General features: G+C 60.8%; 41 protein-coding genes (2 of these 41 only partly in view). 38 read left to right on the top strand and 3 right to left on the bottom strand.

Going from position 1 to position 57671, the window contains the following annotated elements:
- From QU606_RS06045 to QU606_RS05945, 21 genes are all read left to right on the top strand, one after another.
- Positions 1-6, top strand: the 3' portion of a protein-coding gene (locus QU606_RS06045) for an efflux RND transporter periplasmic adaptor subunit (RefSeq protein WP_102625067.1). The gene continues 1314 nt to the left of window position 1, outside the view; only the last 6 of its 1320 coding nucleotides appear in the window; its start codon lies off the left edge, out of view; it ends in the stop codon at positions 4-6.
- Positions 6-2102: an efflux RND transporter periplasmic adaptor subunit gene (locus QU606_RS06040; protein WP_069074969.1), complete on the top strand. Its 2097-nt coding sequence runs from the start codon at positions 6-8 to the stop codon at positions 2100-2102. Before QU606_RS06045 ends, QU606_RS06040 begins: the two co-directional genes overlap by 1 nt.
- A gap of 250 nt (positions 2103-2352) precedes the next feature.
- Complete coding sequence (locus QU606_RS06035; RefSeq protein ID WP_304998220.1) at positions 2353-3966, top strand: glycosyltransferase family 39 protein; 1614 nt, start codon at positions 2353-2355, stop codon at positions 3964-3966.
- A gap of 86 nt (positions 3967-4052) precedes the next feature.
- On the top strand, positions 4053-4916 hold the full coding sequence (locus QU606_RS06030; protein WP_024072683.1) for a sulfotransferase: 864 nt from the start codon (positions 4053-4055) through the stop codon (positions 4914-4916).
- 51 nt (positions 4917-4967) lie between these two features.
- Complete coding sequence (locus tag QU606_RS06025) at positions 4968-11939, top strand: Ig-like domain-containing protein (protein WP_304998219.1); 6972 nt, start codon at positions 4968-4970, stop codon at positions 11937-11939.
- Between the two features lie 41 nt (positions 11940-11980).
- The gene (locus tag QU606_RS06020) at positions 11981-13495 is read left to right on the top strand and encodes a TolC family protein (protein ID WP_304998218.1); all 1515 of its coding nucleotides are present in this window, start codon (positions 11981-11983) and stop codon (positions 13493-13495) included.
- Positions 13479-14090: an adenylyl-sulfate kinase gene (gene cysC, locus QU606_RS06015; RefSeq protein WP_024072686.1), complete on the top strand. Its 612-nt coding sequence runs from the start codon at positions 13479-13481 to the stop codon at positions 14088-14090. The genes QU606_RS06020 and cysC overlap by 17 nt, the downstream gene beginning before the upstream one ends.
- Positions 14091-14099: 9 nt before the next feature.
- Positions 14100-14345 carry a DUF2789 domain-containing protein gene (locus QU606_RS06010; protein WP_024072687.1) on the top strand — a complete coding sequence of 82 codons (246 nt, stop codon included), beginning with the start codon at positions 14100-14102 and terminating at the stop codon, positions 14343-14345.
- A 225-nt stretch (positions 14346-14570) separates the two neighbouring features.
- Positions 14571-15002, top strand: coding sequence for a MarR family winged helix-turn-helix transcriptional regulator (locus QU606_RS06005; protein ID WP_024072688.1), 432 nt, complete (start codon positions 14571-14573; stop codon positions 15000-15002).
- Positions 14999-17077 (top strand): FUSC family protein, encoded by a 2079-nt coding sequence (locus QU606_RS06000; protein WP_102625409.1) that lies wholly within the window; start codon positions 14999-15001, stop codon positions 17075-17077. Before QU606_RS06005 ends, QU606_RS06000 begins: the two co-directional genes overlap by 4 nt.
- On the top strand, positions 17074-17283 hold the full coding sequence (locus tag QU606_RS05995) for a DUF1656 domain-containing protein (protein ID WP_016969155.1): 210 nt from the start codon (positions 17074-17076) through the stop codon (positions 17281-17283). The genes QU606_RS06000 and QU606_RS05995 overlap by 4 nt, the downstream gene beginning before the upstream one ends.
- Positions 17280-18182: an efflux RND transporter periplasmic adaptor subunit gene (locus QU606_RS05990; RefSeq protein ID WP_024072690.1), complete on the top strand. Its 903-nt coding sequence runs from the start codon at positions 17280-17282 to the stop codon at positions 18180-18182. Before QU606_RS05995 ends, QU606_RS05990 begins: the two co-directional genes overlap by 4 nt.
- Positions 18179-19627 (top strand): efflux transporter outer membrane subunit, encoded by a 1449-nt coding sequence (locus QU606_RS05985; RefSeq protein ID WP_024072691.1) that lies wholly within the window; start codon positions 18179-18181, stop codon positions 19625-19627. Before QU606_RS05990 ends, QU606_RS05985 begins: the two co-directional genes overlap by 4 nt.
- Before the next feature lie 80 nt (positions 19628-19707).
- The gene (locus tag QU606_RS05980; RefSeq protein WP_069074964.1) at positions 19708-20340 is read left to right on the top strand and encodes an NADH:ubiquinone oxidoreductase subunit N; all 633 of its coding nucleotides are present in this window, start codon (positions 19708-19710) and stop codon (positions 20338-20340) included.
- 150 nt (positions 20341-20490) lie between these two features.
- On the top strand, positions 20491-21987 hold the full coding sequence (locus tag QU606_RS05975) for a YdgA family protein (RefSeq protein ID WP_304998217.1): 1497 nt from the start codon (positions 20491-20493) through the stop codon (positions 21985-21987).
- 302 nt (positions 21988-22289) lie between these two features.
- Positions 22290-24770, top strand: coding sequence for a poly-beta-1,6 N-acetyl-D-glucosamine export porin PgaA (gene pgaA, locus QU606_RS05970; RefSeq protein WP_304998216.1), 2481 nt, complete (start codon positions 22290-22292; stop codon positions 24768-24770).
- 12 nt (positions 24771-24782) lie between these two features.
- Positions 24783-26780, top strand: coding sequence for a poly-beta-1,6-N-acetyl-D-glucosamine N-deacetylase PgaB (gene pgaB / locus QU606_RS05965; RefSeq protein WP_024072695.1), 1998 nt, complete (start codon positions 24783-24785; stop codon positions 26778-26780).
- A 2-nt stretch (positions 26781-26782) separates the two neighbouring features.
- Positions 26783-28123, top strand: coding sequence for a poly-beta-1,6-N-acetyl-D-glucosamine synthase (pgaC, locus tag QU606_RS05960; RefSeq protein ID WP_304998215.1), 1341 nt, complete (start codon positions 26783-26785; stop codon positions 28121-28123).
- Between the two features lie 2 nt (positions 28124-28125).
- A complete protein-coding gene (pgaD, locus tag QU606_RS05955; protein WP_024072697.1) occupies positions 28126-28608 on the top strand; it encodes a poly-beta-1,6-N-acetyl-D-glucosamine biosynthesis protein PgaD in 483 nt (160 codons plus the stop codon).
- 569 nt (positions 28609-29177) lie between these two features.
- Positions 29178-30902: a ShlB/FhaC/HecB family hemolysin secretion/activation protein gene (locus QU606_RS05950; protein WP_304998214.1), complete on the top strand. Its 1725-nt coding sequence runs from the start codon at positions 29178-29180 to the stop codon at positions 30900-30902.
- Between the two features lie 30 nt (positions 30903-30932).
- Positions 30933-39047 (top strand): hemagglutinin repeat-containing protein, encoded by an 8115-nt coding sequence (locus QU606_RS05945; protein WP_304998213.1) that lies wholly within the window; start codon positions 30933-30935, stop codon positions 39045-39047.
- A gap of 374 nt (positions 39048-39421) precedes the next feature.
- On the opposite strand, the gene QU606_RS05940 is transcribed toward QU606_RS05945, so the two are convergent.
- Complete coding sequence (locus QU606_RS05940; protein ID WP_081329137.1) at positions 39422-39643, bottom strand: hypothetical protein; 222 nt, start codon at positions 39641-39643, stop codon at positions 39422-39424.
- A gap of 76 nt (positions 39644-39719) precedes the next feature.
- Between QU606_RS05940 and QU606_RS05935 the strand changes: the two genes are divergently transcribed.
- From QU606_RS05935 to QU606_RS05900, 8 genes are all read left to right on the top strand, one after another.
- The gene (locus tag QU606_RS05935; protein ID WP_024072701.1) at positions 39720-39944 is read left to right on the top strand and encodes a hypothetical protein; all 225 of its coding nucleotides are present in this window, start codon (positions 39720-39722) and stop codon (positions 39942-39944) included.
- Positions 39945-40071: 127 nt separating this feature from the next.
- Entirely contained in the window at positions 40072-40290 is a 219-nt protein-coding gene (locus tag QU606_RS05930; protein ID WP_143036975.1) for a hypothetical protein, read from the top strand.
- 242 nt (positions 40291-40532) lie between these two features.
- Positions 40533-40982 (top strand): hypothetical protein, encoded by a 450-nt coding sequence (locus QU606_RS05925; RefSeq protein WP_102625237.1) that lies wholly within the window; start codon positions 40533-40535, stop codon positions 40980-40982.
- A 319-nt stretch (positions 40983-41301) separates the two neighbouring features.
- Positions 41302-41736 carry an RDD family protein gene (locus QU606_RS05920; protein WP_069074983.1) on the top strand — a complete coding sequence of 145 codons (435 nt, stop codon included), beginning with the start codon at positions 41302-41304 and terminating at the stop codon, positions 41734-41736.
- A gap of 45 nt (positions 41737-41781) precedes the next feature.
- Positions 41782-42411, top strand: a complete 630-nt coding sequence (locus QU606_RS05915) for an amidase (protein ID WP_304998212.1) — start codon at positions 41782-41784, stop codon at positions 42409-42411.
- A 95-nt stretch (positions 42412-42506) separates the two neighbouring features.
- Complete coding sequence (locus tag QU606_RS05910) at positions 42507-44135, top strand: VWA domain-containing protein (RefSeq protein ID WP_304998211.1); 1629 nt, start codon at positions 42507-42509, stop codon at positions 44133-44135.
- Between the two features lie 375 nt (positions 44136-44510).
- Positions 44511-45083 (top strand): RNA polymerase sigma factor, encoded by a 573-nt coding sequence (locus QU606_RS05905; protein WP_024072715.1) that lies wholly within the window; start codon positions 44511-44513, stop codon positions 45081-45083.
- On the top strand, positions 45080-45685 hold the full coding sequence (locus QU606_RS05900) for a hypothetical protein (protein WP_069074988.1): 606 nt from the start codon (positions 45080-45082) through the stop codon (positions 45683-45685). Before QU606_RS05905 ends, QU606_RS05900 begins: the two co-directional genes overlap by 4 nt.
- Positions 45686-45868: 183 nt before the next feature.
- Here the strand turns inward: QU606_RS05900 and QU606_RS05895 are convergent, their stop codons facing one another.
- Entirely contained in the window at positions 45869-46900 is a 1032-nt protein-coding gene (locus QU606_RS05895) for an SDR family oxidoreductase (protein WP_069074989.1), read from the bottom strand.
- A gap of 116 nt (positions 46901-47016) precedes the next feature.
- Here QU606_RS05895 and QU606_RS05890 point away from each other — a divergent pair, with 116 nt between their 5' ends.
- The 9 genes from QU606_RS05890 to QU606_RS05850 all read left to right on the top strand — a co-directional run bounded on the left by QU606_RS05890 (position 47017) and on the right by QU606_RS05850 (position 55700).
- Positions 47017-47895 (top strand): LysR family transcriptional regulator, encoded by an 879-nt coding sequence (locus QU606_RS05890; protein ID WP_304998210.1) that lies wholly within the window; start codon positions 47017-47019, stop codon positions 47893-47895.
- A 377-nt stretch (positions 47896-48272) separates the two neighbouring features.
- A complete protein-coding gene (locus QU606_RS05885) occupies positions 48273-49337 on the top strand; it encodes a 2,3-butanediol dehydrogenase (RefSeq protein WP_223817903.1) in 1065 nt (354 codons plus the stop codon).
- Positions 49338-49559: 222 nt separating this feature from the next.
- Positions 49560-50543 (top strand): AraC family transcriptional regulator, encoded by a 984-nt coding sequence (locus QU606_RS05880; protein ID WP_102625233.1) that lies wholly within the window; start codon positions 49560-49562, stop codon positions 50541-50543.
- 161 nt (positions 50544-50704) lie between these two features.
- Positions 50705-51739: a DUF1254 domain-containing protein gene (locus tag QU606_RS05875; RefSeq protein ID WP_304998209.1), complete on the top strand. Its 1035-nt coding sequence runs from the start codon at positions 50705-50707 to the stop codon at positions 51737-51739.
- A gap of 72 nt (positions 51740-51811) precedes the next feature.
- Positions 51812-52654 (top strand): MipA/OmpV family protein, encoded by an 843-nt coding sequence (locus QU606_RS05870; RefSeq protein WP_277378954.1) that lies wholly within the window; start codon positions 51812-51814, stop codon positions 52652-52654.
- Between the two features lie 14 nt (positions 52655-52668).
- Positions 52669-53484 (top strand): phosphatase PAP2 family protein, encoded by an 816-nt coding sequence (locus QU606_RS05865; RefSeq protein ID WP_304998208.1) that lies wholly within the window; start codon positions 52669-52671, stop codon positions 53482-53484.
- Positions 53485-53497: 13 nt separating this feature from the next.
- A complete protein-coding gene (locus QU606_RS05860; protein ID WP_304998609.1) occupies positions 53498-54268 on the top strand; it encodes a hypothetical protein in 771 nt (256 codons plus the stop codon).
- Positions 54269-54547: 279 nt separating this feature from the next.
- The gene (locus QU606_RS05855) at positions 54548-54967 is read left to right on the top strand and encodes a hypothetical protein (RefSeq protein ID WP_304998207.1); all 420 of its coding nucleotides are present in this window, start codon (positions 54548-54550) and stop codon (positions 54965-54967) included.
- Positions 54968-55025: 58 nt separating this feature from the next.
- Positions 55026-55700: a hypothetical protein gene (locus tag QU606_RS05850; protein ID WP_304998206.1), complete on the top strand. Its 675-nt coding sequence runs from the start codon at positions 55026-55028 to the stop codon at positions 55698-55700.
- A gap of 764 nt (positions 55701-56464) precedes the next feature.
- Here the strand turns inward: QU606_RS05850 and QU606_RS05845 are convergent.
- A protein-coding gene (locus QU606_RS05845; RefSeq protein ID WP_304998205.1) for a hypothetical protein crosses the window boundary here: on the bottom strand, positions 56465-57671 show its 3' portion. It continues 41 nt past the right edge of the window; the window shows 1207 of its 1248 coding nt (coding positions 42-1248); its start codon lies off the right edge, out of view — the gene reads right to left on this strand; it ends in the stop codon at positions 56465-56467.

Raw genomic sequence — 57671 nt, 5'->3', positions numbered from 1 at the left:
CTCTGATGAACCTGCCCACACTGCGCGAAGACCTGCAACTGTCCAGTGCCGGCGCGGCGCTGGACGGTTCGCCACGCTGGACCCTGGCCGACCCGGTGCGCGGGCGCTATTTCAAACTCGGCGCCACCGCCATTCGTTTGCTGCGGCACTGGTCCCTGGGCGATCCAGAGAAAGTCCTGCAAGCCGCCAACCGTGAACCGGGTTTGCCCCTGGGCATCAGCGAAGTGGAGGAGCTGCTGAGCTTTTTGCGCGCCCATGACCTGATCACCGGCCTTGATCCGCAGCAGCGCGCCAGTTACCTCTATAAAGCGGCCGCACAAAAGCAGAGCCTGTGGCAGGTGTTGCTGCATCAGTACCTGTTTTTCCGCATTCCGCTGTGGCGTCCGGACGCTTTTCTCAACCGGACATGGCCCTGGCTGGCGCGCTTCGGTCCGGGCTTGCTGCGGTACGGCCTGCCGGCAGTTCTGGGCCTGGGCGTGTTTTTGGTCGCGCGCGACTGGCAGCGCTTTCTGGCGACGTTCCCGCACTTGTTCAGCCTCGGCGGCGCCTTGGCGTTTGGGGTGGTGTTGTGCTTCGCCAAGTTGTGCCATGAGTTCGGCCATGCCTATATGGCCAAACGCGCTGGCTGTCGGGTTCAGAGCATGGGTGTGGCGTTCATGGTGCTGTTGCCGATGTTCTACACCGATGTGAGCGACGCCTGGCGGGTCAATGATCGCCGTGCGCGGTTGATGATCGGTGCCGGCGGGGTGATGGCCGAGTTGCTGCTGGCTTGTATCGCCTTGCTTGCCTGGGCGCTGCTGCCGGATGGCCCGGCGCGCACCGCGGCGTTCATGTTGGCCAGTGCCACGTGGCTGACGACATTGGCGATCAACCTCAACCCGTTCATGCGTTTTGATGGCTACTTCTTGATCAGCGATTTATGGGGGGTGGATAACCTGCAAGGCCGCGCCTTTGCCCTGTGCCGTTGGCGCCTGCGTGAACTGTTGTTCGGGTATGGCGAGCCGGCGCCGGAGCCGTGGTCGCCGACGATGCAACGACGCTTGTTGGCGTGGGGCTACCTGGCGTGGCTGTGGCGGGCGGCGCTGTTTCTGGGGATTGCCCTGGCGGTGTATCACCTGTTCTTCAAACTGCTCGGGATCTTCCTGATGCTGGTGGAGTTGGTCTGGTTCATCTTCCTGCCGATCTTCAAGGAATGGCGCGAATGGTGGAGTCGTCGCAGCCAGGCCCATGCGCCGCGTGTGCTGTTGAGCAGCCTGGGGTTGGTGTTGATCGGGCTGGCGCTGGTGGTGCCGTGGCGCAGCGCCGTCGAGCTGCCGGCCATGCTCGAAGCCGGGCGCGCCAGCGCGTTGCACGCGCCGGTGGCCGCGCGGGTCAAGCAGTTGCGGGTGGCGGATGGGCAAACCGTCACCCAGGGCCAGGTCTTGTACGAACTGGAGTCACCGGATTTGGACGCGCGGCAAAGCATCGTGCGCCGTGAAGTGGAGATTTTGCAGCTGCAGATGCGCCGCCAGGCCGGGCGCAGTGAAACGGCTGCGGATGCCGGGATCAACGATCAGCGTCTGTCCCAGGCCCTGGCCGAATACCGTGGGCTGGCCGCCCAGCGCGAACGCCTGCTGTTGCGCGCGCCCCATGCTGGCAGGGTGCGCGATGTGCTGCCGCAATTGAGCGTGGGCCGTTGGCTGTCGCCCAAGGACTCACTGGCCCAAGTGGTGGAAGAGGGCGCACGCCTGCGCGGTTACCTGGCCGAGGCCGAACTGTGGCGGGTGGCGCCGGGTTCCACTGGACGGTTTATCGCCGATGACCCGATGCACGTGGCCATCCCGGTGGTATTGACCGACATCGACGCCAACGGCGTGGCCTATCTGGACCAGGAGGCACTGACCTCCGATCACCATGGGCCAATTGCCGTGCGCCGCGACGAAAATCAGCGACCGGAGCCGGTACAGGCTCAATACGGTGCGCGACTGAAAAGCGTTGAAACGATCCCTACCCCCCATCAACCGCTGCGCGGAGTGGTGATGCTGCAAGGGCGCAGTGAGTCGGTACTGGGCGTGGCCTGGCGACGGGCGGCAGCGCTGGGGGTACGGGAAAGTGGGTTCTGACAAGCGTCAGGAGGACGCCAGCCGCGTAGCGGTAAGCCGCATAAACCGTTGAAACCCCATGTGCGCCGGGCCTTTGCGCAACATCCCGAAGAGTGTGGGCAGGCAGGATGGTCAGGTGACCCCCAGCCGGTAACACAACGCCTGGCGGGTGCAAAACAGCAAGCGAAACCGAGGCTTTTGTCCTAGAGTGGCGCTTGTTTGCGCATGCGCAGGGTTTGCCTTGAAAAGAGGCAGTTTCAGAGGAATTGAGGTGCGACGGTCCGTGGTAGAACAAGACGACAAAGTTGGGGTTTTTCCCGCAGTCAGTCGCCTCTCGGCTGCCTGGGCGGGTGCCGGTTGGCTCAGCCGGCTATGGTGGGTGCCGATTCTGGCGCTGGCCATGGCCGTACGTTTTTATGGCCTGACAGCAGCGGCGATCTGGGGTGACGAAGGTTCGAGCCTGCTGCTCAGCGAATACGCGGTAGACGACCTGTGGTTCCACGCGGCCCATGATGTGCACCCCCCGTTGTATTTTTTCATGCTGCGCGGCTGGATCGGCCTGTTTGGCGACGGCATCTGGTCGATTCGCGGCATGAGCGCGATTCCCGGCGTGGTCGCGGTGGGCCTGGGTATCTGGCTGACGCGGCTACTGTCCACCTATCGTGCCGCCGTGCTGGCGGGTGTGCTGCTGGCGCTGTACCCCACTGCCGTGCGATACAGCCAGGAAGTGCGTATGTACTCGCTGCTGGCCGTGTGGCTGCTGGCTGCGACGCTGGCGCTGGTGTATTGGGTGCGCCGCCCCGAGCGCACGCGCTACCTGGCGGCCTATGTGCTGCTGATGGCGGCCGGTTTCTATACCCATTACTTCATGGCCTTGTGTGTAATGGTGCATTGGGCCTACCTGGGGTTGTTGTACTCGTCCCAGGCACCTGGCCGACGGTTGCTCCTGCGCCCAGCGTGGTGGTGCGCCAATGTCCTGATTGTGGTGCTGTACTTGCCCTGGTTGCCCAACCTGGTGGACCTGGTGCAGCACGTCGAACAGCTCAAGACCGGGGGGGATATCGGCTGGGAAGACCCGGTCACGCTGATCTCCGTCCCGTCGATGATCTGGCAGTTCATGCTCCAGGACGAGGGCATCGGTTTCTGGACACCATTGTTCTGGTCGTTCCCGCTGCTACTGATCGCCGTCGTGGGGGTGACCGCCTGGCGTGATCGCGAAGCCCATCGGCCGGCCTGCCTGCTGGCGCTATTCTTCCTGCTGCCGCTGTTGCTGGTGTATGCGGTATCGTTTATTTCCCCGGTGTTCATCGAGCGCTACCTCACGGCGTATGCCCTTGGCTTGCCGATCATGGTGGCCCTGGCCATCGACCGCCTGCCCAAACGCCTGTCACGCTGGGGCGCCGCGTTCCTGGTGCTATTTATCAGCGTGGAACTGCTGGGGCTGAAGAGCAATGCAACCGTGGACGACCGCGATAATTTCAACGTGCCGGTGGAGTTCGTCAACCGTAACTATCAGGAAGGCGACCGCATCGTCCTTAGCGACATGCTGTGGTACTTGAGCTACGTGTATTACGACCAGACTGACGCCCAATTGCAGCTCTATACCCCGCCCAAACCGGATGGCACGTCGACCCGGCCTAACGCGTATGGCTTCGGTACGCTGGTGGACCAGGACGGCGGGCGTATCTACCTCGATAGTCTGTCGGCTTTACCGGCGGATACGCGCCGCGTCTGGCTGATCAGCAGCACTGATTTGCCGGACGATTTCGCGCCGATTCCCACCGATTGGCGCGAACTTTTGCGCCAGGATGGCGGTGGAGCCAGGGCACGCCTGTTCGTGCTTTGCCGCGGGCCAGAGCCTTCGCAGCCGGAGGGCTGTCGCTAATCGCGAATTGGCATTGAGAAAATGCCGAAATAGTGGCAAATGAACACTAGTTGACCCTGCAATCCTCTACTACGCTTCCACCATAAATGGATTTGTCCTACAAAGTGGTGAAAGGATTGCAGTATCACTTTATCTCCGGTCTGCCGCGTTCCGGCTCGACCTTGCTCTCTGCAATCCTGTTGCAGAACCCACGCTTTCGCGCCGGCATGAGCAGTCCCATAGGGTCGTTGTTCAATGGTGTGCTGGCGCAGTGCAGCGCCGGCAGCGAGTTTGGCTCGGTCATTGATCCGGACACCCGCCGCCGCCTGTTGCGCGGCTTGTTCGATGCTTATTACGGCGACAAACCCTCCACCCCGGTGGTGTTCGACACCAACCGCCAGTGGTGCGCGCGCATGCCCGCCCTGCATGACCTGTTTCCCCAGGCCAAGGTCATTGCCTGTGTGCGCAACGTGGCGTGGATCATGGACAGCCTGGAACGCCTCTATCGCGCCAATCCGTTCGAGAACACCAAGCTGTTCAACGACGACATCGAGCGCAACACCGTATACAGCCGTGTCGAAACCCTGGGCCAGCGCAATCGCCTCGTGGGCTATGCCTGGTCGGCCCTCAAAGAGGCGTACTACGGTGAAAACGCCGGGTCCATGTTGATCGTCGACTACGACCTGCTATCCCAGGCGCCCGAGCGCGTGATGCGGCTGGTCTACGAATTTATCGAGCAGCCGTGGTTCGAGCATGACTTCGACAACCTCAGCTATGACGCGCCGGACTTCGACGAGGCTCTGGGCGTCAGCGGGTTGCATCGGGTCAAGCCCAAGGTCGCTTTGCAGCCTCGGCGTACGATCCTGCCGCCGGACCTCTTCGAGCAGTTTGCGCATATGGATTTCTGGCGGGATGGCAGCCTGAGCGCCGCCAATGTAATTCGCACCAAAGCCGATGCCGCGATCGGCTGATCGCGGTTTTTTTCATTGCGGGTATCAGCATTCGACAAACGGGTGAGCAGCATGTGGTGGAGCAAAGGTAAGGCACGGCAGACAACAACAGGCGCCAACCCTCTGGCGACGCCGATGATCATGTTCCTGGAACCGCGCATGTTGTTTGACGGCGCGGTGGCCGCCACTGTGGCCGATGCCGCCCAGGCGGACAGCCATGCCACTGCCGACGCGGCCGCCAAGGCGCCGACGACCGAGCACGCCACCGCCAGCAAAGACACTCATGGGCAAACCGACGCGCCGGCCACACCGGCGCCGGTTGCCGTTCCGGGGCAGACCGTAGTGTTCGTCGACGCCCGGGTCAAAGACTCCGCCAACTTGCTCAAGGGCGTCGCCCCCGGCACCGAGGTGGTGCAGCTGGATGCCAGCAAAGACGGTCTGCAGCAGATTGCCGATTATCTGGGCAGCCACCAGGGCGTGAGCTCGGTGCAGATCCTCGCCCACGGCAACACCGGCGATTTGTGGCTGGGCAGCACCTATTTGTCGGCCGACAACATCGCGGCCCGCAGCGAAGTGCTGGCGCAGATCGGCCAGGACATGAATGTGGGTGGCGACATTCTGATCTACGCGTGCAACACGGCAGGGGACAGCAAAGGGCTCAACTTCGTCGACTCCCTGGCGCAATTGACCGGCCGTGATATTGCCGCGTCCAGCAACCGCACCGGCGAGGGTGGCGATTGGACGTTGGAAATTGCCACCGGCTCCATCGAGAGCCATACCGCGTTGTCGTACCAGGCGATGTCGGCGTACCAGTACGGGTTGGCCACGATCACGGTGGTCAACAACGGTGACAGTGGCGTCGGCTCATTGCGCCAGGCTCTGAGCGATTCGGTGTCCGGCGATACCGTCACGTTCAGTACCACCATGACGGTTAACCTCAACTCGCAATTGGTCATCAGCAAAAACGTCACCATCGCCGGTGATCTGAACCACGACGGTGTGGCGGATGTGACCCTCAGCGGGCAGTACAAGACTCAGGTGCTGAGGGTGGGCAGCGGTGTGACGGCGACGCTGGATGGCTTGGTCATCACCCAAGGCCTGGCGGCGGGTAATGGCGCAGCGGCGGGTGTCGACGGCACAGCGGCAATGGGCGGCGGTATTGTCAACCTCGGCAACCTGACCTTGAACAATGTCAGGGTGACCAGCAACGCGGCCTCGGGCGGTGGCGGGGGCGGTGGGGTCACCGCGCCCTATGTTGGCGGCGCGGTGGGTGGTGGCGGCGGCGGCGGCGGTGCTCTTGGCGGCCAGGCCGGCGGCCATGGCGGCACTTCGGGCTTCGGTACCGGCGTTTATGGTGGGACGTCCGGTAGCGCCAACACCGGTGGCAATGGTGGCGGCTACAACCCGAACTATATGGGCGGCCGTGGTGGCAGCAGCAGCGGCGGCGCGGGTGGCGTGGGGGCCGCCAACTACAGCAATGGCGGTGCCGGCGGCACCGCAAACAACGGCACTATTTCCATTGGCGGCGGCGGTGGCGGTTCCGGGTGGGACAAGCCTGGCCGGGCAGGGGCTTCGGCCAGTGGCGGTATCTACAACGCCAGCTCCGGCACCCTGACGGTCGTCGGCACTTCGGTGATCTCCAATAACATCGCGGCCGGCGGAGGTGGCGGTGGTGGCGGTGGCCTGGGGGGTTCAGCAGACTCGGGCGGCGCGGCGGGCAAAGGCGTTGGTGCGATCTGGAACAAAGGCACGCTGTTGATGACGGCCGCCAACTTTGCGGCCATGAGCGGCAACGTCGGTGGCAGCGGTTCCGGTGGCCCGGCGTTGGGTGGAGGCAGCACGGGTGCCTCCGTGGCTGCCGTGAACAATATCTTCAACGACGGCGGTACAGTGAACACCGCCTACGCACCGACGCCGTCCGCGACCATCGTAGTGGCAAACGCTGCCCAGCACATTGGCAGCACTTCGCAGGTGACCATTACCTTCAACCTGGCCGTCACCGGTTTCACCAACGCCGACCTGACGGTCTCCAACGGCACCTTGAGCAGCGTCATCTCCAATGATGGCGGCCTCACCTGGACGGCGACGTTCACCCCAGATGCGAGCGTGACCAGCGCGAGCAACCATATCGTGCTGGACAATACCGGTGTCACCGGCGTGTCGAATGGTCTGGCGGGCAGCGGTACCTCCACCTCCAATAACTACGCCGTCGATACGGTACGGCCGACGGCGACAGTCGCCGTGGCCAGCCCCGGGCTGAACCTCGGTGGCTCCTCCGTGGTGAACATCACCTTCAGCGAAGCGGTGACCGGATTCAGCCTGGCCGACATGACGGCCTCCAACGGCACCCTGAGCAGCCTGACCACCAGCGATAACATCCACTGGACCGCCACCTTCACGCCGACGGCTGGCGTCACCAGCGGCACCAACGTCATTACCCTGGACAACACGCTCTACACCGACACCTCGACCAACGTGGGCACCGGTACTACCACGTCCAATAACTACACCATCGACACCGTGCGCCCGACCGCAAGCGTGGTAATAGCCAACCCTGCGCTGAACATCGGCGGTACTTCCCTGGTCACCATCACGTTCAGCGAAGCGGTCACCGGCTTCACCAATGCCGACCTGACGATTGCCAACGGTACCCTGACATCGGTGACCAGCAACGATGGCGGTATCACCTGGACAGGCACGTTCACCCCGAGCGCCAGCCTCACCGACGCCACCAACCTCATCACCTTGAACAACGCCGGCATCGCCGACCTGGCGGGCAACGCCGGCAGCGGTACGACCGACTCCAACAACTACACCATCGATACCGCGCGGCCGACTGCGACCATCGTCGTTGCCAACCCTGCGCTGAAAATCGGCGACACGTCGCTGGTGACATTCACGTTCAGCGAAGCGGTCACCGGCTTTACCAACGCCGACCTGAGCGTCGCCAACGGTACGTTGAGCGCGGTGACCAGCAACGATGGCGGTATCACCTGGACAGGCACATTCACCCCGAGCGCCAGCCTCACCGACGCCACCAACCTCATCACTTTGAACAACACCGGGATCGCCGACCTGGCGGGCAATGCCGGCAGCGGTACGACCGATTCCAACAACTACGCCATCGATACCGCGCGGCCGACCGCGACCATCGTCGTTGCCGACTCGGCGCTGAAAATCGGCGACACGTCGCTGGTGACATTCACCTTCAGCGAAGCGGTCAGCGGCTTCACCAATGCCGACCTGACGATTGCCAACGGCACATTGAGCGCGGTGAATAGCAACGATGGCGGTATCACCTGGACAGGCACGTTCACCCCGAGCGCCAGCCTCACCGACACCACCAACCTCATCACCCTGGATAACACCGGCATCGCCGACCTGGCGGGTAATGCCGGCAGCGGTACGACCGACTCTAACAACTACGCCATCGATACCGTGCGGCCCACCGCGACCATCGTCGTCGCCGACCCTGTGCTGAGCATCGGCGGCACGTCGCTGGTGACATTCACGTTCAGCGAAGCAGTCACCGGCTTTACCAACGCCGACCTGAGCGTCGCCAACGGTACGTTGAGCGCGGTGACCAGCAACGATGGCGGTATCACCTGGACAGGCACATTCACCCCGAGCGCCAGCATCACCGACGCCACCAACCTCATCACCTTGAACAACACCGGCATCGCCGACCTGGCAGGCAACGCCGGCAGCGGTACGACCGACTCCAACAACTACACCATCGATACCGCGCGGCCCACCGCGACCATCGTCGTCGCCGACCCGGCGCTGAAAATCGGCGAAACGTCGCTGGTGACATTCACGTTCAGCGAAGCAGTCACCGGCTTTACCAACGCCGACCTGAGCGTCGCCAACGGTACGTTGAGCGCGGTGACCAGCAACGATGGCGGTATCACCTGGACAGGCACGTTCACCCCGAGCGCCAGCCTCACCGACGCCACCAACCTCATCACCCTGGATAACACCGGCATCGCCGACATGGCGGGCAATGCCGGCAGCGGTACGACCGATTCCAACAACTACGCCATCGATACCGTACGGCCCACCGCGACCATTGTCGTCGCCGACCCGGCGCTGAACATCGGCGGCACTTCCCTGGTCACCATCACCTTCAGCGAAGCGGTCAGTGGCTTCACCAATGCCGACCTGACGATTGCCAACGGCACATTGAGCGCGGTGAGCAGCAACGATGGCGGTATCACCTGGACAGGCACGTTCACCCCGAGCGCCAGTATCACCGACACCACCAACCTCATCACCCTGGATAACACCGGCATCGCCGACCTGGCGGGCAATGCCGGCACGGGTACCACCGACTCGAACAACTACGCCATCGATACCGTGCGGCCCACTGCGACCATCGTCGTCGCCGACCCGGTGCTGAACATCGGCGGCACGTCACTGGTCACCATCACCTTCAGCGAAGCGGTCAGCGGCTTCACCAATGCCGACCTGAGCGTCGCCAACGGCACATTGAGCGCGGTGACCAGCAACGATGGCGGTATCACCTGGACAGGCACGTTCACCCCGAGTGCCAGCATCGCCGACGCCACCAACCTCATCACCTTGAACAACACCGGCATCGCCGACCTGGCGGGCAACGCCGGCAGCGGTACGACCGACTCCAACAACTACACCATCGATACCGCGCAGCCGACCGCGACCATCGTCGTTGCCGACCCGGCGCTGAACATCGGCGGCACGTCCCTGGTCACCATCACGTTCAGCGAAGCGGTCAGCGGCTTCACCAACGCCGACCTGAGCGTCGCCAACGGTACGTTGAGCGCGGTGAGCAGCAACGACGGCGGTATCACCTGGACGGCGACTTTCACGCCGACCAGCAACGTCACCGACGCCACCAACCTCATCACGCTGAACAACACGGGCGTCAACGACCTGGCCGGTAACGTCGGTACGGGCACTACCGATTCGAACAACTACGCCATCGATACCCAGCGCCCAACCGCCACCCTTGTGGTTACCGATTCAGCCCTCGGCATCGGCCAGACCTCACTGGTGACCATCACCTTCAGCGAGGCGGTCACCGGCTTTACCAATGCCGACCTGACGATTGCCAACGGCACATTGAGCGCGGTGAGCAGCAACGATGGTGGCATCACCTGGACCGCGACGCTGACCCCCGTGAACGGGGTGACTCATGCAAACAACGTCATCACCCTGGATAACACCGGTGTCACCGATTTGGCGGGCAATGCCGGCAGCGGTACCACCGACTCGAACAACTACGCCGTCGACAGCCAGCGGCCGACCGCGACCATCGTGCTCGCTGATACGGCGTTGGTCGCCGGTGAAACGTCGCTGGTGACCATCACGTTCAGCGAGGCGGTCACCGGTTTCACCAACAGTGACCTGAACGTGCCCAATGGCACCCTCACGGCGGTGAGCAGTGCCGATGGCGGGGTGACCTGGACTGCCACCTTTACTCCGACCGCTGGTATCAAGGACACCACCAACCTGATCACCCTGAACAACACGGGCATCGCCGACCTGGCAGGTAACGTCGGCACAGGCACCACCAACTCGGTCAATTTCACCGTCGACACCGTACGCCCAACCGCGACCATCGTGGTGGCGGACAATGCGTTAAATATCGGCGAGACCTCATTGGTCACCATCACGTTCAGCGAAGCGGTCAGTGGCTTCACCAACGCCGACCTGACGATTGCCAACGGCACCTTGACGACTGTGAGCAGCAGCGACGGCGGTGTTACCTGGACGGCGACTTTCACGCCGACCAGCAACGTCACCGACGCCACCAACCTGATTACCCTCGACAACAGCGGCGTTCAGAACGGCTCGGGCAATACCGGCAGCGGCAGCACCGATTCCAACAACTACGCCATCGATACCCAGCGGCCGACGGCAACCATAGTCGTTACCAACGACAGCCTGAACATCGGTGCCACTTCGCTGGTGACCATCACCTTCAGCGAGGCCGTCACCGGGTTTGATCTTTCGGACCTGAGTGTCGCCAATGCCGTGCTGTCCAACCTGGCGAGCAATGATGGCGGCAAAACCTGGACCGCGACCCTGACGCCGACCGCCGCCATCACCGATGCGACCAACCTGATCGTGCTGGATGCCGGCCAGGTTAACGACACGGCGGGTAACGTTGGCACCGGCATCGCGATCTCGAATAACTACGCGATCGATGGCGAGCGCCCTACCGCGACCATCAGTATCGCCAACCCGAACTTGACCGTCGGCCAGACGACTACCGTGACGTTCACCTTCAGCGAGAAAGTCAGCGGCTTTAATCTGGATGCCCTGAGCGTGGCCAACGGCAGCTTGTCCAACCTGGTTACCGGTGACGGTGGCAAGACCTGGACTGCGACCTTGACGCCAACGGCCAACCTCAATGACCCGAGCAATTTCATCACCCTCGATAACCGCTTGGTGAATGACCTGTCGGGCAACGCGGGCAGCGGCTATGCCAACTCCAACAACTATGCGATCAACACGGTAGCGCTGACCGGCGACCCATTGTTCCGCGTCACCGATCCGGCACCGCCTCAAGGCGCACCGAACCCACCCTTGCAACCGATCGTGTTTGGCCGGCCGACGGGCGTCCTCGGTTTACCCGTCGGCTTCCCGCCGTTGTTCGAGCAACGTGAGTTGGGGGCGGGCTTGCCGCCGGTGGGCAGCATCTTTCTGCGCAACGGTGCCTTGGCTCCCAGCTATATCGCCCAGGTATTCGGCACCGATAGGGCCGGTGACAGCAGCGCCAGCGGCTTTTTGGGCTTGGGCGGCGGCGATGGCGGGGTGTTTGGTTCAAGCACCTTGTCGAGCCTGTTCAATCGCGAAACCCACGGTGACGATAGCCCCCTCAAGGCGTCCGACAACCCATCGATCAAAGGCCCGGGCGATCCGGTCCAGGGGGCGCGCGGCATGTTTGGCGCGCCGAGCCTCGGCCAGCAATTGCAGCAGCTCAAAGACACAGAACAGCGCCAAGTGATGGACCTGGCGCACGCACTGCAACAAGTCGGCATCAGCGAAATGCAGGCTTGAACACACTTAACTCCAGGCGTAGTAACAGGGGCATTACAAGGATGAAGACACGTCATAAGTTGTTCGGTGCCAGTGTGCTGGCGCTGGCGATCAGCGGTTGTGCAGTCACCAGCGAACCGATTGAGCGCAGGGTCAGCGAGCAGCGAGCCCGCAACGACCTGCACGGCATGTACAAGGATCAGGAGCCGTTGAGCGGCGCGTTGACGCTGCACCAGGCCATGGCTCGCGCCGTCAAATACAACCTCGAAGGTCGTTTGAAGGTGATGGAAGAGGCCCTGGCCAAACGCCAATCGGATCTCTCCAGCTTCGACATGCTGCCGCGCATGGCCTTGTCCGCAGGCTATGCCGGACGCAATAACACCAACGCTTCCAGCAGCCAGAGCGTGCTCACCGGTACCCAGTCCCTGGAGCCGTCGACCTCCCAGGACCGCGATCGTCGCGTGGCGGACCTGACCATGGTGTGGAACGTACTCGACTTTGGTGTCAGCTACATCAGCGCCAAGCAGCAGGGTGACCAGCGCCTGATCATCCAGGAACGTCGGCGCAAGGTCATCAACACCATCGTCCAGGACGTGCGCTCGGCCTACTGGCGAGCCGTGGCGGCCGAGCGCTTGCTGACCCAGATCGATAGCCTGATGGCGCGGGTCGACAAAGCCCAGGTCGATAGCCAAAGCATGAGCGAGCAGCGCATCGGCGACCCGGTCCAGGCCCTTGGCTACCAACGCTCGCTGATCGAAGCCACACGCCAATTACAGGAACAGCGCCGTGCCTTGTCCCTGGCCAAGACCGAGCTGGCGACCCTGATCAACTTGCCCATGGGGACTGAGTTGAGGCTGGCCACGCCGGACGACTACACCGTGCCCCAGCTCAAGGTCAACCTGGCCAGCCTGGAACAGGAAGCCCTGGCCAATCGGCCGGAATTGCGCGAGCAGGATTACCAGAGCCGCATCAGCGCCGCCGAAACCCGCAAGGCCATGTTGCGCCTGCTGCCGGGCCTGGAGTTCTCCGCCGGTGGCCACTACGACAGCAACTCGTTCCTGGTGGACAATCGCTGGGCCGACTACGGCGCCAAAATCACCTGGAACCTGTTTAACGTGATGTCCGCGCCCGCCGCCATCGACGTGGCCAAGGCCGGTGAAGAAGTCGCCACCGCAAGGCGCCAGGCCATGTCTATCGCGGTGCTGGCGCAGATCTATGTGGCCAACGCCAACTTCCAGGACGCCGTGCGCCAGTTCAAGATCAGCGAGCAACTGGCCAATATTGACGGGCAAATCCTCACCCAGCTGCGCAATCGACACGAAGCGGCTGGCCTGGGCGAACTCGACCTGATCCAGGGCGAGCTCAGTACCTTGCAAGCCGACCTGCGCCGCGACCTGGCTTACGCCGACCTGCGCAACGCCTACGGCCAGATCTTCGCCAGCGCCGGTCTCGACCCGCTGCCGGAGCAACTGGACTCCGACCGCGTGCAAAGCATCGCCACCGCCCTGGCCAGCCGTGAATCGGCCTGGGCCGCCGGCAACATCAGCGCACCGGTGCCGCGTGCCGTCGCCCAATAACCTGGTAGCGCCCACGGCGAGCATCACCCGCCGTCAACGCGAGGCGCGCAATGGCCATCGGGGTGTGGCGATCCTGCTCACCGGCCTGCCCGCCTCGGGCAAGTCGACCCTGGCCCAGGGCCTCCAGGCCGCGTTCTTCGAACAAGGCCGCCAGAGCATCGTGCTCGACGGCGACGCCTTGCGCGTCGGGCTCAACAAAGACCTGGGCTTTGCCGACGGCGACCGTCTGGAAAACATCCGCCGCGCCAGCGAACTGGCGGCGCTGCTGGTGGACAACGGGCAAATCGTGATCCTGGCGATGATTGCGCCCCTGGTGCAATTGCGCGCGGTCTTCGCCCAACGCCTGGGGGCCGATTATCGGGAAGTGTGGTGCAGTGCCTCGCTGGCGGTTTGTGAGCGGCGCGACCCCAAAGGTCATTACGCCCGCGCCCGCAGGGGTGAGCTACCGGGGTTTACCGGCATTGGTTCGCCCTACGAGCCACCGCCCCACGCTTCGCTGGTACTGGACACCGGCGTGCTGTCGACACAACAGAGCGTCGAACGGTTGTTGGCCTGGCTGGCGCCTGAACTAGACTCTGGGGAATTGTCTTCTTAGGAGCCCGCCATGGAATCGCCTGTGCACAGCTTGCCGTCACTGTTCAAACAGCTTGGGCTGGCCGATGACCGGGTCAGTATCGAACAGTTTGTGGCGGCTCATTCACCGCTTAAGCCGGAGCTGCATCTGGCGGATGCGTTTTTTTGGACGGACAGCCAGAGAGCGTTTTTGCGCGATGAAATCTGCGAGGACGCGGATTGGGCGGAAGTGGTGGATGAGTTGAATCTGATGTTGCGGAGTGGGCGAGGGGGGTAAAAAAATCTTTTGAAAGTTGTCTGAAGCCGACACCGATCCAAATGTGGGAGGGGGGCAATCCCCCTCCCACATGGCTTATGCGATTGCTGAACATCCGACCCTCCCACCACCTATCCGCTAAATTGTTTCAAAACTTGACGCAATTTGATCTCTCCGCCATATTGATAGTTAGCAAACTAACAGTATGCGAACTATCCAGTGCCTCAATCCCTCGAACAACTCCAGATGAACCTCAGCAGCAGCATGGTGGTGGGCGCCCGTAACTGGCGCAAAATCTGCCAGAACACGCTGGTGAGCTACGGTATTTCAGAAGCCTGCGCCGTGCCGTTGCTGATGATCGGTCGCCTGGGCGATGGTGTGCACCAAGTGAAAGTCGCCCAGGCGTCAGGGATGGAAAGCCCGTCGCTGGTGCGCCTGCTCGATCAGTTGTGCAGCAGCGGCTATGTGTGCCGCACCGAAGACGTCCACGATCGCCGTGCCAAGGCCCTGAGCCTGACCGAGCGCGGTCGCGAGCTGGTGCAGGCGGTGGAGGTGCAACTGGTGCGCCTGCGGCGCGAAGTGCTGGCCGAGATTGCCCCTGCGGACATGGAGGCTGCGTTGCGTGTACTGCGTGCTTTTGAAGCGGCCCATCAACACCCTGCCGGTGTGACATCTTGAGCGGTTTTTTCACCGGCCTGCCGCCGGCGAAGGACTGGTTCTACGGCGTACGCACTTTCGCGGCGTCGATGATCGCGCTGTACATCGCCATGCTCATGCAAATGCCGCGTCCCTATTGGGCAATGGCCACGGTGTATATCGTCTCCAGCCCGTTTGTCGGCCCCACCAGTTCCAAGGCGCTTTACCGTGCCATTGGTACCTTCATGGGCGCGGCGGCGGCGGTGGTGTTCGTGCCGATGTTCGTACAGTCACCCTACCTGCTGGTGGTGGTGATTGCCTTGTGGACGGGCACCTTGTTGTTTCTCTCCATGCACCTGCGTACCGCCAACAACTACGCGCTGATGCTGGCCGGCTACACCTTGCCGCTGATCGCCCTGCCGGTGGTGGATAACCCGCTCGCGGTGTGGGACGTGGCTGAAGCGCGCACCGAGGAAATATTCCTCGGCATCGCGGTCGCCGCGGTGGTCGGCGCGATGTTCTGGCCCCGGCGCCTGATGCCGGTGTTCGATGGCTCGGTCGCCAAGTGGTTCAGCGATGCGCAGGTCTACAGCCAGCGCTTTCTCACCCGCAACATAACGCCGGAAGAAGTCAGCACTTTGCGCGGTGGCATGGTCGCCACCTTCAACACCCTCGAATTGATGATCGGCCAGTTGCCCCATGAAGGCGCGCGGCCGCAGACGGTACGCAACACCAAGGAACTGCGCGGGCGGATGATTCATCTGCTGCCGGTGGTGGATGCGCTCGACGATGCGCTGTACGCCATCGAGCACCGAGCGCCGGAGTTTCTCGCCGCGCTCGCGCCGTTGCTGGAGGCGACGGAACAATGGTTGCTAAGTACCACCGAGTCCGCGCCGTTGGACCGCTGGCGCGCCCTGCGCGACCAGGTCGACGCCCTGCAACCCCACGGTGAAGCGCTGGACGACCGCCATACGCTGCTGTTTTCCAACGCCCTGTACCGCCTGGGCGAGTGGATCGACCTGTGGCAAGACTGTCGCAGCCTGCAAGCGGCCATCCAGTGTGAAAGCCAGGACACCTGGCGCGCCGTCTACCGCCACTGGCGCCTGGGCCGGCTGACGCCGTTCCTCGACCGTGGGCTGATGCTCTATTCGGCGTTCTCCACTGTGACCGCGATCATCGTCGCCTCGGTGCTGTGGATACTGCTGGGCTGGACCGACGGCGGCAGTGCGGTGATCCTGGCCGCCGTCGCCTGCAGCTTCTTCGCCTCGATGGACGACCCGGCACCGCAGATCTACCGGTTCTTTTTCTGGACCGCCATGTCGGTGCTGTTCGCCAGCCTGTACCTGTTCCTGGTGTTGCCCAACCTGCACGATTTCCCGATGCTGGTGCTGGCGTTCGCCGTGCCCTTTATCTGCATCGGCACACTCACGGTACAGCCACGTTTTTACCTGGGCATGCTGTTGACGCTGGTGAATACCTCATCGTTCATCAGCATCCAGGGTGCCTACGACGCGGACTTCCTCAACTTCGCCAACGTCAACCTGGCCGGGCCCGTGGGCCTGCTGTTCGCCTTTGTATGGACCCTGGTTTCCCGGCCCTTCGGCGCCGAACTGGCGGCCAAGCGCCTGACCCGTTTCAGCTGGAACGACATCGTCGGCATGACCGAGCCCTCGACCCTGAACGAGCAACGTTACCTGGCCGCGCAAATGCTCGACCGCCTGATGCAGCACCTGCCGCGCCTGGCCATCATCGGCCAGGACACCGGCATCGCCCTGCGTGATCTGCGCGTGGCGCTGAACCTGCTCGACCTGCTGGCCTATTCGCCGCGCATCCTCGGCGTGCCTCGGGTGCTGCTCAACCAGGTGGTGGACGGCGTGGGTGGTTACTTCAAGGCCTGCCTCAAGGCGGGTGAACGCTTGCCCGCGCCCAGCGGTCTGCTGATGACCCTCGACCGCACACGTCGTGCCCTCAACGGGCAAGGCCTGCAAGACGAAGACGACACCCGCCTGCATCTGTTGCATGCACTGGCTGGCCTGCGCCTGGCGCTGTTGCCCGGCGTGGAATTTATTGGCGGCACGGAGATGGAAGCGCCGTTGCCCGATGGAGCGCCTCTATGATCGGTGATCTGGATATCAGCGGGGTGTTCCTGCCCACGTTGCTGGTGCTGATGGGCATTACCTACGTGTTGTTCCTGGTGGTGCACGGTTTGCTGACGCGCATTCACTTTTATCGCCTGGTCTGGCACCGGGCATTATTCAATGTGGGGCTCTACGCGCTGTTGCTGGGCGCGGTGGACTCACTCAGTCGATACCTGATGACATGAAAAAACCTTTTTTGACCATCGGCCGTGTAGTCCTGACGTTATTGATCGTGACCTTTGCGGTCGTCGTCGTGTGGCGCATGGTCATGTACTACATGTTTGCCCCCTGGACCCGTGACGGCCACATCCGCGCCGACATCGTGCAGATCGCCCCGGACGTGTCCGGGCTGATCCAGCGGGTCGACGTGCGTGACAACCAGTTGGTCAGCAAAGGCCAGGTGCTGTTCGCCGTCGACCAGGACCGTTTCAAGCTGGCGCTGCGCCAGGCCCAGGCTGCCGTGGCCGACCGCCAGGAAACCCTGGCCCAGGCCCAGCGCGAGTACAAGCGTAACCGGGGCCTGGGCAACCTGGTGCCCAGCGAGCAGCTGGAAGAAAGCCAGTCCCGTGTCGCCCGTGCCCAATCGGCCCTGGCCGAGGCGCAAGTCACGGTGGATTCGGCCCAACTCAACCTCGACCGCTCGGTGATCCGCAGCCCGGTCGACGGCTACGTCAACGACCGCGCGCCGCGTACCCAGGAGTTCGTCACTGCCGGCCGCCCGGTGTTGTCGGTGGTGGACAGTAACTCGTTCCATATCGACGGCTATTTCGAAGAGACCAAGCTCGACGGTATCCACGTCGGCATGGGCGTCGACATCCGCGTGATCGGCGATAACGCGCGCCTGCACGGCCACGTGCAGAGCATTGTTGCCGGGATCGAGGACCGAGACCGCAGCAGCGGCTCCAACCTGCTGCCTAACGTCAACCCGGCATTCAGCTGGGTGCGCCTGGCCCAGCGGATTCCGGTGCGTATTGCGTTCGATGACGTGCCGGCGGACTTCCGCATGATCGCCGGGCGCACGGCGACGGTGTCGATCATCGGCGACAAGCCCGCGGCCAAGGCGCAGCAGGGAGAACAACCATGAAACCGGCGGCGCTGTTGGCCACCGCGGGGCTGGGTGTATTGCTGTCGGCGTGCCAGGTGGTCGGCCCGGATTACCAACTGCCGGACAAGGCCGCCATCAACCGTGGTGACCTGCAAGGGCAACTGTTGGGGGAGGGCAACAACGTGGTGTCGGCGCCGGTGCCGGCGGACTGGTGGAAGCTGTACCAAGACCCGCGCCTGGATGAGTTGGTGCGCCAGGCCATGGCCTCCAACACCGACCTGCGCGTGGCTGCCGCCAACCTGCAGCGTTCGCGTTATCAGACCCAACAGGCTGAGTCCGCCGGCGGCTGGAGTGCCGGCGCCAAGGCCGAGGTGCAGCGCCTGCAGGAATCCGGCGAAGCGTTTTTGCAGGCGGACAAAGTGCCGGTGGATAACATCGGCAGCGTAGGCATTACCACCTCGTATCAATTCGATCTGTTCGGCACCTTGCAACGTGGCATCGAAAGCGCCCAGGCCAGCGCCGATGCGGCCCAGGCCGCCGTGGATATTGCGCGCATCACCCTGGTGGCCGATGTGGTGCGCTCCTACACCCAGGTCTGCGCGGCCAACGAAGAGCTGGCGATTGCCAACGAGTCCCTGGACCTGCAAGCCCAGAGCACCCAGCTGACCCAACGCCTGCGCGACGCGGGCCGTGGCGATGAAACCCAGGTCACCCGTTCGCAAACCGAGTACAAATCCTTGCGCGCCGACATGCCGCGCTACGAAGCGGCGCGCCAGGCCGGGCTGTTCCGCCTGTCGATGCTGCTGGCCAAGCCCGTGGACCAATTGCCGGCGGGTACCGGCACCTGCGCCCAGCTGCCGCACATCGCTCAATTGTTACCGGTGGGCGATGGTGCGGCACTGCTTAAGCGTCGCCCCGACGTGCGCCAGGCCGAACGCCAACTGGCCGCCGCCACCGCGCGTATCGGCGTGGCCACCGGCGCGTTGTACCCGGACATCGCCATCGGCGCCACGGTGGGCACCGTGGGCCTGCTCGACAACCTCGGCCAGCCCGCGACCAACCGCTGGGGCTTCGGCCCGATGATCAGCTGGACGGTGCCGACCAACGGCGCCCGTGCGCGCATCCACGAGGCCGAAGCCGCGACCCAGGGCGCCCTGGCGCATTTCGACGGCGTGGTGCTCAACGCCATCCGTGAAACCCAGACCGGCCTGGCGCAATACACCGCCGTCTTGCAGCGGCGCGAGGCGTTGGCTGACGCCGAGCACTCTGCCCAAGAGGCTGCGGACCAGACCCACCGGTTCTTCAAGGCCGGCCGCGAATCGTTCCTCGCCGACCTGCAAGCCACCCGCACCTACACCGCGATGCGCGCGCAACTGGCGGCGGCGAACACCCAGGTTGCCATGAGCCAGATCGATCTGTTCCTGGCCCTGGGCGGCGGCTGGGAAAGCGGACGAACGCAAGCCTCACAGGCCAGCAAACCCTGAGCGAATGACTATGCTTTGTCAGGTGGAGCGCGGTGACGCTCCCCTGACACTGCTCGCGTTTGCTCATGGGGATTCCAATAATGAAAAACCCTTATGCTCCCGCTTTCTGGTGCGTGCTTTTCGCACTGGTGTTGTTATCGGCCGCGTATTTCTACGGCGTCATGCTCGCCCATCAACTCGACAAGGCCATGGTGTTTCTCGACAGTGCCTGCCTGGTCATCGGCACCTTGTCCATCGGCGTGGTGGCCTGGGCGTCCTACCAGAACCAACGAGTGAAGAAAAAACTCCTCGAACAGGGTAAGACCCGGGTTGCAATCTGGGACACCAAGGTCGCCCTGCGCCGTGTCGAAACCGTGTTCGACCGCTATTTCTGGGGCAGCTACTGGCAGCCCGGGCGTACTTTCCAGGAAGTCATGGGGGACCTCACCGGCACGCCTCTGGAAAAAAGCCTCGAAATCCTGAAGAAACAATGCGTGCTGCTCGACCGGCAGGTAGACGAGGGTAGGCACTGGCTGAATAACGCGCGGGAATTGTCCGATGTCGCCACGCAGATGGCCCGGGAGCGCTATCAGTTGGACTTCTGCGACCCCAAGTCCGACACCCCCGGCAATGCGGTGATTCACCGTGAATTCGAGGTGCTGGTGTACACCTGGACAGCGCGCCTGAAGAGTTTTGACCACCAGTTGGATGAAATCGAGTTGGAGTACTCGTGAACCAAGTGCCGACCTTACCCCTCTGAAAAGCTGGGCCGTTCGCGGCCGCCAGTGCTAATCTTCCCCCCGCTTTTCGGCGGGCTTGAGCCAACCTCACTCGGGGTTCAAGGAAGACAGCCCACTTCTCACAGGATTTGATCAGGTCACTTCATGAATAAGCCAGCAGTCGTTCTTTTGGGTTTTGTGGTCGCCGTTGGCGTCGTCAGTGCAGGCGGCGCCTGGTACACCGGTAAACAGTTGGAGCCGGTGCTGCAAACGGCGGTGCAGGACGCCAACAAGGAACTGCAGCGCTCCATGGCTGGCGTCGACGGCACCGTGGCCCTGGAGCTGGTGTCCCTGGAGCGTGGCGTGTTCAGCAGCACCGCGCACTACCGCCTGAAGGGCCAAGGCTCGGTGTTTGGCGAAGAAAACCCCAACCCCGAATTGCTCTTCGTCGACCATATCGAACACGGCCCGCTGCCGATCTCGCGCCTGGTCACGCTCAAATGGCTGCCGGTCATGGCCACCAGTCACTACGAACTGGAAAAGAACGCCACCACCGAGAAATGGTTCGCCGCCGCCAAAGACGTGTCGCCGCTTAAAGGCGTGGCCAATATCGGCTACAGCCGCTCGGTCAACGGCAACATCGAATTGCTGCCCCTGGCGTTCAAGGACGACAAGTCTTCGGTGAGCTTCTCCGGCGCCAACATGAATTTCGACAGCACCGCCGAAGGCCAGAAGGTCAAGGCCGACGGCTTCATGAACAGCCTCAAAATCGCAGCGGTCGATGCCAAGGGTGACGCCTTCGAGGCCGAACTGGCTGGCTTGACCATCGCCAGCAACCTGGAAAAATCCACCTTTGGCTTCTACACCGGGCAAAACACCGTTGAGCTGACCGACAGCAAGTTCACCTTCGGCCCGCAGAAAGCCGTGCTGACCGTCAAAGGCTTCGAGCAGAAAGACTCCAGCGAAACCAAGGACAACAACCTGGCCGGCCGTGTCGACTACAAGATCGACGAGATCGGTTACCAGGGCAAACCCGTGGGCTCGGCGGCCATGGCCCTGAGCATGAAGAATGTCGACATCCCGGCCATGCTGGTGCTGACCAAGCTCTACCAGGACAAGATGCAGCCGGTGCAAGCCGCTGCCGCAGCGGGCCAACCCACACCTGAGCTGCAACTGAGCGAAGCCGAGCAGGCCCTGGCCGAGGCGAACGTCAACCAGGTACTGGCCGCCAAGCCCCATCTCGCGTTGGAAAACCTGTCCCTGAAAACCACCCACGGCGAAAGCAAATTCAACCTGGTGCTGGACCTGGCCAAGCCTTCCTCCATGGAGCTGCCACCGGTTGAGCTGGGCAAGCAGATGGTCTCGCAGCTGGATGCCAACCTGACCTTGTCCAAGCCGATGATCGCCGACGTTTCCGCGTTGCAGGCGCAGTTGGGTGGCGTGACCGATCCTCAAGCCATTGAGCAGCAATCCCAGATGGCGTCCGAGATGGTCAGCGGCATGGCGGTTGGCACTCAGCTCGCCACCCTGGTAGGCAGCGACGTGGTGTCCAAGCTGCACTACGCCAACAATGAAGTGACCTTCAACGGCCAGAAAATGACCGTCGAACAATTCATCGGGTTTGTGATGGCAAAAGTCGGTGCGATGAGCGGCGCGCAGTAAGTATTTTTTACACCAGCCTGAAATAAACAGTGTGGGAGCGGGAGTGCCCGCGGCAGGGAGTCAAGCAGCCGGCGTAGATGCCGGTTGATACCTCCTTTTCGCAGGTAAGTCCGCTCCCACATTCACATTTACGCCGGGCATTGCAATTCTGAACAATTGTTCTGAATTGACCTTTTTCGTACGCACCTCGGCGATAGTTGCGACAGGAAAGCTAGGCCGGGTCATAAGACGCCGACAACCTGAAGCAAATCGCTCAGGACCACCTATCGTTAAAGCTTTCCGTGTGTAAGGAAGCTCACGATATGTTGCGAAACCTCCCTCTCAGTGCATCAGGCCGGTTGCGACTGCTCATCGGGGTCGCCTTGTGCAGCCAATTGCTGATGCCCACCCTCGCCATGGCCGATCCGGCCTATGACGCCCTGATCATCCAGGCGCGCAACGGCAACTTCAGCCCCGCCCTCAACCAACTGCGTCAATTGTCCTCCGAGCGCCAGACGCCGGGCCAGGTCAGCGACCACCTGGTGATCGCCGGTTGGGCCGGCCAGGACGCCGAAGTGCTGCAGGTGTATGAGGCTCAGGGGCAACATCGCAACCTGACCACCCAGGCACTCGCCACCGTCGCCCGCACTTATCGCAACCAGCGGCAGTGGGCACGGGCCGAAGCGGTGTATCGCCAAGCGCTGCTGCGTGAACCGAACAATATCGACCTGCAACTGGGCCTGGCCCTGACCCAGGCCGACGGCGGCCAAGCCAGTGAGGCCGTGCAACGCATTCGCGCGCTGGTGGCCGCCAAACCCGACGACCCCACCCGACGCATGGCCCTGGGTTACGCGTTGGCTCGCGCGGGGCTGAATTACGACGCGTTGTTTGAGTTCGACCAGGCTTTTATCCGCGCCAGCGACAAACCTGACGTCGCCCGCGAGTACATCGTCGCCCTGCAAAAGGCCCGTCTGCCTGAACCCGCCTTGCGCCTGTCGGCCCAACGCCCCGGCCTGCTCGACGCGGTAACCCAGCGTCGCCTGGAGGGCGACCTTGCCGCTGAACGCGTGCGCATGGCCGAGTTCGCCACTCGCTCCGAACAAGAGCGCTACGTCATCGCAGACCGTGCGCTCCAGGACTACGACAAGCTGCTCACGCGCTGGACCCCTGACCCCACTGCCCACGACGACGTGGTGCGCTGGCGCATCGACCGCCTGGGCGCACTCAAGGCGCGGGCACGCACCGCCGAGGCAATTCGCGAATACGAAACCCTTAAAGGCGAAGGCGTGCAATTGCCGACCTACGCCGTGCGTTGGGTGGCCGCCTCTTACCTTGACCAGCGCGAGCCGGAAAAGGCCGAGCCGCTGTATCGCCAGGCGCTGGCCGCGCCGGATGCTGACCCGGCCGACCGCGTCGAAGACAGTACGGCGCTGTTCTATGCCCTGGTGGAAAGCGACAGAGCGCTGGATGCGCGTGAAGTCGCCGACAATCTGGCCAAGAGCGAGAACCCCCGTGAAGAACTCAAGGGCTTGCCCATCGGCAACCCCAACGACAGCTGGATGGACGCGCAGCAACTGGCGGCCCAGGCGGGCACCTACAGCAATGATCTGCCTGGCAGCGAAGCCGGCCTTGAAGCGCTGGTGCGAAAAGCCCCGGGCAACGTCAGCCTTCAACTGGCCCAAGCCAATATGTACCGGGCCCGGGATTGGCCGCGCCGGTCCGAGAGTGCCCTCAAGGAAACCGAGGCCCAGGCGCCGCGAGATATCAGCCTGGAAGTGTCCCAGGCCTATACCGCCATGGACCTGCAAGAGTGGCGGCAGATGGATGTGCTGACCGATGACGTGCTGGCCCGCAACCCGGACAGCCGCCAGGTGCAACGCCTCAGCCGCCTGCGGGATGTGCACGACATGGCTGAGCTGCGGGTCGAGGCCTACACCGGGAAAAGCTACGGCGGCGGCAACAACCAAGACGCCGGCGCGGTGTCCGGCAGCCGTGACTGGGGCATTGAAAGTGTGATCTACACCCCGCCCATCGACGAAGACTGGCGCCTGTTCGCCGGCGCCGGCTATGCCACCGCCGACTTCAGCGAAGGCACTGGCCAGCACCGTTGGCAGCGCGTGGGGGTAGAGCGGCGTACCCGTGACATGACCATCGAAGCCGAGGTTTCCAACCATTCCTACGGCGATGGTTCCAAACAAGGCGCCGCGATCTCGATTGCCCGCGACATCAACGACAATTGGCAATACGGCGGCAGCCTCGGCTACCTGCTGAGCACCACGCCGTTGCGCGCGTTGAATGACGGGGTCACGGCCAATGGCGGCAGCGGGTTTATCCGCTGGCGCGCCAACGAAAGCCGCGAATGGAAACTGACCCTCAGCCCGTCCCATTTCAGCGACGGCAACGACCGGGTCGAAGCCTTGCTCAGCGGCCGCGAAGGCCTCTACAGCTCGCCAAAAGTGCAAGTGGACCTGGGCCTGGAAGTCGGCGCCAGCCGCAACAGCAAGGAAGACACGGTGTACTTCAACCCGAAGTCGGATTTCACCGTGTTGCCCGTCCTCAACATCAACCATGTGCTCTATCACCGCTACGAGACCCAGTGGAGTCAGCAGTTCCAGGTCGGTGCGGGTACGTATAGCCAGCGGGATTATTCCACCGGTGGCATCGGTCTGGTGGGCTATGGCCAACGCTTTCGCTGGAACGATGTCCTGGAAGCCGGCGCCAACCTGAGCCTGATCAGCCGCCCTTACGACGGTGAGCGCGAACGCGATCTGCGCCTGCTCGTCGACCTCACTTACCGTTTCTAGAAGAGCCTGACCATGACCGTCCTCAGCCGTTGCTTGTTGGTCCTGGGTGTATTGCTGGCCAGTGCCTGCGCCCAGCAACCCGCGCCATTCACTCCACCCGCCGAGCGGCCGACCCCGGCCAATGAAGCGCCGTGGCCGAAAAACCATTTCCTGGGCATCGCCTACCACGACGTCGAGGATCGCGACCCCGACCAGGCGGTGGTCGCGGTGCGCACCGAGCGTTTGATCGAACAGTTGGCCTGGCTGCGCGAGAACGGCTACCAGGCGGTCAGCGTCGACCAGATCCTGACTGCCCGCCGTGGTGGAACACCGTTGCCGCCCAAAGCCATCATGCTCAGTTTCGATGACGGCTATTCCAGCTTCTACACCCGCGTGATGCCGATCCTGCGCGCCTATCGCTGGCCGGCCTTGCTGGCGCCGGTGGGCTATTGGATCGACACACCGATGAACAAGCCGGTGGACTTCGCCGGCTCACCACGCCCACGGGGCGAGTTCCTCACCTGGCAGCAGATCCGCGAAGTGTCGCAATCGGGCCTGGTGGAAATCGCCGCGCATACCGATGCCAGTCACACCGGGATCCTGGCCAACCCCCAGGGCAACCTGGAACCGGCGGCGACCTCGCTACGCTATGACCCGGCCACGGGCCGCTATGAAACCCCAGCGCAGTTCGAGGCGCGGATGCGGGCGGATGTGGTGGCGATCTCCAACAAGATCCAGACCGTGACCGGCAAGAAACCACGGGTATGGGTATGGCCGTATGGTGCGGCCAAGGGCACCTCGCTGGCGGTCGTTGGCGAGCAGGGTTACCAGATGGCGCTGACCCTGGACGATGGCCTCGACGACCTCGGCAAGCTGATGAACAGCCCGCGCTTCCTGGTGGCCTCCGACCCGGACGGCGAACATTTCGCCAACAGCATCGTCGCGGTACAGGCCCCTGCGCCGCTGCGGGTGCTGCATGTGGACTTGGACAACGTCTACGACCCGGACCCGGCCCAACAGGCGCGCAACCTCGACCAGTTGGTGCAGCGTGTAGTGGACATGGGCGCGGGGACGGTGTTCCTGCAAGCCTTCGCCGACCCCAAGGGTGATGGCCTGGTGCACGAGCTGTATTTCCCCAACCGTCACTTGCCGGTGCGCGCCGACCTGTTCAACCGCGTCTCCTGGCAGTTGCACACCCGTGCCCATGCCGCCGTGTATGCGTGGATGCCGGTGTTGAGTTTTGCCCTCGATCCCAAGCTGCCCCGCGTAACGCGCTGGGACCCGGAAACCGGCAAGGTGGGCACAGACCCGGATCAATACCAACGCCTGTCGCCGTTCGACCCGCAGGTGCGCAAGATCATTGGTGAGCTCTATGAAGACCTGGCGCGCAACAATGCCATCGACGGCGTGCTGTACCACGACGACGCGGTGCTGTCGGACTTCGAAGACGCCAGCCCCGCCGCGCTTAAGGCCTATGCCGCCAATGGCCTGCCCGGCACCATCGCCGCGCTGCGGGCCGACCCGGCAGTGATGCAACGCTGGACGCGCTTCAAGAGCCGCTACCTGATCGACTTCACCAACGAACTGACCGCCAAGGTCCGCGCCGTCGGTGGGCCGCAGGTACTGACCGCACGCAATATCTTCGCCGAGCCGATGCTCAACCCCGGCAGCGAAGCCTGGTTCGCGCAGAACCTGGATGATTTCCTCCAGACCTACGACTGGACCGCGCCCATGGCCATGCCACTGATGGAAGGCCAGACGCTGAAGAACTCCAACGCCTGGCTGGAAAAACTGGTCGCCACGGTCAAGGCGCGCCCCGGAGCACTGGAGCGCACCGTGTTCGAACTGCAAGCCAAAGACTGGCGCACCAAGGCTGCTCCCGATATCGACGGGGCGCAGATGGCTGAATGGATGGGTGTGCTCAAACGCCAGGGGGTCACGAGTTTTGGTTACTACCCGGACAACTTCCTGGAGAACTCCCCGGACCTGAACACCGTGCGTCCGGCCCTTTCCAACCAATGGAACCCTTGACCATGTTCGACAGAATCCTGGCGTTATTTGTACTGGCACTGGTGTTGGGTGTGCCCCTGGGCCTGATCTTCCTGGTCACCGGGCAGTTCCTGATGGACTTCGTGTTTTTCTACCCGCTGTTCATGTCGGCGCTGTGGATCGCCGGCGGCTTGTATTTCTGGCTGCACTGGGAGCGCCACTGGCCGTGGGAAGAAGACACACCGGCGCCGATCCTGGCCGGCAACCCGCTGATCTCGATCATCATTCCTTGCTACAACGAAGGCGACAACGCCGCCGAAACCATCCATGCGGCGCTGGGCCAGTTGTACCCGAACATCGAAGTGATCGCCGTCAACGACGGCTCCAAGGACAACACCGCCGCGGTGCTTGACGCCCTGGCGCTGGAGCACCCCCGCCTGCGAGTGCTGCACCTGGCGCAGAACCAAGGCAAGGCCGTGGCCCTGCGCATGGGCGCGCTGGCCGCGCGCAGCGAGTACCTGGTGTGCATCGACGGCGACGCGCTGCTCGATAAAAATGCGGCGGCCTATATGGTCGCGCCGATGCTCGACAACCCGCGCCTGGGGGCGGTGACCGGCAACCCGCGTATCCGCACGCGCTCGACCTTGATCGGCCGCGTGCAGGTCGGCGAGTTCTCCTCGATCATCGGCTTGATCAAGCGTACGCAACGGGTGTTCGGGCGGATCTTCACGGTGTCCGGCGTGGTGGTGGCGTTTCGCAAGAAAGCCCTGGACCGCATCGACTACTGGAGCACCGACATGATCACCGAGGACATCGATGTCAGTTGGAAGCTGCAACTCGATCACTGGAGCATCTTCTACGAGCCGCGCGCACTGTGCTGGATCCTCATGCCCGAAACCGTCGGTGGCCTGTGGAAGCAGCGTCTGCGCTGGGCTCAGGGCGGCGCCGAAGTGCTGTTCAAGAACATCCGGGGCATCTGGCAGTGGCGGCATCGCTACCTGTGGCCGCTGTTGTTCGAATACTGCCTGTCCACTGGCTGGGCCTTCACCTTCCTGCTCTCGGTGGTCTTCTGGGTCGTGGGTAAATTCATCGTGCTGCCCCCGGCGATCGCGGTGGAATCCCTGGTGCCCCCGGCGTTTACCGGCCTGGTCCTGGCGATGGTGTGCCTGGTGCAGTTTGCGGTGAGCATCATGATTGACCGGCGCTACGAAAAGGACCTGTGGAAAACCCTGTTCTGGACCGTGTGGTACCCGATGGTGTTCTGGCTGGTCAGCCTGTTCACCACGCTGGTCAGCTTTCCCAAGGTGCTGTTCAACCAGCACCAGAAGCGTGCGCGCTGGGTCAGCCCGGATCGCGGTATCAAACCTGCCAATGAGGACGCGTAATCATGAAACTGGTGCGAACTCGTCAACACCCGGTGATGTGGGTCATCGATGTGCTGTTGACCCTGCTGGCCTGGGCCGGGCTGATCTGGCTGCTGGCGCGCGGGATCACATCGATGCTTGAGACCCATGGCGGCCCGCGTATCGAGGCGCCGATCTTCGCGGCGCTCAATACCCTGCAGATCTACCTCTGGATCGCGTTGTTCAACGCGGTGATCCTGATCAGCTGGGCGCGTTACCAGCAACGCAAGGGGCGCAAGTTCGCCCAGCGCCGTGCCGAGGCCAATGCGCTCAGTGATAAAAGCCTCAGTGAAAGCTTCAAGCTGGGGGAGGGCGACTTGGAGCAATTGCGCAGGCCGGGTGTGCTGGTTATCCACAACGACGAGGACGGCGGCGTGGAAGAAGTGAAATCCCATGTCTCCCGCGACGTGGAAAAACCAGGGTTGACCCTGGTGCCGGGCAAGGACCAGAACAAAGACGCCGGCTAGTGTTGTCAACCCGATCCAAGGGGGGAGCAACACTGTAACTGTGGCGAGCGGGCTTGCCCTAATGCCGTTCAGTTAAGGCTTTTTTGTAGGAGCGAGCTTGCTCGCGAAAAACTCACAGGCGCCGCGTTCATTCAGGAGACACGCGTTATCGTTGACGTTTTTCGCGAGCAAGCTCGCTCCTACAAAAGGCGATGTACGCTTAACTGAACGGCATTAGGGCTTGCCCACTCCCACACGGGTGTCTCACCCTGCGGATCCCGACAAATGGGATCCAATTCACAAAACCCCCGCGAACTTTTCGATCTTTTCCGGTACTAACCTAACTCGACGCCAACTTGATGGCCAATTAGTGGCCGTTATTAAGTTGTGCTCGAATAACTATCAAAAGAGTTGCCGTTTGTCGGAATAATAGTTCCGACGATAGATCGCTCATCTTTTTGATAATTTTTTATTGTTAGTAATCAATCGCTTGCAGGATTAATTAGCCAAAGCATTCGACTAAGCCAGTTTCTTGGATCAGTCGACGCTCGATGTTAGTTTGCGGCCCCTTGATTTTCGACGGATCGAACATGTCTCTGTTATTGCCACGGACTCGGTTATTGCTGTGTACTTTCCTGCTCACTTACTTGAGCCTGAACAGTGCCACTGCCGCCCCCACGCCCGGGGATCAGGACCTGATCCGTGACCGGCAAAGCCGTCTTCTCGAAGAGCAGCGCCGCCGCCTCGAAGAGCTGCAGGATCTGCCGGGTAAGGGCACCCGGCCCCAGGCCCCGGCCACGCCCGCGGACACGCGTTGCTTCCCGATCAAAACCATCGAACTCAAAGGCGCCGACAGCCTGTCAGCCGCCGATCGCGCGCGCCTGCTCAAGCCCTATATCGGCCAGTGCCTGGGCGTCGCGCAGCTCAATGAACTGCTCAAGGCCATCACCGATGACTACATCGGCAAAGGCCGCGTCACCAGCCGCGCCTACCTGCCACAACAGGACCTTTCCAGCGGCCACCTCCAAGTACTGGTGGTGGAAGGCAAACTCGAAGGCTTGAAGGGCGCCGAAGGCAGCACGGTCACCGACCGCGAGCTGGCCATGGCGTTTCCGGGCAAGGTCGGCGAGTCGCTCAACCTGCGTGAAGTCGAACAACTGGTCGACCAGTTGAGCCGCTTGCCGTCCAAGCAGGCGCAAATGGAACTGACCCCCGGCACCCAGATCGGTGGCAGCGAAGTGCTGGTCAAGAACCAGCCGCAAAAGCCCTGGCGCGCCAGCCTGTCGCGCAACAACGACGGCCAGAAAAGCACCGGCGAACAGCAGTGGGGCGCCGGCCTGGAATGGGACAGCCCGCTGGGCCTGGCCGATCAACTGATCCTGCGCGGCGGCCACGATGCCATCAGCGACCACCAGAAAACCTCGAAAAACAGCATGCTCTACTACAACGTGCCGTGGGGCTGGTGGAACTTCAGTTACACCTACAGCGAGAGCGACTACCGCACCCTGGCCGACCTCGATGGCTACAAGCTCAAGCAGTACGGCGACAGCCAGAACCACCAACTGCGGGCCGAGCGCGTGATCCATCGTGACGACGTGAGCAAGACGTCGGTCAACGTCGGTCTTGCCCATTTGCGCACCAACAACTACCTGCTCGATGCGCGGCTGGACACCAGCAGCAACCGCCTCAGCGAATTCCAGGTGGGGATCAACCACGGGCGCCGTATCGGCAGTGCCTTCGTCAACGTGGACCTGGGCATGCAAAACGGCATCGGCGCGTTCGATGCGCAAAGCAACGACCAGGAACGCGATCGCGAGGGCAACCTCACGCCCACGCCGAACTACCGCAAATACACCGCCACCGTCAGCTACCTGCAGCCGTTCACGCTGTGGGGCGAGTCGTTCAGTTTTTCCAGCCTGGCCACCGGGCAGCGCAGTGAAGACGTGCTGTTCAGCCCGCAGCGCATCAGCCTCGGCGGGTCGGCGTCGGTCCGCGGTTTCAAGGACCAGCAATTGACCGGCGACAGCGGCGGTTACTGGCGCAATGACGTGCGCTGGGCGCGCCCGGTGACTTGGGACTGGATGCGCCCGGCGTTCCTGGAGTACGGCGCCAGCGTCGGCTACGACCAGGGTGTGATCCGCAATGATCGCTACAACGACAACCTCCATGGGCGCGTTTCGAGCAACTCCCTCGAGCTGTTCGCCCGCGGCAAAAACGTCAGCACCAGCGTGACCTTTGCCCACTCCCTGGAACGACCGGCGGTGATGAGCGAGCGTGAAGCGCCGATCTATTTCCGCCTGGATTTCCACCTGTAATTCAATGCCCGCAACCTTGAGATTTTGAATATGGACGTTCGCCCCGTTTCTGCCCTGAAAAGCCTGAGCCAACGCGGCCTGGCGCTGATCCTGGCCAACGCGCTGTTCTGGCAGCCGCTGCTGGCCCAGGCCGACGGCATCGTGGTCAGTGGCCCGGGCACCACGCTCGGCCAGGCGGGCAACGGCGTACCGGTGGTGAACATTGCCACGCCCAATGGCAGTGGCCTGTCCCATAACCAATTCAAGGACTACAACGTCGGCCCCAACGGCGTGATCCTCAACAACGCCAGCGGCCCGCTGCAAAACACGCAACTGGGCGGGATCATCGTCGGCAACCCGAACCTCAAGGGCGGCGCGGCGAATGTCATCCTCAACGAAGTCAAAGGCGGTAGCCCCAGCCAGTTGCGCGGCTACACCGAAGTGGCGGGCCAGTCGGCCAAGGTCATCGTCGCCAACCCCTACGGCATCAGCTGCAACGGTTGCGGGTTCATCAACACCCCTAACGTCACCCTGACCACCGGCAAACCGGTGATCGATCAGGCCGGGCAACTGAAAAGCTATCAGGTCGACGGCGGCGCCGTGACCATCGATGGCAAAGGCTTGAACGCGAGCAATGTCGACCGCTTCGAAATCATCACCCGCTCGGCCAAGATCAATGCGCAGATCAACGCGCGCCAGCTGACAGTGATCGCCGGGCGCAATGACGTCGATGCGCAAAGCCTGAAAACCACCGCGCGTGCCGACGACGGCAGCGCCAAGCCTGAGTTGGCCATCGACTCGTCGGCCTTGGGCGGCATGTATGCCGGTGCGATCAAACTGGTGGGCACCGAAGCCGGCGTGGGCGTGAAGCTCGACGGCACGCTGGCCGCCAGTGGTGGCGATATTCAGCTCGACGCCAACGGCCACCTGAGCATGGCCCAGGCCGCCGCCAGCGGTGCGGTGGACATCAAGGCCGCGAGCCTGGAGACCACCGGCGCCGTGTACGCGGGCACCACCCTCAAGGCACAGACCAAGGGCACACTGAAAAACAGCAAGACCCTCGCCGCGCGCGACAGCATCACCCTGGCCAGCAACGGCCAACTGACCAACAGCGGCATCATCGAAGCCGGGGTCAACGCCGACAACACCCGCAATGCTAACGGCGACGTCACGCTCGACGCTCAACACATCACCAACACCGGCACGGTCATCGCCAATCGCAGCCTCACCGCCACCGCGCAAAGCCTGGATAACCAGGGCGCTACCTTGAGCGCCAAACAGGCGCTGAACGTCACCGCCGCCAGCGTCGACAACCGCAACAAAGGTCGGCTGCTCAGCGACGGCGCACAGACCCTCAACGTCAGCGGCCTGCTGGACAACAGCCAGGGCGGCATCATCGACAGCACCGGTGCGTTCACCCTGAACGGCAATACCCTGGATAACAGCGCCGGCAGCCTGACCGCTGGCGGGGCGATCACCCTGGATCTGATCGGCGACCTGATCAACCGCAACGGCAAGCTGGCAAGCGTCGGGCCGTTGCTGATCCAGCGCGCCGCGCATCTCGATAACCAGGGCGGCAAGCTGGCCAGCCAGGGCTTGCTGACGGTATTCGCCAACAGCATCGACAACCGTAACACCGGCACCCTGGCCGCCAACGATGGCCTGGCCCTGACCACCAGCGGCCTGTTGCAAAACAGCGGCAACGGCCTGATCCACAGTGAAAAGTCGGGCGTGACCCTCACCGCCGGTACCCTCGACAACAACGGTGGCCGCATCGCCGCCAAAGCCGGTGATGCGCGGATCGACGCCACTGACTTCAACAACGGCAGCGGCGCGCTGTTTGCTCGGGATCGCGTGCACCTGACCGGTATGAATGTGGATAACGGCGGCGAGATCGCCGGCAACCGGGTCGACGTCAGCCTCAATGGCGCACTGACCAACCGTGGCCTGATCGAAAGCGCCACGGCCCTCGATGTCCAGACCGCCAGCCTGAACAACAGTGGGCAAATGCGTGCCTTGGGCACCGGCGGCAAAACCCGCTACGCCATCGGCGGCCTGCTCAACAACAGCGGCAGCCTGGAGACCGCCAACGACCAATTGAGCCTGGCCGCCACCCGCTTCCAGAACACCGGCGGCAAGGTGTTGCATGTGGGCACCGGTGTACTCGACCTCAATGGCATCAGCCTTGACGATGTCGGCGGCAGCCTGGTGACCAACGGCGACCTGACCCTCGATAAAGCCAACTGGACCAATAGCACCGCGATCCAGGCCGGGCGCCTGACCGTCAATGTCGGAACCCTGAACCAGACCGCCACCGGCAAATTGCTCGGCACCCGTGCGCTGGTCGGCAGCGGCCAGGACTGGACCGTGGGCGGTAGCGTCGCCAGCCAGGGCAGCCTGGATCTTTCGGTGGGCAGCCTGCTCAACGACCACGGCCTGATCTTCAGCGGCGGCGACATGAGCCTCAAGGTCGACCGCCTGAAAAACCTCGGTGCCGCGATCTATGCCATGGGCAGCCTGCGCGTCGACCGTGATGGCCAGGGCGGCCTGGCCACCAGCATCATCAACAGCTCGGGGACCATCGGGAGTGAGCGCAACCTGATCCTGGCAGCCAGTACGATCCAGAACATCCGTACTGTGCTCACCACCGAATCCGGCATCTACAGCGCCTCCATCACGCCCGCCGCCTGTATCGAAGGGGTGACCGGCGGTGACTGTGACGGCGGCAAGCAAAACCGGCCGTTCCAGATTACCCAGCGTGACCGCTTCATCGTCAGCGACGCCACGGCGGGCTCCAGCATCACCTCGGGCGGCAACATGCTGCTCACCGGCGGCGAGCTACTCAACAGCAGCAGTAGCATCGCAGCCGGTGGCAACCTCACGGCCATCGTCAACCAACTCACCAACGTCGGCGTCGTGACCCACGACACCCAGTACGACCGCATCTTCACCTCCGAGCGCGAGCGCAACCCTGAAGGCTGGTATCGTGAGGCCGCAGCGTTCACCCAACGCTATGCCGCAGGCGGGGACATGAGCGGTGTCGAAGCCGCGATGGCCGCGTTCATCGGCAAGATGGAAAGCGAGCAGACCGGCCTGCGCAAGACAACCCAGTTAAGCGCGCCAGACCAAAGTTACGCCGCCGTGATCCAAGCCGGCGGCAGCGTGGATGTGAAGGCCCAGGCCGGCATCGACAACAGTGTCGTGCGCGGTGGCTACACCTACGTCGGCAGCGGCGCCAACACCCATGCGCCGGGCTACTCGACCCTGGTCAGCCTCAACCCGCAACTGCCACCGGACGTTGCTCAGCAACAGGTCAACCCGCTGGGCCTGCCAGGCTTCGACCTGCCCACCGGCCAGAATGGCCTGTTCCACCTCAACGACAGCGATGGCGCCAAAGGCCTGCCCACCAGCCAGTTCGCGGCCAACCCGCATAAGTACCTGATCGAAACCAACCCGCTGCTCACGGATATGCGTCAGTTCCTGGGCTCGGACTACCTGCTGACCAAGCTCGGCTATGACCCCGACACCGCGCAAAAGCGCCTTGGCGATGGTTTCTACGAACAGCGCCTGATCCAGCAAGCCGTACTCGCCCGCACCGGCCAGCGTTTCATCGACGGCCAGACCAGCGACGCCGACCTGTTCAAGCACCTGATGGACAACGCCATCGGCAGCAAGACCGCGCTTAACCTGTCGGTGGGCGTGAGCCTCACCGCCGAACAAGTCGCGGCCCTGACCCACGATATCGTGTGGCTGGAAAACGCCACCGTCGCCGGCCAACAAGTGCTGGTACCGGTGTTGTACCTGGCCCAGGCCAGCAACCGCCTGGCGCCCAACGGCGCGTTGATTTCCGGCACTGACATCAACCTGATCACCGGCAGCCACCTCAACAACGCCGGCACCCTGCGCGCCACTGGCAGCCTGCTGGCGAACGTCGGCGGCAACCTCAGCAACAGTGGGTTGATGCAAGCCGGTGGTCGCCTTGACTTACTGGCCGGCAACAACCTGAGCAACCGCGCTGGCGGTGTGATCAGCGCGGGCAACGTCAACCTCGCGGCTGGCGCCGACCTGCTCAACGAGCGCAGCGTCACCACCCACGAAAGCGCCAGCAGCTACCGCACCGAACGCAGCGACTTCGTCGACAGCGCCGCGCGCATCGAATCGGCCAACGATTTGGCCCTGCAGGCTGATGGCAACGTCAACAACCTCGGCGGTGTGCTCAAGAGCGGTGCCGACACCACGGTCAAGGCCGTGGGCGACGTCAACATCACCGCCTCGAAAACCCTGGACAGCGGCACCATCGGCAGCCGCTCGAACTTCATGACCATCGCCCAACAAGGCTCCGTGGTCGATGCGGGGCGCGACCTGCATGTGGTTGCCGGGCGTGACATCAGCATCGGTGCCAGCCAGGTCGAAGCCAAGCGCGATCTCAACCTGATCGCCACGCGCGACTTCAACGCCGTCTCGGCTGCCAACGAGCAGCATTCGGCGTCGAGTTCGAAGAAGGTCAAAAGCATTGAGGACCACGTCCAGCAAGTGTCCAGCGTGCTCAAGGCCGGCGGCGACGCCACCCTGAGCGCCGGGCAGAACCTGCAACTGGTCGCCAGCCAGGTGAATGCCGGCAACGAGGCGTACCTGTTGTCCGGCAAAAACCTCAGCCTGCGCAGCGCTGAAGACCAGGACTACAGCTTCTACAGCAAGACCAAGAAAACCTCCCAGGGCAAAAAATTCCGCCTGGATGAAACCGACGTCGTGAACAACATCGGCAGCCTGGTCAGCGCGGGGACGAACAGCACCGTCGTCGCCGGAGCAGATCTGCTGCTGGCCGGCAGTGCTGTCACTGCCGAAAAAGGCGCCACGCAACTGGTGGCCGGCCAGGACGTGAACATCCTCGCCGTCAGCAACGCCGACAGCGCCCGTCACGAACGCAAGGAAAGCAAAAGCAGCTGGGGCGGGCTCAAGTCGAGCAAGGTCCAGGACAAAGTCGACGAAAAACGCACCACCGCCATGGGCAGCATGGTCTCCGGCGAAACCGTCACCGTCGCCGCCAAACGCGATGCCACGGTCACCGGCTCGTCCCTGGTCAGCACCGGCGACCTCGCCGTCCAGGCCGGCCGCGACCTGACCATCGACGCGGCGCAAAACACCTTCGCCCGCACCGACATGCACAAGGAAAAAAATCGCGACCTCACCGGCGTGCTGACCGGCAACAAGCTCGGTCTGGATGACATGACCGGCAACCAGAAGCTGTACATCAACAGCTCGAAACACAACGGCACCGCCAATGAAATGACCTTGACCGGCAGCACGATTGGCTCGAGCGCGGGCAACGTGTCGCTGACGGCGGGGCGTGAGTTGAAGGTGGTGGCCAGTGATCTGGTGAGCACCAAGAACATGGAGTTGAGTGGGGCTGACGTCACCCTTACTTCGGGGATGGAGACGGCCAGTCAGACCAGTAAGGACAGTTCCAAGAGCTTGGCGGTTGGGCGGGTGATCGCGGGCTCGGTAGTGGACACCGCTACCAGCATGCGCGACGCCGTCAAAGCGGCCCGTAGCGCTGATGACCCACGACTCAAGGCAGTCAAAATCGCCCAGGCTGCCCTCGCCGCCTACAACCTGAACGGCCAGGCTTCGGACGCCAATGCGCAAAGCTCCGGTTTCAAAAATAAAACCGGCGGCACGCCCGGCAACGGTTCGCTGATCAAAATCGGCACCGAACTGGCCAATAACCGCAGCAAGAACAGCAGCGAATTCAACAGTGTCACCGCCAAGCAGAGCACGCTCAACGCAGGGCAAGACTTGTCGATCGTTGCCACGGGCGCAGCGGCGGGTACTCAGGGTGATATCCAGATCACCGGCAGCAGCTTGAAAGCCGCCAACACCTTGTTGTTAGCCAAAAACGATGTGCTGATGCAAAGCGCACAAAACACCACCGACCGCAAAAACGAAGGGTCGAAAAATAAAACCGCCATTGGCGCCAGCTTCAATATTGGCGAGCAAAACGGCTTCACCCTCGACCTCGGAGCGCAGGGTGCCAAGAACAATGGCAACGGTAACTCCGTCACTCAGGTCAATAGCACCCTCGATACGGGCAGCCTGTTGTTACAAAGCGGTGGCGATACCACCCTCAAAGGCGCCCAGGTTCGTGCGGACCGTATCAAGGCAGATATTGGCGGCAACCTTAATATCATCTCCCTACAGGACACCGAGTCGTCGCGCAGCAAACAGAGCAGCGCAGGCTTCGGCGCCAGTATCTGCGTCCCTCCGTTCTGCTACGGCTCTACCGTAGCGGGCTCGGCGAACCTTGCCGCCGCCAATATGAACAGCGACTACAAGGGCGTGACCGACCAGAGTGGTTTGTATGCGGGCACGGGCGGCTACGACATCAATGTCGGCAAGAACACCACCCTGCAAGGCGCGGTGATTGCCAGTGAAGCGTCAGCTGATAAGAACCGGCTCAGCACGGATCGGCTGATCGTCAGCGATATCAAGAATGTCAGCGAGATCAAAAGTCAGTCTGCCGGTATTTCGGTGTCTTCCAGCAGTACCAGCGGTGCGTCGATGGGCGGCAGCATCCCGATAGCGCTCAAGGAGAAAGACCATAGCTACACCCGTAGCGCGGTCAGCGAAGGCACGATTGTGGTTCGCAATGCCGAAGGCGCCAATGACCTGGTGGGGCTGAACCGTGACACCGCCAATGCCAATCAGAAACTTGACCGGCCTGATGAAAAGGCCATGCAGGAGCGTATTGATCTGATCCAAAGCTCGGCGCAGTTGGCCAGTGGGGTGATCAGTGCGGTAGGCAAGGCGAAGGCGGATGAAGCGAAAGCACTGGCCGATAAAGCCAAAACCCAAACCGAAACCGGTTCGCCGGATGCCGCTGGAACGGTGCTTGCAGCGAATGCCGCTTATACGGAAGCCCAGCGCTGGCAGGTCGGTGGCGACAAACGCTTAATGGCCGATATCGCGTCCGGACTAATCGCCGCAGGGCTGGGTGGCGCGCCTGTAGGAACGACGGTTGGTATTGTCGCCAACACGGCCTCCAGCGATATCTTCAACAAGATTGGCGATTATGCCCAGTCGCGTGCTACTGATCCGAAGTCGGATGCGGCCACCCGGGCGGCTTGGGCTGAAGGCGGTGCGGCACGTGTGATGTTGCACGCGTTGGCGGGGGCGGCTATTGGGTTGTCCAGTGGCAATGTGCAGAGTGGTGCGCTGGGTGCGGGAACATCGGCTGCATTGATGCCGACCATTGCCGACGCGTTGGGGAAAAATGGCATCAAGGGTGTGGATCAAGATGCAATGGCCGCCTTGATCGCGGCAGGCGCCGGGGCCGTGGTTGGCTCTGGGAGAGGTACCTCAGGTGCTGTTGTCGCGGGAGGAAACGCGATGTCGGTGGACGTCTATAATCGAGCAGCTCATGAGGCGGAGGTGGCGGCGATCAAGGCTGAGGCGCAGAAAGGTGACTTCACGGAAGCGAACCTGGAGAAGGCCATGTGTTACATCATCAAGTGCTGGGCTCATCTGGAGCGAGGGACTAAGGAGTATCACGATGCATACTTGAGTGAAGCCGATATGGTCGGGCTGAGTAATGAGCTTGAATGGGCAGATGCGCAAAGGGATAAAGGTCTGTTTAACTATTCGCTCACTGACTCGGTTTTTGATGCGGGAACGCGTGATGTCATTCCTGTGGTAGCTAACACCGCCAAGACTGTCACGGGAGGGGCAAGTGTTTACTCGGGGGGCACATTATGCGGCACAGTGGCCGGGTGCTTTTTCGGTGGGCCTATGATTGTATTCGGATTGGGGAATATTGAGGAGGGCACCTCAGCACTTTATAACCATGTTAATAATGAAGAGGGCAGTTATAATCATGTTAAACAGACTTTTGATCAGATTCCTGGCGGATATGGGCCGGTGATATATAGTGCCGCAGATTTCGCGTTGTCAATTGGTTCGGGGTTTGTAAAAGTGCCTCTGAAGATGGGGGTGGCTGATGGTTTGAACAAGAAAAAATCAATATTTGATGTGACGGTCAGAAAGTTTGATAATAACCAATTTATTCTTGGTAAAAAGGCGCCGTATGGTGGTGCAATGTTGCTATATTTTCTGTCCGTGGGCGCGAAAGGCAATAGCCTTTACAATGAGGCGGTCGATGCGAGCAAGTAAACTTATAAATACCCTGCTGCTGATAGTTTCATTGTTGGCGGTGGTGTGTGGGGTGAGTACGTTTTTCGGCATGATGGTCGCCATAGTGATTGGTATACTGCTTCGCACAGATTCGAACTGGGTGTTCATCTGGATTGGATTTCCCTTGTCAGCAATATTTGCTGTGTACTGGATAGTTACACGGTGGGATTATGTGAAATCTTTTATGTCCGGGCGTGATGGGTGGTAGAGCGGGTAATCGAGGTCAGATAACGTTTGTTTGAGTGTCTATGGAATTGAGCTTGCAATATTACGATCTTTAAAAATTAGTTTTTATTTTTATCTATTTGAAATTTTTAAATAAGGCGGTTATGAAAATAACCGCCCATTTTTACTTATGAAATTTGTGAATTCAACTTCCGCCCAATCACATCGAGCAAATCACAACCATCTCTCAGCGGAATGGCCAGCAACAGCGCAAAGTCGTGAAGCACTATCGCATCACTGCTGATATCCTCCCGAAATGCGAGGTTCTCCAAAAACTGAGTCACCGCACGAATGCGATACGCGGCGGCGTCAAAGAGAACATCAAGGGGCGCTTGTGTGTCGATCCCCAGAGGGAAATAGGGGGCAGACCACGATTAGTGCACCAATGTATATTGGTGGTCTGACCCCTATTTCTCGGGGGCAGCAATGAGCATGGAAGACATAGTGGCTGACAGACTTGGAAGAGTAGTTGCTGATGGATTTGATATTTTTAAAATATCAAAAGAGGCACTTGATATTTACCAAGATCCAAAACTTTCTCTCACAAAAGCTTTAGACATTGCGTTGTTGTCACTAATGGCAATGGTCGAAGGGCCAGAGTTTGAGGTGACAGAAAAAGAATTTTATGATTTTTTATCTGATACTCGATAGATGTAATTTTCATATACCAAACTTGATCAAGCGGTAATCGGGGTCAGACCACATTTTTATAAAGCCCCCAAATAAGCGGGGCGAATTTCTCTTGGTTGCGTGGCGCACGTAATGGTTTCGGTTGGCAATGAAAAGAAATGAGTCTTGGTGGATCGCCATCTATCTTCCTTGTGCCTGTGCGTTCGGCCTGTTGTTTATGTGTGTGTTCTTTCAGGTTTCCGGGTATTGGTTGAGTGGTGGTGAAGACGTTGTCGGGCTTCTAAAAGAGTATATGACGCTCTATCTGGAAATAGCTGGGGCTGGCTTTATTCTAGGTCTCGTTCTTTGGTTTTTTAATGTTCGTTGATCCGCCAAGAATTGGGGACAGACCACGATTAGTGCACCAATGGATATTGGTGGTCTGACCCCTATTTCTGCTCCCGACCAATTTATGAGCAGATTGAGAAAGATCTTTATCTTCGAGATACAGTGAAGGGTTATCAACCCAGGTGGATATTTTTAGAAGCGCCCCCGGCAGAAAATCTTTCGAGATTGCTGGAGCTGAACAAGATTGATGTAATTATTCATAATTAGTTTTTGAGGTAGACAATGGCGAATACTGGCGAAACGCCCGATATGCTGCTGGCCCGACGCGCTGCTGAATTCCCGGCATTCAGATCTGAGCGTCTGCCGGTACTGCATAAGTTTTGTGAAAGTCTCGGATTTGATCAGCCACATGAAGTATTGATTGAGCCAAAAAGGTTTTTATTCCAGCTGGACAGTGGTTTTCAACGCGCTGACATCAATGAGGAAGATCGGGTTTGGTTTGTTACCCGTATTGGCTACTACATCGGCGAATACCTGATCTCCCTGTTTGGTGGCTATTGGCTACTTGATGAGGACCAGTCGTCCCCCTCTTTTGCCAGATACGTGGTCGGCGACTTTTCAAAACCAGGTGTTAAAACTAAAATCGTCGACCCATTCGAAATAGCACAACGCTATGCAACTACGTCGGCTCCGCGCTTTTTAAGACAAGAGATCGAAACAGTTCTGGACTAAATGGAACGGGGAATCGGAAAAATAGGGGTCAGACCACGGTTTTGCGCTTTTTAGAGTTCAGCAGAATTGCTCTTTTAAAGTATTATTTATTTTTTGTAATTATTCGATTTTGTTGGCCTAGTGATGGAGAAAAGTGGACAGATTTATTTAATACCGACCAGCGCCAAACCTAAATAAATCCGTCCCCTTTTTCGTCACTTTTTCCACAGAACAGCCACAAACACCATGACGTTAAAGCCACAGCGTATGGACGCGAACGGGCACGTACAACATGTGCCGGCCTCAATGACATCTCTTCGACTTTTGGATAAATGACTGTATGAGCGAATCAGTATCGACCGCAGGCACCTGGAACCTCGCCAGCCCAGGCAAGCGCCTGCTCGGCTATTTCATCGATATGGCGGTGGTGCTTTTCCTGCTGTTTTTGAACAGAAACCTCGACTACGCCTATTTCTATCTGGGTTCTGCAGGAGGCCCGGCATTGTTTGATGGCCTCCACTATGTGCTGCTGTTTTCAGCCTTCGGGTACTACTTGTTTTGCGATGCCTTGCCCAATGGCCAGAGCCTGGGCAAGCGGGTGTGCCGCACGGCCGTTGTGGGTTACCCGTACCCCACGAACTGCACGCTGTTCCAGTCGTTCCTGCGCAATTTTCCGAAGATGCTGTTCATAGTGCTGGACGGTCTTTTTGTACTGTTCGGCCTGCGCCGTCGCTTGGGCGATATGTTGGCCAAGACGATCGTGATCAATCTCTGAGATCTACCGTCTACTGCATCCCGTTGACTGTATGGAAACCTGTCTATGACGCTGAAGTCCCTCGCCTTGATCAGTTCACTTTTGCTGTTGGGCGCTTGTAATCGTCAACCCTGGGTGGCCTATGTCGAGCCTGCCAGCGGTACTGACACCGCCCGGTTACGCGTGATCACCAACGGCGAAGTGCGTGGCGGCAGCTATGTGGGGTGTGTGGGCAATGAGCAAGGCTTGGCCAAGGCCGGGCGTTTTTATGACGGTGACAAGCCGAGCATCAACTACCCACAGTCACCCCTGGTACCGCCTCGGTTAGGCATGGCGCCGCGCGTGCTGCCGAAGATGGCCGAGTACCTGGGGATGACCCGCATGGCCGAAGGGGTGTATGCCGAGATCGTGGCCGAGTACCGGGTGCCGGCGGGCAAGCCGTTCCTGTTGGTACGCGAAGAATTGGGGGTGGGCAGCTACGGCAGCACCTACAGCAAATGCCCGGCGCTGTCGCGGGTGTACACCTTTGAAAAGGGCAGGCAGTACGAGGCCTATGTCGGCATGGTCTATGGCGGTGATGTCGAGGGCAAGATGGGCGTGCGTTGCCCGTTCTTTGTCTACGAGTTGCAGGCGCCGAACCAAGCCATTCCCCAGGCGATGGAGTCGACACCGGCGGCGGATCGTCCTTGTCGTTGAGAGGCGGGTCAATCTCGTAAACGTGCATTAACCCGAACCGCCCTAAGCTTGCGTCTGACCTTGTGAACGGATTATTCATTCACGAGGTTCAGCTCATGTCCCACACTCTGCTGTTGTTGCGTCCTGCGGCCCAGGGCTTTGCCGTTACCTTGATGGTTACACTGGCCGGGTGCGGGCTGTCGTCAGCCCCTGAGGTCGCCCAGCCGATTGAGCCTGCGCCCATCGCCGAGCTGCACAGCGCGCAGGTGCAGGGCGCTTTGGTCAAGCGCGTGGCGATGCCTGCGCCGATGCTCGTGCAGGAATCCGCCGTGCTGGACTATCGCAGCGAGCCCCGTGAGCAATACGAAAACCTGCCGGACAACCCCGTGCACCGTGTGGCGGAAACGCCCGTCTCGACGTTCAGCGTCGATGTCGACACCGGCAGCTACGCCAACGTACGACGTTTCCTCAATCAAGGCAGCCTGCCGCCCGAAGGCGCTGTGCGATTGGAGGAAATGGTCAACTATTTCCCCTACAGCTACGCGTTGCCCACCGACGGCTCACCCTTTGGCGTGACCACCGAAGTCGCCGCCAGCCCATGGAACCCCCGCACTCAACTGCTGCGCATTGGCATCAAGGCCTCTGACCGCGCTGTGGCCGACCTGGCGCCGGCCAATCTGGTGTTTCTGGTGGATGTGTCCGGCTCCATGGACCGCCGCGAAGGTTTGCCTCTGGTGAAAAGCACCCTGAAAGTGCTGGTAGATCAACTGCGCGATCAGGACCGCGTGTCGTTGGTGGTCTACGCCGGCGAGTCCCGCGTGGTGCTCGAACCGACTTCCGGTCGCGACAAGGCCAAGATCCGCAGTGCTATCGACCAGCTCACTGCCGGTGGCGCCACCGCCGGCGCATCCGGCATCGAACTGGCCTACCAGATGGCCCGCAAGGGGTTTATCGACAAGGGCATCAACCGCATCCTGCTGGCCACCGACGGTGACTTCAACGTGGGCGTCAGCGACTTCGACAGCCTCAAGCAAATGGCCGTCGACCAGCGTAAAAGCGGCGTTTCGCTGACCACCCTGGGCTTCGGTGTGGATAACTACAACGAACACTTGATGGAACAACTGGCCGATGCGGGCGATGGTAACTACGCCTACATCGACAACCTGCGTGAAGCCCGCAAAGTGCTGGTGGATCAACTCAGTTCGACCCTGTCGGTGGTGGCGCGGGATGTGAAGTTGCAGGTGGAATTCAACCCGGCGCGTGTCAGTGAATATCGCCTGCTGGGCTATGAAAACCGTGCGCTGAAGCGTGAGGATTTCAACAACGACAAAGTCGACGCTGGCGAAATCGGCGCGGGGCACACGGTTACCGCGCTGTACGAAATTGTGCCGAAGGGCGAGAAAGGTTGGTTGGAGCCTTTGCGTTACACCCGCGAGCCGAAGGCTGAACACAACACGGGCGAACTGGCCATGGTGCGTGTGCGCTACAAGCCTGCTGCGGGAGGTGACAGCCAACTGATCGAACGGCCCGTCAGCAACGTAACCACCAAGGCCAGTGACGACCTGCGCTTCTCCGCGGCCGTGGCGGCCTTCGCCCAACAGCTCAAGGGCGATGGCCGCTACACTGGCAGCATGAGTTTGCAGGACACTGCCGCACTGGCGCGCTCGGCCCGTGGCGATGACCCGTTCGGGCTGCGCAACGAGTTCGTGCAACTGGTGGAACTGGCCCAAGGTCTCAAACCCTGATCTCGAACATGACACTGATCAAATGTGGCAGGTCCCTATAAATCTCCGGCTTGGCGCTGTGGCGCAGCAAACTGGAATCGCCTGTGGCGAGCGGGCTTGCCCTAATGCCATTCAGTTAAGGCTTTTTTGTAGGAGCGAGGGGGACGCCTAGTTCTTGCTCGCGAAAAACGTCAACGGTAACGCGTGTTTCCTGAGAGAACGCGGCGCCTGTGAGTTTTTCGCGAGCAAGCTCGCTCCTACAGAAGGCGATGTACGCTGAACTGAACGGCATCAGGGCAAGCCCGCTCGCCACAAAAAATGCGGTTGTTTAAGGAAAAGTTTTGATCCTTCCACATTTAGATCGGGTTCAACTTTAAAAAGGAGTTCGCCCCCTACATGGCTGTTCCAGATGATTCACCCAGCGACGAATCGCTGCTGGCCCGCTACCGAACCGGTGACGCCGCCGCATTCGAAGCCTTGTACGCGCGGCACCGCCAAGGTCTCTATCGCTTCCTCGTGTCCCTGAGCAACAAGGCCGAGCTGGCCGAGGAAATCTATCAGGACACCTGGCTCAGCCTGATCCGCAGCACCACCCAGCCACAAGGCCGGGCGAGTTTTCGTACATGGCTGTTTCAGATCGCCCGCAACCGCCTCATTGACCATTGGCGCAAGCACGGCATCCACAACCCGTTGCACGACAGCTACGATGAGCAGTTGCATGCTCAGCCCGACGACACGGCCGGCCCCGAGCAGCAACTGAGCCTGAGCCGCGACCAGGCGCGCCTCGAAGCCGCGCTGCAAGACCTGCCCGAAGACCAGCGCGAAGTCTTCCTGCTGCGCTTGCATGGCGACCTCGAAGTGCCGCAAATCGCTGCCCTCACCAAAGCCCCGCTGGAAACCGTAAAAAGCCGCCTGCGTTACGCCCAGCAGAAACTCCGGCGCCTGCTGGCCGAGGAGATACCCGCATGACCGACTCCCGACACACCCCGGATCCCGACGACTTGCTGCTCCAGCATTTTCGTCAGCACAGCGGCGGCGAACCGCCAGCGTCCATCGACGCCTTCATCCTCAACGCCGCGCGCCGCGAGGCCCCAGCGCCGCAACCGAGCTTGTGGCAACGTTGGTTGCAAGCCTGCCAACGCCCGCGCTGGCAGATGGCATTCGCCACCGTGGCCGGCCTGGCGCTGATGATCGGTGTGGTGATGCGCTCGCCAGTGCCGCAACCCGAAATCTCCACGGCGACCTTTTCCGCCCTGCACGAAGAAGCTGCCCGTCCTGCGCCGCAAGCGTTGCCTGCACCTGCGCCGATGGCTCGAATCGCCGCCGCCCCCCAGGCTGAGCGTGCACCGGTTCAGGCTGAGATTGCCGGAGCGCTGGCGGATCAGTCGGCGGTGAAGCTGAGCAAGCGCGCACCGGTGGCAGTGCCTTCGTTGGAGGAAGGGTTGCAGGAGATTGTGAACCTGCGTCTGGCAGGGGAAACCAAGGCGGCGGATGAGAAGCTGCTGGCCTTGCATGAGCGATTCCCCGAGGAAGACCTGCCGGCGCGGTTGGAGGCGTTGCGCAAGCGTTGATCCACAAATAATGCCAGCCAGTTAAGCGTACATCGTCTTCTGTAGGAGCGAGCTTGCTCGCGAAAAACGTCAACGGTAACGCGTGTTTCCTGAGTGAACGCGGCGCCTGTGAGTTTTTCGCGAGCAAGCTCGCTCCTACAAAAAAGCTTTAACTGACTGGCGTTGGGCTTTTTGGCCTGGTTTTTACCCCCTGCCGTGTTGCTGGTACCAAGCCACCGTGTCGGTGAGGGTTTGTTCCAAGGTACGGAAACTCAGGCCGAGCTCATCTTCACTCTTGCGGTGGTTAAAGCAGGTGCGGTGCTCTTCTCGTATCAATAGTCGCAAGGTCGCCATGCTCAGCAAAATGGGCTTGCCGGTCAGGTAGGCATAGGTCTCTTGCACGGCGGCCAACAGGTAAAGCGCCGGCAGGGGCAGTTGCCGGGAAGGTGTCTGGACGCCCGCGATACGCCCCAGCAGCGGGATTAATTGGCGCATGGTCAAGTTGCGGCCGGCCGCGAGATAACGTTCGCCTCGTCGCCCGTTCTGGGCGGCGGCAATGAGTGCCCAGGCCACATCGCGGGCGTCGACCAACGAAAAGGTGCCGGGGATCAGCCCCGGAAGCTTGCCGTTGATGACGTCCTTGACCAATTGTCCCGAGGACGTCGGCCCGCGGTCGCCAGGCCCCCACATCCAGCCGGGCAGCACCATGCACGCGTGCATCTGCGGATGGGTTTGAAGAAACGCCAGCACCTCACGGTCAGCGAGGATCTTGCTGCGGTAGTAGGCGTCCGCATCGGCTTCGGCCCGCAGGCACGTCTCATCGATAGGCGTATCCGGCGCACCGTCGAGCACGGCAATCGAAGAGGTATGCACAAACCTTCTGACACCCGCGTCATAGGCATGCTGGAGCAGCGCTCGGGTGCCGACTACGTTGATCCTTTCGAGGGCTTGCCAATGGCTGCCGCCCTTGTAGTTATCGCGAAAGAACGCCGCGCAATGGAACACCGTGTCGCAGCCTTGCAGGGCCGCCGCGAACGTATCGACGTCAGCCATGTCACCCACCACCCGTTCCACGCTCGGCAGGTCGTTGAACTGCTGTTCGCCCTTGGCCTGCGAGCGCACCAGCGCCTTGACCGCATAGCCGCGTGCGACCAGCTCCCTGACCAGGTTGTTGCCCAGCAAGCCGGTGGCACCTGTCACAAAGGTGCTGCGCAAGCGGTTGGGGTTCGTGTTCATACAGGCCATATCCATGGTTTGAAAGGCCGCTAGATATACCGCTGAGACCGCGCTCGGAAAACGGCGACTGCTGCATAATGGCTTTGCACATTTGCAGACCAGGGAAGAACACGGATATGGCGCTGCAAGCAAATTGGGATGATCTGCGCCTGCTGTTGGCGGTCTCGCGGCGGGGCAGCTTTCTGCAGGCAGGCCAGTTGCTCGGTGTCGCTGCGTCGACCGTTTCCCGACGCCTGAGCCAACTGGAAGCGGCCTTGGGTGAGCCATTGGTCGAGCGCGGGGTCGAGGGCTGCTGGCTGACCTCGCGGGGGCAATCCCTGGTGGACGTGGCGTTGGCGGCCGAAGCCGGCCTGCGTCGCCAGACGACGGTAGAAGGGGGCGGGGCGCAGGCAGCGCTAAGCGGCACGGTGCTGATCAGTGCGGGAGAAGGGTTTGCGGCCTGCATACTGGAGGCCGCGAATCGTTTTACCGCGCTGCACCCTGGCTGCTCGGTGGAACTGCAGATCACCACCGACTTTCACAAGATCGTACGTGGCGTGGCCGATATCGCCGTGCGCACAGCGCACCTGGGTGAGCCCTCGCTGATTTATCGAGCGCTGGGCACGCTGGCCTATGGCGTCTTCGCCGATGCCGGTTACCTGCAGCGTTTTCCGGCGATGACGCCGGCCACGGCGGCCTGTATCGCCTTGCTCCCGCCGCTGGACCTGCTGCCGCAAATGCGCGCGGCAAAAGCCGCCGGCCTGGACCATGCGCCGATCCGCGTGAACTCATTTGCCGTGCAGCTGGAATCGGTGAGGCGCGGCATGGGCGTGGCGGTGCTGCCGCGTATCCTGGCAGAGGGCCTGAGCGAAGTGTTCCAGGAGATTGAACTGCCGCCGATGGAGGTCTACCTGGTCACCCGGCCCCAGGCGTTGAAACAGGCGCATATCCACGCATTCTTTACCCAGCTTGAGCAGGTGCTGCGCGCGACATTGCAGGACACGCCAACCGGGTGAACGCGTCGTTGCGCTGGTTGGCTGCGCCTGATGGTCGGGCGGGGGCAGGGTGCGCCTTGGACCGGGGTGGGCTGACACAACGTCATAGCGGTGGCTTGGCCTGATCGAGCGCCGATCGTGGGTACCGGGGCTGGCGATGAGACGCAACGTCTCACGGTCTCGTCGCTATCGCGTGCCGTCTGGCATGGCGCGTCTCATTTGAACGCGATGGCGGCCCTCCGTGGTTTCCATTGGGCCGCTCTAAAAAAGGGCTGTGCGGGCGTTCTTGCGGAGCTGGCACCGGCCTTGCTCTGGCTCTGGCAAACCGTCCGGCGCGTCAGTGCCAACCGTATCAAGGAGCCTTCGCTATGACCCTTTCGCTCAACTCGCAACGCAGCATGCGTGCCGCTGTCTGGCACGGTCGTAACGATATCCGCGTCGAAGACGTTCCACTGCCCGTTTCGCCGCCTGCCGGTTGGGTGCAGATCCGAGTGCAATGGTGCGGCATTTGCGGCTCGGATTTGCATGAGTACGTGGCCGGCCCGGTGTTCATACCGGTTGACGCCCCGCACCCGCTGACCGGGATAAAAGGCCAGTGCATTCTCGGTCACGAGTTTTGTGGCGAGATCGTCGAACTCGGTGCCGGCGTGCAAGGCTTCAGCGTCGGCGAGCCGGTGGCGGCCGATGCATGCCAACATTGCGGCACCTGCTACTACTGCACCCACGGGCTATACAACATTTGCGAGAACCTGGCCTTCACCGGCCTGATGAACAACGGCGCCTTCGCCGAACTGGTCAACGTGCCAGCCAACCTGCTGTACAAGTTGCCGGCGAACTTTCCGGCTGAAGCCGGCGCACTGATCGAGCCTCTGGCGGTGGGCATGCACGCGGTGAAAAAGGCCGGAAGCCTGCTGGGGCAAAACGTGGTGGTGGTCGGCGCGGGCACCATTGGCCTGTGCACCATCATGTGCGCCAAGGCGGCGGGTGCGGCTCAGGTGATCGCCCTGGAGATGTCCGGAGCGCGCAAGGCCAAGGCCCGGGAAGTGGGGGCGACCCATGTGCTCGATCCCAATCAATGCGATGCCCTGGCCGAGGTACGACGCCTGACGGGCGGGCTCGGCGCGGATGTCAGTTTCGAATGCATCGGCAACAAACACACGGCCAAGCTCGCGATCGACCTGATCCGCAAGGCCGGCAAGTGCGTACTGGTGGGCATCTTCGAGGAGCCCAGTGAGTTCAACTTTTTCGAGTTGGTGGCGACGGAAAAACAGGTACTCGGCGCGCTGGCCTATAACGGTGAATTCGCTGACGTGATCGCTTTTATCGCCGATGGTCGGCTGGACATCACGCCACTGGTGACGGGGCGCATTCAGTTGGAACAGATCGTGGGCCAGGGCTTCGAGGAACTGGTCAAAAACAAGGAGCACAACGTGAAAATCATCGTGTCACCCGCTCGGGTCTGAAGCGAAGGATGAGCGTTGCGGTCTTTGCCCCGCCTCTACAAAAGCCCCAGGTTCTTTGACCTGGGGCTTTTTCGTGTGTAAGTGACGAGCTTGCCGCTGAATCGATGCTCAGGGTGACAGTGCTGTCGATCGCGCGATTTTGGCAAACAATTTGCCTATGCTATGCCAGCGCGCCAAGACGGTTTTCAAATGCATTGCCTTTAGAACCAGGAACGGACACCCATGACGAATGCTGCGCCCGCCATCAGACTCAGCACACTCAGGCAAGTCGCCCCCTATCTGAGTATGCGAGGGGTGTCGCCACTGGAGTTCTTTCGACGGTTCGGTATTTCTCCGCATGTTTTTCAAAACCCAGAAGCTTGGGTACCGCGAGCGGCCTGCTTTCATATCGCCAATGAAATGGCCGCTATCGCACAGGACCCCTTCGGCGGGGCGATGATAGGGCACCTCACCGATATGCGCTCAACCGGCATGTGGGGCGAATTGATATTGGGCTCGACCAACCTCGCTCAGGCGTGTGCGGCGGCGGCGGTGCATACGGATTTGCTGCATCAGGGAAGCGAAGTAAAGATCGTCACCGAAGGGCGCACGACGAAACTGATCCAACACTTTACCGGGCACCACGGGGCTGATCCGAAGCAGGTCATTTTCGGCACCCTGGCGGTGCTTAGAAAAGTGCCGCTCATGTCCGGCGCGCCTGGCGCTATACGCGTACATTTAAAAAATCCGCGAGAACGAGGCGACGAGGCGCTTGAAGAGCACCTGGGGCCGAACCTCGTAATGAACGCTGAGCACAACATGATCGAATTTGATCGTGAGTTGCTCGAGATCCCCCTGCAGCCTTTCCGAGATGTTGCCTGGAAAACCACCCAAGCCTTGAAGTCGACCGCTGACGCAGCTGACGTGCTCGCCCAGCAGATAGCCGATCAGGAGCTTTCCAAACTTGCCTCTATTTCAAGAAAAATTGGGCTGTCTGCTCGAACGCTACAGCGGCGTCTCGAACATTGCGGCATAGACTTCGACGCTTTACGTGACGAGACACGTCGCAGTGAAGCCCTTCAGTTGATCGCCAGCGGCAGATACAGCGCGACCGAAATTGCCTATATGGTCGGCTACAGCGACCCCGCGCACTTTACCCGCGCCTTCAAGCGTTGGACTGGGAGCCCGCCGTCGCACTATCGCGCGCTCTTGAAACAGGATCGTTAACACCCTCTTCTAACACCCATCCCCTCAAACACTTCACCCCTTTCCGGGGCGGCCTTCGCGTACGCGCTCACCTTGCTTTTGGCACCAAATGGCAAGTTTGCGCCTAGGCGTTCTTATACAGTCAAAAAATTAACGCCAACTAATAAAACCAAGAGGTTTAAATGTCCCATGCATCCACGGCCTGTGCCCTTGCGATGGCGCTGGTGGTTTTTGGAAGTGCGAACGCTCAGTCATCCCCGGAGGCGGCGATACCGGTAGGTGTAGATAACTTTGTTCGTGCCGAGTCTGACCTCTACTTGGGAAAAATGGTCGCAAGTGGCAGTTTGGGCCGCTTTGTTCATAGCCGCGAAGCGGTGGCCATTGACGCCCAGAATGTGGTCCGGATGAATCGGGACACGCTCTATTCGTCAGCCGTGTTCGATCTCGAGGCAGGCCCCGTCACGATCACCTTGCCTGAGGCCGGTGGACGGTTCATGTCCATGGCGGTGATCAATGAAGACCACTACGTGCCCCTCGTCACTTATGGCGCCGGCCGCCAGACACTGACGAAAGAGGCCATCGGCACACGCTATGTGTTTGTCGCTGTGCGCACGTTCTTCGATCCCGCGGATCGCAAAGACCTTGAAAAGGTCCATGCACTGCAGGACTCCATCGCGGTCAGCCAGGCCAAGGTTGGCGAGTTTGTAGTACCTAAGTGGGACCCGGCGAGCCAGGCCAAGGTGCGTGAGGCGCTGGAGGTCCTGGGTTCGACGATTCCTGACTACAACCAGTCCTTTGGCCCCAAGGGCACGGTCAATCCCATCCATCACTTGATCGGCACTGCGACGGGGTGGGGTGGGAACCCCGCCAAGGACGCTATCTACCTCGGCGGCGTGATGCCTGAGAACGATGGGAAAACCATTTACCGGCTCAAAGTCGGAGAGGTCCCGGTCAATAGTTTCTGGTCTGTCAGTGTTTATAACGCCGACGGTTACTTCCAGAAGAACCCCTATGACGCCTATTCGCTGAACAACCTCACTGCCAGGAAAAGTGAGGATGGCTCGATTCTCATCCAGTTCGGCGGTTGCGACGGGAAGATTGCGAATTGCCTGCCTACCACGCCTGGCTGGAACTACACGGTCAGGCTTTATCAGCCGAAAGAACAAATTCTGAATGGAAAGTGGAGTTTCCCGAAGCCGCAGGCCGTCGAGCTCTAACTCATAACGTTCGACTTTTATAACTGGGCACCCACGCCAATAAGTTTGGTTTTACACCCAAGGAAAGAAGCAATGACAACCATCGGTGGTTCAAACTTTTTCAAATATAAAGCGGCGCTCATGACCAGTGCGACCCTCGCCTTTGCGATGGCGTTGCCTGCACACGCAGACGACTCAAGTGAGCCCTCGGTGACCGTCGGTGGTGGACTCGCCGTCGGCCCCTTGTATGAAGGTTCTTCACACTACGCCGCGTTCCCGTCACTGAAACTCAAAGCGGTTTTGCCTACCGAAAACTGGGGCAAGTTTACTGCCGCGTTCCCCGATGGTCTGCGTTGGGACTTGCCGGGGTTGTCACCTTTTGGAGTGGCCCTGCTGATTGGCTACGACCAGGGCCGCAAGGAAAGAATCCACACCCTGGGCGGTCGTGATGACTACCTCAAAGGCATGGGTAACCTGGACAGCACTGCCCTGGTCGGGGCGGAAGCGTACTGGGTGCTGCCGGCCGGCCGCCTGTTTGTTCGTGGGCTGCAAGCCAGCCAGAGCCGGGATTACGGTGGCGAGAGCCTGGGGCGTACCGCGTTCCTGGAAGCCGGTTTCGCCACAGCCTACGCGCTGTCTTCAACCTTGACCCTGGATTCGACCCTGTACGGCACCTGGAGCAATGAGAAAGACATGATGGCGCGCTTCGGCGTCACCGCCCAACAAGCCGCGCGTACCGGCTTCGAGGAATATCACCCAGGTGGTGGGATGCGCGACGTGACCCTGAAGCTGGGCCTCACCTGGCAATGGCAGCCGCAGCTGGCATTGGAAGGCGGCATCAAGACCTATGCCCTGGTCTCCGACGCTCGCAACAGCCCGCTGACGGGTGAGAACGTGGGCGCAGGCGCCTATCTGAATGCCCTTTACCGGTTTTGATAAGGGAACACCCGATGAAAACAGTACATAAGCAGTTGGGGCTGGCGGGCCTGCTCTGGTCGGGGCTGGTGCTTGCCGACGATGCTGCGCCCAAGGTCACGGACCCTCACTTCAAGCTGGCCCCCGGCTATCTGAACTCGGCAGACCTGCCATTGCGCCTGGCGTTGCTGGGCGCCCCACCAAAGCCTGACTCTGCGGCGCTGGCACGGGATGAGGAGGCACGGCGAGCAGCGCTGTCGCTACGCGGCACGGCTCGGGAGAAACTCGCCGCGGCGGATGCGGAGCTGGCATTCCCAGGCCCGGCCAACGCATTCGCCTGCGCGCTGGGCACGCCGATCACCGAGAAAAATACACCGCATCTTTATACCTTGATGCAGCGCACCCTGTCGGATGCGGGTGGTTCCACCTATGCCGGGAAGAATGCCTACAACCGCACCCGACCATTCGTGGCACATAACGAAGGGACCTGTCGCAAAGACATGGAACCGCTGCTGCGCACGGATGGTTCCTGGCCTTCCGGCCACTCCGCCGCCGGTTGGGCCTGGGGGCTGTTGCTGGCCGAGATTCAGCCTGCACGTGCAACCGAGTTGATGACCCGCGGGTTGTCATTCGGCCAGAGCCGCGTCATCTGCGACGCCCACTGGCAGAGCGACGTCGATGCGGGCCGCATCATGGGCGCTGCGACGGTTGCGAGCTTGCATAGCAATCCGGCGTTCCTGGCGGATCTGGCGGCGGCGAAGGAAGAGGTCAAGGCCGCACAAAAAGCTGGCTTGAAGCCCACAAAGGACTGTGCGGCCGAGGGCGTGGCGCTCTCGCTGACTCAGCACTGATCGGGGACACACCATCATGCACAGTGACAACCCCCGCTCGGCTTTGTGGCGCAAGCACGCCCATCTGGCGCTGCTGGCTGGCGCCTTTGTCGCCGCCGGGCCCGCCATGGCGGCAGACAACGATGACTGGACGTTCAACGGCGGCCCTTACGTATGGGGCGCCGGCATTCGTGGGCACGTGGGTCATAGCAGCACGGGCACCCAGTTCATAAAGTCCGACTTCTCCGACATCGCCAAGACGGTCGATATGTCGGTGATGCTGATGGGGGAGGCACGTCGGGGCCCCTACAGCGTGCTCGCCGACCTGATGTACATCGACACCGACACCCGCAACCGCCTGCCGGGGGGGGCCAAGCTAGAGGTCGAAAGCAAGACAGCCTCCGGGTTCCTGGGGGGCGGCTACACGGTGCTGGGTGATGAAAACCGCCGACTGGATGTCGCCGGCGGCGTACGTGCCTGGTACAGCGGCACCACCCTCACCTTCCATGGTGGACCACTCGGTGGCTTATCCGGCTCTGACAACGCCACATGGGCAGACGCCATGGCAGGCCTGCGTGGGCACTATGCCGTGAACGATCGATTCTGGCTGTCATCCTGGGGGATGGCGGGTGCCGGGCAGTCTCGGGAAGATTGGGACCTGGCAGCGCTGGCCGGCTGGGAGTTTTGGCCCGGGTTTTCAGCAGTGGCCGGTTACCGGGCGATGGGGGTGAATTATCGCCATGATGGCTTCGTCTACGACATCGTCCAGAAGGGGCCTTTGCTGGGCATCAGTGGGCGATTCTGAAGCTTGCACCGTCAAGCTCCCCAACAGCCCAAGGGGCTGTCTTCCCACCTGAAAACAGGACGGATGCCCGCTGTTCGGGGAGGCCCCTCGGCCACCCCGAAAAGCGAATGCCCCGACAAGTCGGGCACTTACTTTGAGCTGCGCCTGAGCGCGTTCCACACAGCCTGGAACGCGGGCTTTTTTGCTGCCTGGAATTGACCCTGGCCGCAAATAGCTGTCGGGCCAAGCCGTAACATCGTTTTGATTTCACTCGAAAGGACTGTCGTGGAGACCCGGCCTATGGTTCAAGAATTCAATCACCATCGTGAATGGGTAGCGGCGCTTGATAAGTACGAGAAACGCCTGATTGAAAACCCCGACCTCCGCTGGGAAGGGCAGCCGCGCGATCAACACACCCGCATGGCACTCGGGCTATACAAACTCAAGTGTTTCGCCGAGCGCATGCGCAAGGACAGCACGGCAATCTGGGCCAGACTGGAAGCCATGGACGAACTTCGGCTCCATCTGATCAGCGAGCATCACTGGACCCTACAGGACGTGCGGCGAATACAGGACGAAGAGGATTTTGTGTTCCTTCTTCATGATGAATTGCAGCAGATGAAACTCACCGAGCAAGAGGCCGAACCTGTCCGGCAGTGGACGGATCATCTTGGGTCAAGGGGGGAGTTCCAGCAGCACTACCGGGATTGCGTTTTATAGGACGGGGGCAGGGGATTCGTGGAGAGAAGATGGGGGGCGGCGGTAGCGGTAAGTTGTCATGGGCAGCGAGGAGATAATCGACGGCAAGGCATCTCCGGCCCTTAGCCCATGCCGTCCCGAGCGCTTCTTTCAAACCTGGGTCAGCCCAGCACTGGCGATCAGCAACTGGAACAAACTAAATGTCGTGTTGGTCTCAAGTGTGCCTCCTGGCAACGAACTGTTCTTACGTGGGGGGCAGTCCGCAACGTTGGGGTATTTTTTCCATAGGAGGTTTCGCGTGCCCTGGAAGTCAAATCTGGTAGTGCTCGCCCTATCTGCCGTTGCCGTTTCGGCGCAGGCTCAATCCGATCTTGAAGTGGTCGAGGCGATGGTTACTCGCTCGGCCAATGTCTGCCCAGGCCACAGCACCGAACGCACCACGCCCACGGTGAAGGCGGTACCTGTTGGCGCGTTGCGGGTTATGCTTGACCGCGGTTTGGTCATGTGCCCCGACCGGCGCCTCGATATCGACGCGCCGGCTGTGTTCTACGGCAGAGTTGGCGTATTCGAATGGAACCCGGAAGTGCCTGCAAGCTCAGAGGTGATCGCCAAGCAAATCGACGCCATGACCCGCAAGGACGAGTACCCATCGGACACCTTGGTTTGGGATGCCAAGGGTATGCCACTGCAGCAACGCACTGTACCGGCTTTCGAACCCAAACCAGGGGCTGCTGTGCTGTACCAGATACGGTAAGCCCAGTGTTCGGGGATCGGGGTGGTTATTAACGTTGTGCTGGGCTTTGGCTTGAATCGCCAGGTCCACGACGAGGGTGGGCGCCATCCGTTCTTTTTGGTGCCCATGCCTGAGGTACGAGAAGGTGGTTAGGCTCAACCTGAAGCTGATGGCAGGTAGATGTGGGCACCTTCGATGTATCTGTGAGGTTGGCTTAGGTGGTCGGGGCTGCTATTTGGAAGCTTCGGGGAGTTCAAATCGAAGGCTCATGATGAGCTGTCCACGCCGTTAATTTCACTGCTTTGATGTGATTTCCTCCGTCGAAAAACGCATTAACCAATCGCTCACGAAAAAGCCCCGGATCTTTCGAACTGGGGCTTTTTCATCTCTATATCCCGGCGTCATTTGAACCTGGAGGTAATGTTCCCGTTTTTAAAGGTTTTGACCTTCTACTATTTTCCAAGGGATACACCAGGGGATACACGGTGCTGGCTGCAAAAGCTATTGAGGTTCGTTGCTCCATCCCCGACGAGCGGTACACCGTCTTGATAAATCCGCCGCTGGTGCAAAGGTGTGGTCATCACCACCACTCCTTTGATGGATCAGTCCAAAAGTGGCCCGATTATCTCGCTCCTCACTTTTGAGGAGCCATCGCCACAATTTTGCGGCGATGTAGCTGGCGCGGTGCTGCACTTCCACCGCACAGAGGCATTCTTGCCATTCCCCGGCGCCAGCACCACCCCGGATCGGGGTAGTGGACACTCATGAGCCTTTCTGCAATGAGGTCATTGGGTATCCGTAGATCCGCCTTGAAACTCCAATGCTTTTTTATACAGATCAATCTTTTTTTGTAGATCGCTTGGTTTCGCTGGCAGATCGAGAAATTGGTTAGCTTCGGCTAAAGTCTGGAAGTCATTGGATCGGCGCAGGTGAAATAAGATGAGTTCTCTAAAATAAAACTGTATTTGATAACAATATGTTTTAGCACGCTCGCTTTCCTCGCCAGCATGTACACTCTGGTTCCTATGTTCACGAAGGTGTTCAAGTATTTGTTGGTGAAATTCGCTTTCCTCGAATAAGAAGGCGCAGCGCCGAGGTATGCCATCTTTATTTGAATCAGATGGCGATGCAATACATTCGAGTGCGCCCCAAAGTCTAATAAGAGCCGAGTTGTGTTCTCTTTCATCCAGTGCTCGGACATATCGAAGTAGCGAATCTTTTATTGTTCTGCCGTAGTTACATTCTTTTAATTTTGAGAGAGCCCACTTGACGTTGTTCCCAAATATTTCTGGTTTCGATGGGGAGTAAACTTTGCCGACTTCAAAATATGGTTCATACCACACAGGTGACTTTGCTGGTTTGCCGCTAAAGTAGTGCAGTGTGTGCGTCTGCCCCAGCCTGACCTTATTTATGGGCGCCTGATTATTACCCATTAGTTCCATGCCCGAATTTCCAAATAGCGCCATAAGTGCTCTAAGTATGTCTAAGCTCCTCAGTGCTTTCGTCGTTGCTCCTTGGGCGGTTTTGGCTTTTAACTGAATCTTTACCTTGCAAAACTCCTCATGTTCATCATCCAGTACACGATGCGATGCCTTTATCACCAGGCCTCTGGAGGAGTATTTTTTAGGATATTGTCCAGAAAATAAGTTTATATGCGTATCTTCAATGTATATCGACTTAAGAGTGAGATGGGCGGGGTTGATGGATATAGAAGTAAGGAAGCAATATTTTTCTTCTCTGGTAGCAAGTTCAGCGCGGCAGATTTTCTGAATATTTTCCATTAGTGCATCTTTAGTCAGCACTCCTGCTGTCGCAGTGATTGAAATGCTTCTGGACAGAATTGAGTCAAGATTTAGTCCGTCTGATTTTGACGGTAGCTCAATCATTGAGAAAAGACTCGCGAAGGCATTGTGATATTCAAAGGCTTCGAATGAAACCCTACCGTCATTGGTTAGTTTTTTTATGCGCTCTATTTTTTTTAGGATTTCTTCG

It is taken from the genome of Pseudomonas sp. OVF7 (assembly GCF_030644265.1).
GTDB lineage: Bacteria > Pseudomonadota > Gammaproteobacteria > Pseudomonadales > Pseudomonadaceae > Aquipseudomonas > Aquipseudomonas gorinensis.
Note: the sequence above shows the minus strand (reverse complement) of the source record. Positions and strands in the feature narration are given on the sequence as shown.

Bases quoted from the DNA above. Each gene is read 5' to 3' on its own strand.
- QU606_RS06040 (WP_069074969.1), top strand. From the start codon at position 6: ATGAACCTGCCCACACTGCGCGAAGACCTGCAACTGTCCAGTGCCGGC.
- QU606_RS06030 (WP_024072683.1), top strand. From the start codon at position 4,053: ATGGATTTGTCCTACAAAGTGGTGAAAGGATTGCAGTATCACTTTATC.
- QU606_RS06025 (WP_304998219.1), top strand. From the start codon at position 4,968: ATGTGGTGGAGCAAAGGTAAGGCACGGCAGACAACAACAGGCGCCAAC.
- QU606_RS06020 (WP_304998218.1), top strand. From the start codon at position 11,981: ATGAAGACACGTCATAAGTTGTTCGGTGCCAGTGTGCTGGCGCTGGCG.
- QU606_RS06010 (WP_024072687.1), top strand. From the start codon at position 14,100: ATGGAATCGCCTGTGCACAGCTTGCCGTCACTGTTCAAACAGCTTGGG.
- QU606_RS06005 (WP_024072688.1), top strand. From the start codon at position 14,571: ATGAACCTCAGCAGCAGCATGGTGGTGGGCGCCCGTAACTGGCGCAAA.
- QU606_RS05995 (WP_016969155.1), top strand. From the start codon at position 17,074: ATGATCGGTGATCTGGATATCAGCGGGGTGTTCCTGCCCACGTTGCTG.
- QU606_RS05990 (WP_024072690.1), top strand. From the start codon at position 17,280: ATGAAAAAACCTTTTTTGACCATCGGCCGTGTAGTCCTGACGTTATTG.
- QU606_RS05985 (WP_024072691.1), top strand. From the start codon at position 18,179: ATGAAACCGGCGGCGCTGTTGGCCACCGCGGGGCTGGGTGTATTGCTG.
- QU606_RS05980 (WP_069074964.1), top strand. From the start codon at position 19,708: ATGAAAAACCCTTATGCTCCCGCTTTCTGGTGCGTGCTTTTCGCACTG.
- QU606_RS05975 (WP_304998217.1), top strand. From the start codon at position 20,491: ATGAATAAGCCAGCAGTCGTTCTTTTGGGTTTTGTGGTCGCCGTTGGC.
- pgaA (WP_304998216.1), top strand. From the start codon at position 22,290: ATGTTGCGAAACCTCCCTCTCAGTGCATCAGGCCGGTTGCGACTGCTC.
- pgaB (WP_024072695.1), top strand. From the start codon at position 24,783: ATGACCGTCCTCAGCCGTTGCTTGTTGGTCCTGGGTGTATTGCTGGCC.
- pgaC (WP_304998215.1), top strand. From the start codon at position 26,783: ATGTTCGACAGAATCCTGGCGTTATTTGTACTGGCACTGGTGTTGGGT.
- pgaD (WP_024072697.1), top strand. From the start codon at position 28,126: ATGAAACTGGTGCGAACTCGTCAACACCCGGTGATGTGGGTCATCGAT.
- QU606_RS05950 (WP_304998214.1), top strand. From the start codon at position 29,178: ATGTCTCTGTTATTGCCACGGACTCGGTTATTGCTGTGTACTTTCCTG.
- QU606_RS05945 (WP_304998213.1), top strand. From the start codon at position 30,933: ATGGACGTTCGCCCCGTTTCTGCCCTGAAAAGCCTGAGCCAACGCGGC.
- QU606_RS05935 (WP_024072701.1), top strand. From the start codon at position 39,720: ATGAGCATGGAAGACATAGTGGCTGACAGACTTGGAAGAGTAGTTGCT.
- QU606_RS05930 (WP_143036975.1), top strand. From the start codon at position 40,072: ATGAAAAGAAATGAGTCTTGGTGGATCGCCATCTATCTTCCTTGTGCC.
- QU606_RS05925 (WP_102625237.1), top strand. From the start codon at position 40,533: ATGGCGAATACTGGCGAAACGCCCGATATGCTGCTGGCCCGACGCGCT.
- QU606_RS05920 (WP_069074983.1), top strand. From the start codon at position 41,302: ATGAGCGAATCAGTATCGACCGCAGGCACCTGGAACCTCGCCAGCCCA.
- QU606_RS05915 (WP_304998212.1), top strand. From the start codon at position 41,782: ATGACGCTGAAGTCCCTCGCCTTGATCAGTTCACTTTTGCTGTTGGGC.
- QU606_RS05910 (WP_304998211.1), top strand. From the start codon at position 42,507: ATGTCCCACACTCTGCTGTTGTTGCGTCCTGCGGCCCAGGGCTTTGCC.
- QU606_RS05905 (WP_024072715.1), top strand. From the start codon at position 44,511: ATGGCTGTTCCAGATGATTCACCCAGCGACGAATCGCTGCTGGCCCGC.
- QU606_RS05900 (WP_069074988.1), top strand. From the start codon at position 45,080: ATGACCGACTCCCGACACACCCCGGATCCCGACGACTTGCTGCTCCAG.
- QU606_RS05895 (WP_069074989.1), bottom strand. From the start codon at position 46,900: ATGAACACGAACCCCAACCGCTTGCGCAGCACCTTTGTGACAGGTGCC.
- QU606_RS05890 (WP_304998210.1), top strand. From the start codon at position 47,017: ATGGCGCTGCAAGCAAATTGGGATGATCTGCGCCTGCTGTTGGCGGTC.
- QU606_RS05885 (WP_223817903.1), top strand. From the start codon at position 48,273: ATGCGTGCCGCTGTCTGGCACGGTCGTAACGATATCCGCGTCGAAGAC.
- QU606_RS05880 (WP_102625233.1), top strand. From the start codon at position 49,560: ATGACGAATGCTGCGCCCGCCATCAGACTCAGCACACTCAGGCAAGTC.
- QU606_RS05875 (WP_304998209.1), top strand. From the start codon at position 50,705: ATGTCCCATGCATCCACGGCCTGTGCCCTTGCGATGGCGCTGGTGGTT.
- QU606_RS05870 (WP_277378954.1), top strand. From the start codon at position 51,812: ATGACAACCATCGGTGGTTCAAACTTTTTCAAATATAAAGCGGCGCTC.
- QU606_RS05865 (WP_304998208.1), top strand. From the start codon at position 52,669: ATGAAAACAGTACATAAGCAGTTGGGGCTGGCGGGCCTGCTCTGGTCG.
- QU606_RS05855 (WP_304998207.1), top strand. From the start codon at position 54,548: ATGGTTCAAGAATTCAATCACCATCGTGAATGGGTAGCGGCGCTTGAT.
- QU606_RS05850 (WP_304998206.1), top strand. From the start codon at position 55,026: ATGGGCAGCGAGGAGATAATCGACGGCAAGGCATCTCCGGCCCTTAGC.